Here is a 55,293-nt window from a genome sequence, read left to right on the forward strand (position 1 = left end):
TCAGCAACCTTGCTGCGCCGATGGCTGTGAACCAATACCCTTCTCAAACGCCCTCTTAGACACGAGTTGCTTCGGCCAACAAACTCCGACGACGACTGAAATAGTCGTAGTTTACAAAACCGGCCGAAGATTGGTTATGAGAAGTGCCGTTCCTTGATTCGGGAAGGATTCGGCATGTCACAAAGCCACTTCATTGGGCTGGATGTCTCGGCCCGCACTGTCAATCTCTGTGCCGTTGATCAAGATGGCCTCGTCGCTCACGAGCGGAAGCTCTCCTCCGACCCGGATGAGATCGCGCAGCACATACTGTCACTACCTTTTGCGATCGCGCGCGTCGGCCTGGAGGCCGGAATGCTTTCCCAGCATATCTATGGTCGGCTGGCCGAGAGCAACCTGCCAGTCGTCTGCGTCGAGACTCGTCATATGAAGGCGGCGCTTTCGGCGCAGCTCAACAAGACCGACCGTCATGATGCGCGTGGAATCGCCCAGATGATGCGTGTCGGCCTGTTCAAGCCGGTTCACGTCAAAACGCCGACAAGCCAGCGCCTTCGAACCATACTCACGGCACGTCAGCTCCTGCGGAGCAAGCTCCAGGATGTCGAGAACGAAATCCGCGGCCTCATCCGGAACTTCGGCTACCACCTCGGTAAGGTGACCGCTCGCGACTTTGAGCCGCGTGTCCGCGAACTGATCGCAGATACCGACCTTCATATCGTCGCCGATGCCCTGTTGCTTGCCAGGCGGTCGCTGCGGGAACAGTTTGGCCGACTTGACGACATACTGGTCAAGCTCGCACGGCAAGATGAGGTAACGCGCCGGTTTATGACCGTGCCGGGTGTCGGGCCTCTGATTGCTCTGACGTTTCGGGCGACGGTCGATGTTCCGTCCCGCTTCTCGCGCTCCCGCACGGTTGGCGCACACTTCGGCCTCACGCCCCGTAAACAGCAGTCCGGCGAAGTGGATCGGAGTGGCCGCATCTCGCGCTGGGGAGACGAGATGATGCGCAGCCTGCTCTATGAAGCGGCGCAGGTGCTGTTGACGCGGGTCAAGCGATGGTCATCGCTGAAAGCCTGGGCCGTACGCGTCTCCCGGCGCAGGGGTCACAAGAAGGCTATCATCGCATTGGCGCGCAGGATCGCGGTGATCCTGCATCGCATGTGGATCGACGGCACGGAATTCGATTGGGGTGTGAGGCCGGAAGCGGCCGCCCCATCCTCTTGAGATGCGGCGAGGAAGACCCTGCCGATGCACCTCCCCGCGAGGGGACGGGGACTGACGAGTTCGCAAATACGACTTGACCGCCGAGGCCCCGCCAACGCGATGTCGCATTATAGATTGTTCCGTCGGCTCCTCTGATCCCATCCTGTGGCGGCCCTGTGCCGACCACGAAGAGAAGCATGATCCTTGCGGGTGGCTTGCTCAGTTCTGATCGTCGGGCGCGACCAGCTCGACGTGGCTGACGCCAAGAGCTTGAGCCAATTCGTACAGCGTAATCACGGTCGGATTCCGTCGGCCGCGTTCAAGACTACTGAGGTATTGTTGACTGAATCCGGAACGCGCCTCGACCTCTTCCTGGGTCAGGCCCTTCTCCCGACGCAGGCGGGCGAAGTTCCGGCCGACCAATTTGCGCATATCCATGCGCCGGAAGATCGCGGTTTACATACTTTGAGTTTATCAACTATAATATGTAAACGGGGCTTCTTCGGCAGGAGAAACCCACCTATCCGGTTGACCCGAATAGAGAAGTCGTAGTTTTGGCGTACGCGTAGGTCCGTGTGGGAGGTGATCATGCATGATCACCGCCCGACAGTTTCGGGCCGCACGCGCGTTGCTGGGTTGGACACAGGAGACGCTCGCTGACAAGGCCCGGGTCTCATTGACCGCGCTCAAACGCCTCGAATCCACCAGTGGCCTCGAGGTTTTTGAGAGCACGCGCGATGAGGTGAGACGGGCTTTCGAACGCGCCGGCATTGTCTTCCTGAACTCAGATCAGGGCAAGGGAGTGCTGCTCGTTGATGCGAAGAAGGAAACCTGACGTTCCACAAGTCGCGGCGTTGCAAATTCGTCTCGCGTCAAGGTCATGCGTTATCATTCCGATCAAATCACGGTTAACAATATCCTCCAGTTTGGATACATCTCGCGATCGGGGGATGTTGTGACCAAAGACGATTTTCTCGACCAGCCGCCGGCTGGGGCGGCATTGACCGCCTATGACGAGGCGCATCTGAAGCTGTACGTCCGGCTGCTGGATGCCGACGCTGAAAAAGCCGACTGGCGCGAAGTCGTCGAAGTCCTCTTCGGCCTTGATGCCAAGGCCGAACCGGAACGCGCTCAGCGCATCTACACCAGTCATCTCGACCGCGCGAAATGGATGACGAAGAGCGGTTTTTGCGAGTTGCTCCAGGGCCGCCTGCACTGAAGTGATGCGTAAACCGCATCACGTTGCGGCCACTTCGTTCTTCCCGCGCTCCGTTCAACCCGGAATCGTATCCTCTGCATAACTCGCGTTGTAGACCTTGCGCGGAGACGGTGGAGATGTCCGAAGATGAAAGTTGGCGGTCTGAAGCCGCCTATGACTATATCGACAAGTTGACCCCCGGCGATCTTGCCTGGGAGTTCCTGCGTCGCAATCCCGATTACAGACGATCATATCGAGAGTTGGTTGCCGTCGGGCGACTGACCGAAGACGTCGCCCGACAGTTTGCCGAGCAATGGGGGTTGCGATTTCGTCGCCGACCCTCGCAACTCGGCACTCATCCAGCCGATCTTCTGGACCCCGCAAACCGATCCGGCGACACTCCCTTTCGCCAGCGGACCGAGCCCGGCGGGAGAAATCCGCCTCCGCGCTGAGAATCTGCGCACCCACGCCATCCTTGAGCATGATCCTCGTTTGATCCGGCTCGCACTGCGTGGCGAGCCCCACGATGTTGCCCTGGTCGACGTCGATGATGCCCGCCCCCTCGGCGCATTCGTCATGTTCGACGAATTGACGCCTGACCGGCTGACTGCGGTTGAACGCCTGTGGCATGCAATGTTCGGCAAGCGCGTGCCGCCGGATCCACGCATGACGCTACAGAGACGTCAGCGCGCCCGCCAGATGCTGCGCGCTGTCGACGCGCGCGAGAGCGGCGCCATCTACCGCACCGTCGCCGAGCATCTCTTCCCCCAGCACAAGATTGACGCAGCATCCTGGGTCGGCGACCCGATCCGGGAGATCACCATCCGTCTCGCCCGCGACGGCATGAAGCTGGTTCGCGGCGGCTATCGGACATTGCTGCGCCGCCCACGCCGGGATCGCTGATACCCGCTCGCGTGTCGATTTTAGCATCTTACTTCGACATCGTCCGGGGCACCGTCTTCGCGCCACCGTGCTCGCAACCCGCCGCTTATTCGAAGCGGCCGCCCGCGAGACCACGGAGGTGCGATCATGGCCGAAAGAGCCGCCAATTTACCGCCACGCTACCTGAGAACGCAGGAGGCGGCGCGCTTCCTCGGCCTTTCCGAACGCACTCTTGAAAAACACCGGACCTACGGGACCGGTCCGATCTACCGCAAGCTCGGCGGCCGCGTCGTCTATTCCGTCGACGACCTTCAGGCCTGGGCGGATCGCGGTCTCGTCACCTCCACCTCCGATCCGCGCGGCGGCACCGTGCTGCCGGCCAAACGCCAGATCGCTTCGCCCGCCACCGCCGGCGGCCGCTTCCCACGCTGAGGCGGCCGGCCATGCTGTCCCGCCACATCCATCACGATGACCGCGCGCAACTCGATCTGTTCCGGGCGCTGCCCGGCGATCTCGCGCCCCGCGACGCGCAGGACCTCATGGCCTATCCGTTCTTCTCGCTCGCCAAGTCGAAGCGCCTGGCGCCGATCGACTTTAAAGCGGGCTCGGTGAAGATCCGCGTGGAAGCCGTGCCCGAGCACGGCATGGCGACGATCTGGGACGCGGACGTCCTGATCTGGGCGGCCTCGCAGATCGTCGAAGCGCGCGATGTGGGCTTGCGTCCCTCTCGCCTGATGGCGACCACACCATACGAAATCCTGAACTTCATCGGCCGCGGCGTCAGCTTACGTGACTACGACCGCCTGAAGGCGGCACTCGATCGATTGCAATCGACCACGGTGGCGACCTCAATCCGCCAGCCGACCGAGCGGCGAATGCACCGCTTCTCCTGGATCAACGAATGGAAGGAGCGCGCCGATCACCGCGGCCGCCCGCTTGGCCTCGAGCTGATCCTCCCTGACTGGTTCTACGGCGCCGTGCTCGACGACGCGCTCGTGCTGACGATCGACCGCAAATACTTCGACCTCACTGGTGGCCTGGAGCGCTGGCTCTACCGGCTGGTGCGCAAGCACGGCGGTAAACAGGAGTTCGGCTGGAGCTTCGACTTCCCCCACCTCCATGCCAAGTCCGGCAGCCTCTCGCCGCTCAAGCACTTCGCCTACGACCTGCGCGACATCGTCCGCCGCCAGCCGCTGCCCGGCTACCGGCTCACCATCGAGCAATGCGTCGGCGGTCCAGAAATCCTGTCCTTCGCACCCACCGATCTCGACGCGCTCGGCATTCCGCGCCGCCGTCGCCGCTCGACAACTCGCCCTGGGGATAAGCTGTGAATAGTCTCGTGCTATCAGGGACCGGCCCTATCGTGCCATTGGGGACCGGACTCTCGTGCTATCGGGGACCGGAATCGCCGATTCATCGCGCTGAATCAGCAGCTTGCGAGCCTCGTAACTTATCTAACCTAGATTCCTTCGGAATTTTTCTAACGGAAGCGGCTTTTTCGCGCCGTGTGGACGAGTCCCCGTTTCCCGGGAGACCGTCATGATCGTCGCGCTCCTCAACCAGAAGGGCGGCGTCGGAAAGACGACGCTGGCGCTGCATCTCGCTGGCGAATGGGCTCGCAACGGCAAGCGCGTCACGCTGATCGACGCCGATCCGCAAGGCTCGGCTCTGGACTGGTCGCAGCAGCGTAGCCGGGAGGGGTTGGAGCGGTTATTCGGTGTCGTCGGCCTGGCGCGCGACACCCTGCATCGCGAGGCGCCGGAGCTGGCGCGTGACGCCGACCATGTCGTCATCGACGGTCCGCCACGCGTCGCCAGTCTGATGCGCTCGGCGCTGCTCGCCGCGGATCTCGTGCTGATCCCGGTGCAGCCGTCGCCCCTCGACGGCTGGGCGTCGGCCGAGATGCTGACGTTGCTCAGCGAAGCGCGCATCTACCGCCCGCAGCTTGCCGCCCGCTTCGTACTGAACCGCTGCGCGGCCCGCACGGTGCTCGCCCGCGAAACCGCCGAGACGCTCGCCGATCACGACCCGCCATTGCTGGCGACGACCATCGGTCAGCGCATCGTCTTCGCCGATGTCGTGCAGACCGGCCGGCTCGCCGCCGAGCAGAATGAGGATTGTCCGGGTGCGCGCGAGATCACCGCGCTCGCGGCCGAGGTGACGAGGATCGGCGCATGAGCGAACGATCCCCCAAGCGCGGCTTCGCATCCCGGCCAGGCGATCCGGAGAGCTGGATCAAGGCGCCTGATCGCCAGACGCAGCGCTCTCTACCCGCCGATGACTTCTCAGCCCGACTGACCATCGACGTCACCGCCGACATGCGTGGCCGCATCAAGATCGCGGCCTTCCAGCGCGGCCAGACGGTCGCCGACATGCTCCGCGCGCTGTTCGAGCGCGAATTCCCATCAGCCCAAGGAGACGCTCAATGACCGGCCTTGCCGCCGCATCCGCGCGCCCCGGCCGCGCCCTTCATGCGCCGCAGGAAGATCTCACCCAGGTCGAGCTGGTCTGGATAGAGAAGCAGATCGAACACTGGATCCGCTTCGGCCGCGAGGTCCGCGAACAGGTCCTCGACCGCCGCCGCCGCATCCTCTTCTTCCCTCCCGGTGCGACCTTCGCGCTGGTGCGCTGGGCCGCGAACGAGCACGGCACCGTGCTCTCCCGGCTCGACATTCTGCGCGCGGTCGCTTCCGGCGAACCCTGCCATACGCTCCCGACCGTGACGCCCGGCGGCGACATCCTGCTACGGGTCGATGGCTGGCCGAAAGTGGAGCGCGTGCTCCAACTCATCGACGCGGTCGAGGCCATCGGGATCGATCCAGTTGATGTCTCACCCGATCACTGGCGGCACGTCCATAACCGCCTGACCGCCGGCGAGACGCCGCGCGGCTACACCATGCAGCGCCATCGCGCCTTCCTTTTCCGCCGGAAGATTGGCGCATGAGCCGGCTCGGCTATGCCATCACCACGACGGCCGCCGTGTCGTTGCTCGGCATTCTGTCGCTCGTTTCCTTCGCGCCGAAGCTGATCTGGAACGCCTCAGCCAGCACGCCCATTGGCCTCTACTCCATCGAGCCGGACCGGTCACCGGACGTCACCGATCTGGTCGCCGTGAATGCGCCCGAGCCGCTCGCGAGCTTCCTCGCTGAGGGCGGTTATCTGCCGCGCGGCGTGCTGCTGGTGAAGCGCGTCGTGGCACTTCCTGGCCAGCGGGTTTGCAGGACGGGCGTCGCGATCACCGTCGACGCCGTGCCCATGGGCGAGGCGCTGGATCGCGACCGCCACGGCAATCCGCTGCCCGTCTGGCAGGGCTGCCGCGTCGTCGCCGAGGGCGAGCTGTTCCTGATGAACTGGGAAGTCCGCGACAGCCTCGACGGCCGCTACTTCGGACCGCTGCCTGCCTCCGCCGTGATCGGTCGGGCCATCCCTCTCTACACCGACGAGGACGGCGATGGCCGCTTCGTCTGGCGCGCGCCAACGCGGTGACGGCGAGCCCATGCCCAACCTCACCGCAATCTGAAGGAGGAAATCATGTCTCTGATCGGTCAATTCACCCGCGACGATGGTGGCTTCATCGGCCACTTGGAAACACTCCTGCTGCACCAGGACATCATCATCATTCCGGCCGAGCCGTCCGATGCCGAGAATGCGCCGGATTTCCGCGTGTACGTCTTCGACAGTATGAACAACGAACCCCGAGCCGAACTCGGCGCGGGTTGGAAGCGCACCGGCGAGAAGGCGGGAGATTACGTCGCGCTGCAGCTTGATGATCCATGCTTTCCGCAGCCGATCCGCGCCAACCTGTTCCAGTCGGCCGACGACAAGTCCGCCTGGGGCCTGCACTGGAACCGCCCGCCCAAGCGCGGCGAGCGGGACTGAGCGATGCCGGCCCGCCGCCATCGCGCTGTTGTCGGACAGTTTCCCACCGTCCGGCACACAGTCTTCATTCTCCTTTCCGGCCTTTTCACCGGCCTGTCGTCGACCGTCCCGGCCGCCGCACAAGACGCGTCGGTGGAGCGCGCATCACTTAGCGATCCCTATGCCGATCATATCGCCGACGCAGCGCGCCGGTTCGGCATTCCGGAAGCGTGGATTCGGGCCGTCATGCGCGTCGAAAGCCGCGGTGATGTGCGCGCGATCTCACCCAAGGGCGCGATGGGGCTGATGCAGATCATGCCAGCGACGTGGGGAGATTTGCGCACCCGCCATGGTCTCGGCGGCGATCCATTCGACCCACGCGACAACATCATGGCGGGCGCCGCGTATCTGCACGAGATGCACGATCGCTACGGTTCGCCCGGCTTTCTGGCGGCCTATAATGCCGGTCCCGGGCGCTACGAGGAATATCGCGCCACCGGTCGCCCATTGCCGACCGAAACCCGCGCCTATGTCGCCGCTCTCGCACCGATCATCGGTGGCGGCGGTCTTGCTGCCCCCGTCACGGTAGCGACCGCCGATCCGCTCGCCTGGACCCGTGCGCCGCTCTTCATCGTGCAGGTCGATAGCAGGACGGGTGCAGATCGGCCGCAGCCCGACGGGGATACCGCTGCACCATCTGCGCCAGATTCCGCAGCCGATCCGGCACGGTCTGGACCGCGATCGGACGGGCTGTTCGTGGCGCGAACCGGCAGTGCGGGGCCGCGATGATGGGCTTCGCACTCCCTGCGGCATTGTCGGGCTCTGGCGTAGAATTGGCGTCAGAAGTGGGAAAAGCAGTCATCACAACCGCACGATGGCAGGATAAAGGGCCGCGATGTGCGGCCTTGTGCGGTTGTGGTTTTTCAAGGGGTTATGGCGCGTTTACGCGATGTGCGCCTGATCGGCGCAGCCTGCGCGCGCGGCGCTTTCCCAACGATTTCCTGGGCTTTGCGCGATGTGCGGGGCCATGCCCATGAGCGCCGACGACGATTTCCGCATTCGGCCGGGCCGTATCCGTTCAACGCGCGCCCAGCAGGCCAGGCCGTTCATCGCGCAGGCACTTGCCGCCGCGCAGAAGGCCGGAGGCGCAGTCTCCAGGCGTGGTCAGATCGGCCCCGGCAACCGCTCACGCTTCGGCCGCGGCCAGCGCGCGGCGGTGCAGGCCAACCGGCTGCTCACCGCCCGCTCTCGCGGGGCCGTCGTCAAGGCGCGCGTCGTGCGCCAGGGCGGACGCAATGCGCCGCTCGGCACCCACCTCAATTATCTGCGCCGCGAGGGCGTCACCCGGGATGGAGAGAAAGCGCGGCTGTTCGGCCCCGGCCGGGATGACGTCGATCCCAAGGCCTTCGCCGAGCGGTGCGAGGACGACCGGCATCACTTCCGCTTCATCGTGTCGCCCGACGACGCGGTGGAGATGGCGGACCTCAAGGGCTTCACCCGCGAGCTGGTCGGGCAGTTGGAGAAGGACCTCGGCACGAGGCTCGATTGGGTCGCGGTCGATCACTGGAACACCGAGCATCCTCATGTCCACCTGATCGTGCGCGGCGTCCGCGACGATGGCGAGAACCTCGTGATCTCGCGCGATTACATCAAGGAGGGCATGCGCGACCGGGCCCGCGACCTCATCACCCAAGAACTGGGACCGCGCACCGATCTGGACATCCGTCGCACCATCGAGCGCCAGGTCGAGTCCGAGCGCTGGACCAATCTCGATCGTCAGCTCGCGCGCGACGCCTACAGGACCGGCGTCATCGATCTCGCTCCGCATCCCGACCGGCAGCCGGACGGATTCCACGCCCTGAAGGTCGGGCGGCTCCGCAAGCTCGAGGGGCTCGGCCTCGCCGACGAGATCGGTCCCGGCCAATGGACGATCTCGGAGAAGGCCGAGGCGACGCTACGCGACCTCGGCGAGCGCGGCGACATCATCAAGCGCATGCACCGCGCGCTGACCGACCGCGGCATCGAACGTGGCGCGGCCAACTATGTGCTCGCAGGCGAAAGCCTGAACGATCCCGTCGTCGGCCGGTTGGTGACGCGAGGTCTCGACGACGAGCTCAAGGGCACGGCCTATGCCGTGGTCGACGGCGTCGATGGCCGAACCCACCACATCAAGCTGCCCGATCTCGAGGCCGCCGGTGACAGCGCGCCAGGTTCGATCGTCGAACTGCGCAAGTTCGACGATGCGCGGGGCCAGCGGCGCGTCGCGCTTGCTGTTCGCTCGGATCTCGACATCTCCGCCCAGGTTACCGCGACCGGCGCGACCTGGCTCGATCGGCAGGCGATCGCCCGCGAGCCGGTGGCGCTTGGCGGTGGCGGGTTCGGCGCCGAGGTGCGGGACGCAATGGACCGCCGCGCCGAACATCTGATCGAGCAGCGCCTGGCTGAGCGCCACGGCCGCAGCGTCATCTTCTCCCGCAACCTCATTGACACGCTGCGTCAGCGCGACGTCGAAGCGCTCGGGGCAAAGCTCGCTGCCGAGACCAGACGCCCGTTCGTCAAGGCGGGGACCGGGGAATATGTCGCCGGCGCCTATCGGCAGCGCATCGCTCTCGCCTCGGGCCGCTTCGCCATGATCGACGACGGCCTCGGCTTCCAGCTCGTGCCCTGGTCGCCGTCTCTTGAAAAGCATCTTGGCCAGCATGTCTCCGGCGTCGCCCGCGGCGATGGCGGGGTCGACTGGAGTTTCGGCCGCAAGCGCGGCCTCGGCCTGTAGCCCGTAATAAAAGAAAGGACCCCCGCCATGTCGGCGACCAAAATCCTCTGGGGCCAGATCCTCACCGTCTTCCTGATCGTGCTGTTCACGACGTGGGCAGCGACAGAGTGGACAGCCTATCGGCTCGGTTTTCAGCCCCAGCTCGGCCCACCCTGGTTCGAGCTTGCCGGTTGGCCGGTCTATTACCCGCCCGCCTTCTTTTGGTGGTGGTATTTCTACGATGCCTATGCGCCGCCGATCTTCGTCGAGGGCGCCTATATCGCGGCGTCGGGCGGGTTCATCTCGATCGCCGTCGCCATCGGCATGTCGGTCTGGCGGGCCCGAGAGGCCAAGAACGTCGAAACCTATGGCTCGGCACGTTGGGCGCGGGATGACGAAGTAAAGGCGGCCGGCCTGCTCGGCCCCGACGGCGTGGTGCTCGGCAAACTCGATCGCGACTATCTCCGCCATGACGGTCCAGAGCATGTGCTGTGCTTCGCCCCGACCCGCTCCGGCAAGGGCGTGGGGCTCGTCGTGCCTTCGCTCCTGACCTGGCCAGGCTCGGCGATCGTGCATGACATCAAGGGCGAGAACTGGACGCTGACCGCGGGCTTCCGATCGCGGCATGGCCGCGTCCTGCTGTTCGATCCGACCAATCCGAAGTCGGCCGGTTACAATCCGCTGCTCGAGGTGCGCCGTGGCGAGTGGGAGGTCCGCGACGTCCAGAACATCGCCGACATCCTGGTCGATCCGGAAGGATCGCTCGAGAAGCGCAATCACTGGGAAAAGACCAGTCACGCGCTACTGGTCGGCGCGATCCTCCATGTCCTCTATGCGGAAGCCGACAAGACGCTCGCCGGCGTTGCCGCCTTCCTCTCTGATCCGAAGCGGCCGATCGAATCGACGCTGGCCGCCATGATGAAGACCGCGCACCTTGGCGAAACCGGTCCCCACCCCGTCATCGCCAGCGCAGCGCGCGAGCTGCTGAACAAATCGGACAATGAGCGGTCCGGCGTGCTCTCGACCGCCATGTCGTTCCTCGGCCTTTATCGCGATCCCGTCGTCGCCGAAGTGACAAGGCGCTGCGACTGGCGGATCGCCGATATCGTCGGCGGCAAGCGGCCGTCAACGCTTTACCTCGTGGTGCCGCCCTCGGACATCAACCGGACCAAGCCGCTGATCCGCCTGATCCTCAATCAGGTCGGCCGGCGTCTTACCGAGGATCTGCAGGCCAAGGGCGGTCGCCACCGGCTGCTCCTCATGCTGGACGAGTTCCCGGCGCTGGGACGGCTCGATTTCTTCGAGTCCGCGCTCGCGTTCATGGCGGGCTACGGCCTGAAGAGTTTCCTGATCGCCCAGTCGCTCAACCAGATTGAAAAGGCCTACGGGCCCAACAATTCGATCCTCGATAACTGCCATGTCCGCGTCAGCTTCGCGACCAATGACGAGCGAACCGCCAAGCGCGTGTCGGACGCGCTCGGCACCGCAACCGAGATGCGGGCGATGAAGAACTATGCCGGCCATCGGCTTTCGCCCTGGCTCGGCCACCTGATGGTGTCGCGGTCGGAAACCGCCAGGCAGCTGCTCACGCCTGGTGAGATCATGCAGCTTCCGCCCTCCGATGAAATCGTCATGGTCGCCAGCACGCCGCCGATCCGCGCGAAGAAGGCGCGCTATTATGAAGATCGCCGGTTTCAGGAACGGGTGCTGCCACCGCCTAGGATCATCAAGCCCGATGGGGTCTCGTCCGATGACTGGAGCAAGCTGGCGTTACCGCCATCACCGGAGGTCCTGACGGCGGCGACGGGAGCCAATCCGGATGAGGAGGATACGACTGAGTCCGAGCGGCGGCGCCAGCCGGAGCTGAGCCGCGTGCAGCCGATCGCCAAGGTGGCGCCGATCGAGAACGAGTTCGAGATCGACCCGGCGGACGATGCGGATGACGACGCCGCGCGCCTCAGTCGCATGAACCAGAACATGCGCCAGGCTTCGCTTGACCCCGGCGACGGCATCGAATTTTAGGAACGCCGCGATGACGAAATCACCGAAGAAGCAGCGGCTCTCCGTCTATCTCGAGCCCGACGTCATGAGGGCTCTCTCGGCGCATGCGGCCCGGCGTGGCCACTCAATGTCGCTAGTGGCCGAGGCCGGCATCGCATCCTTCCTCTCGCCGGATGCGGCTGAGCGCCAGGAGGCGGCGATCACTAAGCGGCTCGACCAAATTGACCGGCGCATGACCCGCGTGGAGCGCGACGTCGATATCTCTGTCGAGACGCTGGCGATCTTCGTCCGCTTCTGGCTGACCACGACGCCGGCATTGCCCGAGCCTGCCGCTCAGGCCGCTCGTGCCAAGGCCAGCGAGCGATACGAGGCGTTCATCGCGGCTCTGGGTCGTCGACTTGCGAGCGGGCCGAAGCTGCGGCAGGAGATTTCGGAGGATATCAATCAAGCGCATCGGGCAGAATAGTTTCCGCCAACACGGCTATAATAGCGAGCGCATCCATCGAAGATATCAAACATTATTGCCGGACGATCGAAAAGAGATCACGGATTTCCGAGCATAGATCGTTTCCACGGGCATAACTATCGTATCGCCTGACTAAGGAGGCGATGCAATGATTTGCACCATGACCCATTCCATAACCGCGCCTGCAGCAGGTCGCATCAAAGGACCGGCGGGCGCTCTGCTTGCAATCATTTTGCCTATCGGACTGTTCTTCGGGTCTTCAGCCGCCGCTCAGGAGGTAGATGGAGAGCGCTTGTTCCGGCAGCGTTGCGCCGCCTGCCACAACATCGAGCCGGGACAAACCAAAATGGGCCCCTCACTCCTTGGCATTATCGGCCGGACTGCCGGCAGCGTCGAAGGCGCGAACTATTCCCAAGCGATGCAATCTTCCGGCATCACCTGGGATCGCCAGTCACTCGAGACCTTTCTCACCGCGCCGCGCCAAATGATCCGCGGGACACGGATGACCGTCAGCATCCCCGATGGCGCACAGCGGACTGCAATCATCAACTACCTCGAGAGCCAATCACCAGATTGAGGAGAAGCCTTCATGACAGCCTTCACGATCAACGGACAAGCGGTCAATGTCGCCACTGAACCGGATACACCGCTTCTTTGGGTGATCCGGGAACATCTGAAGCTCACCGGCACCAAATTCGGCTGTGGAATTGCTCAATGCGGAGCCTGCACCGTCCACGTCGACGGCGAGCCGATGCGCTCCTGTCAGACTTTCCTGGAGGATGTCGCCGGCCGCAAGGTCACAACGATCGAAGGTCTGTCGCCGGATTCCAGCCATCCGCTGCAGAGGGCTTGGATCGCCGAGCAGGTGCCGCAATGCGGCTACTGCCAATCCGGCCAGATCATGCAGGCGGCCGCCCTTCTTGCTGCCACGCCCAACCCCACCCGCGAACAGATCGTCGACCACATGGACGGGAATATCTGCCGTTGCGGGACCTATGTCCGCATCATCAGCGCGATCCAGCGCGCAGCAAGGGAGGGCTGAGCCATGACCCCGATTCTCCAGCCTCAAAGCCGCGTGCTGTCGCGACGTAGTTTTCTCGTCACGACCGGCGGCCTCGGCATCGCTGTCGCGTTCGGGAGCGTGCCCGACCTTGCCAGCGGCGCAGCCATGGCACCCGCCGCCGAGGGCGACTTCCGTCCCAACGCCTGGATCACGATTGGCGCGGATGGCACGGTCAGCATCATTTCGCCGGCCGTCGAAATGGGCCAGGGCATCACGACAACGCTGCCTCTGCTCGTCGCGGAGGAACTGGATGCCGATTGGAGCCGTGTGCGGGTGGTCCAGGCGCCGTCCGACGCGGAAACCTACGGCAATCCTGGTTTCTACGGGATTCAGCTTACCGGCGGCAGCGAGTCGACGCGCGGTTACAATGCGCTGCTTCGCATGACTGGTGCCCAGACACGATTAATCCTGCTGGCGGGCGCAGCTGGGATGCTAAACGTGCCAGTGAGTGAGCTTGAGACCGAGCCCCACAGGGTTCTGCATCCATCCTCGGGGCGCTCGTTGGACTACGGTGAGATCGCTGCCAGGGCGCTACTTCCGGATCCGTTGCCGCAGGCCACAGAGGCCGACCTGAAGCAAAGCCACAGGTGGCGCTATATCGGAAGCAGGACGATCCAGCGCATCGACGTACCCTCGAAGGTCAATGGAACCGCGGTCTTCGGTATCGACGTTCAGCTTCCGGACATGCTCCACGGCGCGGTCCTGCGGGCGCCGGTTCAGGACGAACGGCCTGAGACCATCGACGATGCCGAAGCGCGCGATGTGCCCGGCATCACCCATATCGTCCCACTGTCCTATGGCGTCGGCATTGTCGGCGAAACCGTTGAAGCCACGCGGCGCGCGAAAGATCTGCTCAATGTGACCTGGAGCACAACGTCAAGGGTTCGCAACTATAGCAGCCAGCGGCTGCTCGACGAGTATCGCGCCGTCGGCCGCGACTTTGGCCAGCAAGGCGTTCCCGCGCATACCAATGGTGACGCCGAGGCCGCGATCGCTGCCGCCACGACGGTCATAGAAGCCGATTATATGAGTGACCATGTCGCCCACGCGACCATGGAGCCGATGAACGCCACGGCGCTCGTGACCGGCGACAGGGTGGAGATCTGGGCGCCGACGCAAGGTCCGACGGGCACACAGGGCTTCGCAGCAGAGGTGGTGGGCACCACGCCTGACAAGGTCAAGGTGAACACAACCCTGCTCGGCGGCGGCTTCGGACGCAAGGCGGAGGCGGACTTCATCATCGATGCAGTGTCGCTGGCCAAAGCCGTGGAGGGCCGACCGGTTAAGGTCATCTGGAGCCGCGAGGACGACGTCCGGCACGACAAGTTCCGGCCGCTCGAGGCGCAGCACGTCAAGGTCGGCCTCGATGCCGAGGGGAACATCGTCGGTTGGCGTCACCGCATTGTGGCGGATTCGATCTTTGCACGAACCTTGCCACCGGTGTTCGAAGAAGCAGGCGGCCACGACGACGTCGTGACCGAGGGTGCGAAATTCAATTATACTGTTCCCGCCCATCAGATAGAATATCTACGCCAGGACAACGGTCTGGCCATCGGTTTCTGGTTCGCCGTGGGGGTCGGCTATACGAGGTTCGCAATAGAATGCGTTGTCGACGAGATCGCCGCCGCCAGAGGCATCGATCCCGTCGCGTTGCGGCTGGAGCTTCTCAAGGACCAGCCGCGCGCGCGCAAGGTGATCGAGACCGTGGCCCGGATGGCTGAGTGGGACCGGGCGCGAGACGGCCGGGGGCTCGGCGTCGCTTACTCCGATGCGTTCGGCTCGCATTGTGCCCAGGTCGCCGAGGTCTCGCTGAACCGGGACACCGGCGCCATCCGGGTGCACAAGGTCTGGTGCGCGATCGATCCCGGTGTGGCGATCCAGCCTCTCCATATCGAGGCCATGATGATGACCGGCATCACCAACGGTACCGGCCATGCGCTGTTCGAGCAAATCAACGTCATAGACGGCGAGGTGCAGGAGTCGAATTTCGATACGTACCGGTTGATCCGAATGTCCGAGGCGCCTGAGATAGAAGTAGCCGTGGTGCCGACGCCGGGGAGTCCTTTTGGCGGCATTGGTCAGGCAGGTCTTCCACCCACCGGCCCGGCAATCGCAAACGCTGTCGCGCGGCTCACCGGAGGTGTGCGGCTTCGCCACTACCCGTTCACGCCAGAACGCGTGAAGGCAGCTCTGGATACCTAAACCTTCTTTGGGCAACGCAGCCCTCCACAACTGGCTCGGCGAACGACTTCCCATAGCCGCGCGGCATCGCGGCTATGGGCTCTCCTGTTCAATCACTGCCGGCGGGCGGCCATTCAAGAATTTGTAGGAATGGGCAATTTTTCTGAAGGATCGCGCGTGTCCGTCTGAGCGAGAAAAGAATAGCCTTTCAGGCGACATAGCTGAAATCCTGAGAGTTGTTCATGTCCTATGCGATCTCCGTCAATGGCCAGATTCACCACGTCGAAGATGACGGGCAGACTCCTCTTCTCTGGGTGCTTCGCGACACGCTGAAGCTCACCGGCACCAAATATGGCTGCGGCGTCGCGCAATGTGGTGCGTGCACCGTGCATGTTGACGGCACGCCGACGCGCTCCTGTACGCTCCCCCTGGAGGTGGCTGCCTCGGCTCGAATCACCACAATCGAATCCATCGAAGGAGTCGAGGCGCAGGCGATCCGGGACGCATGGGTCGCGCGCGATGTCCCGCAATGCGGATTCTGCCAGTCCGGGCAGATCATGAGTGCCGTTGCGTTGCTCCGCACCCTCAAGACCCCGACCGACCGCGACATCGATGTTGCCATGAGCGGCAACATCTGTCGCTGCGCCACGTACAACCGGATTCGTGCCGCGATCCATGACGCTGCGGCCCAGCTCGGCACGGCCCGATGAGGTGGCGGCGATCCCCTTCCGAGCCACGGCGCGGGCGTCTTCGCATTGGCCGGTGGCTGTTCGCCACATTCGCAGCGATGATCGCGGCAACGCTCGTCTATGCGCTCTATCCTCGGCCAATGCCGCAGACGCAGGCTATTCAGATCCGTCAGCCGCTTCCGGATATCGCGCGTCTGCGAACAGTGGCGGAGTTCGCTGCAATCGCCGACCTGGACCAGCGTTCGATCGCGCTATTCGAGGAAGCGGGTCGCGTGATCCAGCACCCACGCTGCATGAATTGTCATCCGCGAACGGATCGCCCCACCCAGACAGACGCGATGCGTCCGCACAGGCCATGGGTATCACGCGGTCCGGATGGCGCCGGAGAGTCGGCGCTCCGCTGCTCGACATGCCATGGAGCCACGAATTTCGAGTCATCCGGCGTGCCCGGAAACCCAATGTGGATGCTCGCACCGATCGAAATGGCCTGGCAAGGCAAGACGCTTGGCGAGATCTGTCGGCAGCTTCTGGACCCGGCACGCTCTCATATGAGTCGCAAGGAGCTGCTTCAGCACATGAGCGAGGATGCGCTTGTTGGTTGGGCCTGGCACCCTGGCGGAGGTCGCAAACCCGCGCCGGGCACGCAGGCGGAGTTCGGGGCAATCATCAAGGCTTGGCTCGATACCGGCGGAAAATGCCCTGCATGAACCAGCCCATTTTTCGGAAGAGGAAACGCCCGTGAACAAGCCACAGGCCCCCAATCGAGGGTTCCGTATGACGCGTCGGCGGATGATCCTGGGCGGATCGCTGATCGGCGGTGCCCTGATCGTCGGTTATACCGCCACACACCCCATGCAAGTCGCTGGCGCGATCCTTCAGGGCGGCGGTAGCGATCCGGGACCGAGCGCCTTTGGGCCCTTCGTTCGCATCGGCTCCGATGGATGGGTGATAGTGGTCAACAAGCAGCAGGAGATGGGCCAGGGCATCCATTCCGGCATAGCCGCGATGGTCGCTGAGGAACTCGACGCGGATTGGGATCGTGTGCGCGTGATTGAGGCGCGCAACAACTTCCGCGCTTACGGCTTGCAAATGACGGCGGGGTCGAACGCTATCGCCAGCAATTGGGACGCAATGCGCAATGCAGGCGCTGCGGCGCGCGCGATGTTTGTCGCGGCCGCCGCGCACCGCTGGAATGTTTCGAGCCAGTCCATCGAGGTGCGGGACGGCGTTGTGTCGCATCCGGGCTCGAACCGGTCTGCGACGTTCGCCGACCTTCTTGAAGACGCGTCTCGCCAGACGCCTCCGCAGTCGCCCACGCTCAAACAGCCTGAGGATTATCGTCTGATCGGCACCGATAGGGTGCATCGCAAGGACAGCCTGGCAAAAAGCACCGGCGCCGTGATCTACACTCAGGATATTCAACGTCCCGATATGCTGGTTGCGATGGTGGCGCACAGCCCCCGTTTTGGCGGAACGCTGGCGCGGTTCGATGCGTCTGACGCGCTGAAGGTGAAGGACGTCGTCGACGTTTTCGCAATTGAGACCGGTGTCGCGGTAGTGGCGAAGACGACATTTGCCGCAAGGCGCGGACGCGACGCACTGCGTATCGAGTGGAACGACGGCGAAGCCGAGATGCGGTCAACCCCGGAGCTCATCGAATATTATCATCAAATTGCGGCCGGGCGGGGCGACCTGGAGCCGAGCGACTTCGGGACCAAGGGCGAAAATCCTGGGGCCCCCTTCGACGGCGACGTCGTCGAGTTCGCGTTCGATTTCCCCTATCTGGCCCATGCTCCGATGGAAACGCTCGATTGCGTCGCTCAAGTGGACGGCTGGAACGTGTCGATCAGCTCAGGCGCCCATCTGGCGACACTCGACCAGGTCATGGCGGCGATCGCCGCCCGCACGATCCCCGGCAAGGTCGACCTCGAAGTCGTGCCGGCCGGCGGCTCGTTCGGCCGCCGCGGCATCATGTCTTCCGATTATCTTGTCGAATGTGTACGGATTGCAAAGCGGATCCAGGGGCGTCCCATCAAGCTGATCTGGAGCCGGGAGGACGAGATGATGTCTGGCTACTACCGGCCGATGTCGCATCACCGCGTTTGGGTCCAGATGGGAGCCGATGCCTTCCCGGCGCGTTGGCGCGTCCACAGCGTTTGCCAAGCTTTGACGCCGATCGGGCCGAATTTTCAAGCGACTGAGGGGATCACCAACTCACCCTATTTTTCGACCGCCTCGACCGTCGACGGCAAGATCTTCAGTCCGAGCTTTCCGGTCGTGGTCGGCTTCTGGCGCTCTGTCGGCGCTTCGCACACCGCCTTCGTGATGGAGCATATCATCGATCAGCTCGCGCGGCGGGCCGATCGCGATCCGGCGGCATATCGGCGTACCCTCTATGAGAGGGCCGGCGATACGAGACGGATCGGGGTGCTCGATGAGCTTTGTCACAAGGTGGACTGGGGCAGCCCGCTCCAACCGGGCTGGGCCCGCGGCCTCGCAATTGCCGAGGCGTTCGGTACGGTCGTCGGTCAGGTCGCCGAGGTGCGGCTGGTCGACGGACGTCCGATCGTGCGCCGCGTTGTCGCTGTCGTCGACTGCGGAATTGCAGTCGCGCCAGACCAGATCGCAGCGCAAATGGAGGGCGGCATCGGCTTCGGCCTGTCGGCCGCGCTGTACGGGGCGATGACCTTGAAGGACGGGATCGTCCAGGAGACCAATTTTGACAGCCATCCGGTCCTGCGCATGAATGAGATGCCGGCGGTCGAAACACATATAATCAAGTCCACCAGCCGGCCGACCGGCATGGGCGAGCCCGGCGTACCGCCGATCGCGCCCGCAGTGGCGAATGCCATGCTGGCATTGACCGGGTCTCCAACAAAAAGTCTGCCCTTCCTTAGCGGTAACGCACTCAGCAATAGCGACGTGTCCTCGCAGTCCTAGTCGTTGGCGGCGGATGTAAGCCTTTGGCCTCAACCAGGTCGGCCTCCGCTGCCGCCACAGCGACCGCGCGCTCTATGCATCGACTCCCATTGTCGGCATTGGGACGCAGCCGATCGGGCGGCACGCCTGCAGCAACGGAACTGGTTTCCGATCTGACCTTCCGCCAACGTCCATACTGTCGAGGCGAGCAGTCCATGACTCGTTTAAAGGCCGTGCTGAACGAGCTTTCCGATTCATAGCCGAGCGAGATGGCAACCGCGAAAACGGAATCGCTCGAATTCTCCCGCCTGTCGCAGGCAAGCAGCATCCACTACCGCGCCACATACCGCATCGGCGGCGGCTTTCCGACGCGCTCCTTGAACCTGAGCGCGAATGTTGAGCGCGACATTCCGTCGATCCCGCCAAGTTCTTGCAGAGTCCATTGATGAGCGGGGGCGGAGCGAATTGACTTGATCGCAGCGCAAGCTGCTTGTCCGCGAAAGTGAAAAACCAGCCGACGCGATCACCGCCGCTCGCGTTCAGAGACCACTTCGTCCACTTTCCGGATAGCCGTTGCCACCCGTCAGGAGAACCCAGCGGCCCTGTTGGGGCGGAATGTCGGCGGTGCTCCAGTCGCGCACATCCGCACCGGCCCGGCTTGACAAGCCTGCGATATAGCCATCCGAACCGCGGAGCAGACCGGCAGAGACGCCGACTGCGGACACCTAGTCTCTGCCGAATGCTATGAATTTTTCGCGCGACGCAGCGGCCCCGATGCTGGAGAAGCCATGCCGCAGCCGTGTGCGCTTCCGCGCCCCTAGTCTAGACCGACGTTTTCAAAGCGACCGTGTCCGAGCCCTACCCGCCCGACCAACGGTCGGACGGACATTGCCCGTGCGCTTCAATGTGTGCGACCTGCTGGCGACAGGATGTAGCGAATATCTGAGGGGCCGGTCCACGCGTCAGCGACTGCCATGAGTGGGAGCGTCGTGACGGAGGCATTGAATCCGGCGCTGTTCGTCTCCGACAGAAGCTCGCGAGCGCCAGCCAACAATTCCCGGATGGCGACGCTGCCGATGCCGCTGCCTATCAATTCGAGCCCAGAACTGCGAAAAGCATCGCCACGGATCGAAATCTCGTCGCCCGCCGCCGTGCCGAGTTGCACGTAGCGCACACGCGGTTCGCCGTTCCGTGCCCCCCGGTTTATGGTTGCGGCGGCAATGACTCTTGCGGCAGGCTCGCCCCACAGGAAATCAAGCACGACATCGACGCCTCGATCGAATTCCGCGCGCAGGGCTTCATCTGCACGGTCGTCGAGAGCGATGCGCGACTCGACATCGAGCCGGTCCAGTGTCGTCTTGTTGCGACCAACTGCAATGACCCTGTGTGCGCCGAAGTGCCGCGCGATCTGCACGGCCATGCCCCCGGCAGCACCCGTCGCGCCGTTGACGAGAACGGTAGCGCCCGGCTGAAGCGGTGCCCTCCGCGTGAGGGCGACCCAGGACGCCAGGCCACCGGTTGCGACCGCGGCGGCGCGCACGTTCGATATTTCATCGGGGATGGCAACGATCATCTCGTCCGAGACCAGCGCCAGCTCTCCCATCGAGCCGAAAGGGGCCTTGGGGAAAAGAAAATAGACCCGCCGGCCCTCCGGATCGGTGCCAACACCGTCCACGCCCGGTACGAAGCCGGCCTGGGCGCCGCTTGTGTAATGCTTGCCTGACGCCAGGGCCTTGACGATCGGGCTCAAGGGCGCCGCGTGAACCCGCACGATCGTTTCTCCTTCACCCGCGACGGGGTCGCGGAAATCGCCGTAGGCGGGCGCCTTTCCGAAATCTGTAACGACTGCTGCTTTCATCTTTTTTCTCCTTATTGCCCGATGAACTGTCGGTTAGGAGACGCAAATAGCTTGGATCTTCGGTACGTTCTCTAGCTAGAGATACCAACTTTCTTCGTGATCGTACTCCGCCCATGGATCCACTGTCTGAAATCCTCTCGCTCCTCAAGCCGCGCAGCTACATCACCGCCGGGTTCGACGCCGGCGGCGACTGGTCGCTGAGGCTGGACGATCTTGCCGGCCGCATCAAATGCTACGCGGTAATGCACGGCAGTTGCTGGCTGTCTCTGGAAGACGCCGGAGAACCGGTCCAGATCGTAGCCGGCGAATGTTTCGTGCTTCCGAGCGGACGCCCGGTTCGGATCTCAAGCGACCCGGCGCTGACGCCGACGCTCGCAAGCAAAGCCCTTGCACCGGACCGGGATGGAGAAACTGTGACCTACAATGGCGGCGGAGACGTGCATCTGACTGGAAGCCGGTTCGAAGTCAGCGGTCGGCATGCGGATGTGCTGCTCCGCACGCTGCCGCCCGTCATGCACCTCAAGTCTACCGGGGATCAGGTGGCCCTCCGTTGGTCGATCGAGTTGATGATGCAGGAACTGCGGGAGGCTCGGCCGGGCGCGTCTCTCGTAGCCCAGCACCTAGCGCATATAATGCTGACGCAGACGCTCCGCTTATATCTGACTCAACAGTCCGGCACGGAGATCGGATTGTTCGCCGGCCTCGCCGACCCACAGGTCGGCTCCGCCATCGGAGCCATTCACGCCGATCCGGGACACGGTTGGACGCTCGAAGAGCTTGCCGTGAATGTCGGCATGTCACGAACTGCATTCGCACGACGTTTCCGCGAAAAAACCGGAGAGACGCCGGTCGCTTACCTCACGCGCTGGCGGATGATGCTGGCCGCTGAGAAGCTTGTTGGCGGAAATGAGACGCTGGCGCATATCGCGCGCGCTGTCGGCTACGAATCCGAGAACGCATTCAACACCGCCTTCACTCGCGTCATGGGGTTGTCACCGCGGCGCTATTCTAAAACTGTGGATGCTCGCTCGCTTGTCGAGCAGCTACCGGGTGTGGACCTTTGAGCTCCTGCGCGACGGATAACGTTCGCGGATATCGCATTGTAAGGAAAGTTCGCGAAAGCAACTGCTTTGCGAATTCCAAAGTCATTGGATCAAACGAGCACGAGCCGAAGCCTGTGCCGCTCGGATCAATCCCTGATACTGGGCGTCCTTCCCGGGATACCAGGGCATCCGCCCGATATCGGCGAAACCCGAGATCGTTTCCATATGCTGGACCATGCGCCGGCGCATCGCCTCGTCTGGCAAGGGTCCGTACATGGCTTGGACATTGTCCTCGGCATGCTCCGGATTCGCGGTACCGCACAGCACCGTCGTAACCGCCGGATGCGCCATGACCCATTTGAGGAGGAACTGCGCCCAGGTGGCCGCTTCGAATTCCCCAGCGAAGTCCGGTAATGAGCGACCTTCCACCACCTTCATCAGGCGAGCCTTTTCGAGCGGAAGGTTGATGAGGACGCCGACCCCGCGGGCGGCCGCCGCCGGCAGCAGGCGGCGCTCGGCGCTGCGATCGAAGATCGAGTAGTTCGTCTGAATGAAATCGACGCCGCCACGCTCGACCAGTTCGGCGACTTGATCCTGGGCGCCTGCTTCATGGTGGGTCACGCCGACATAGCGAATGCGACCTTCCTTCTTCCAGGCCTGCATCAGCGGGATGATGACCGGCGCGTTGACGATGCTGTGGCACTGCATGAGGTCGATCGTATCGCGCCAGATGCGCAGCCTCGACTGCTCGAAGCTTGCCAATGCATGGCTTTCGTCGCCGAGATATTCGCCGGTCGACCAGATTTTGCTGGCGACGAACATCTCGGATGCCTCCGGCGTGCCCGCCAGAAACGCGCCAACAGAGACTTCCGCCGATCCGTAGAGGGGCGACGTATCGACGACCCGGCCACCGCCCGCGACGTAGCGCCGAAAGACCTCGCCGAGATTGCTGCGGTCGTCGCCGGGGCGGGCGTCAAAGGTGAGAAATGTGCCGAGGCCGAGTGTGGTGAGCGTCTGCTCCGTTCTCGGAATTGTCCGCATTCGTGCAGGCGTCGTGGAGGCCGTCGCCGGCCCGCTTGGCTGGGCTTGCGCGTGGGCTTCACCAGAAAAAACGGTGTGGTAGCCAGTATGGTGACTCCCGTGCCCAGAGCACCAATGAAACCGCGCCGGTTAAGGCCTGAATCCTGCTGTTCGCTCATGCGATAGTCTCCTTCAAAAGATGCTCGATATGGATCGCAATTCCCGAAGTCGCCGCGGGCAGGGGCCAGTGACGAGCGCGATCTGGTTGGCAGAAAAGCCGGCGGCTCAGACCACGAAGTCGAAACGCGCGAACTGACCGTCATCCGCAGGGCCGACCGCCATGAGCAGCGTTTCATCGAAAATCCGGTCACGCGCATTGCCTGGCTCGCCCGGAAAGAAGAGCTGCGTTGTCAGGACATCCCCGCCCGGACGTTGAACCCTGAAATGGAAGTGTCGCGTGCGTCCCGGATACAGTGCCGGCACGACGGTGTTGAACCACCAGCGTCCCTGCTCGTCGGCGAATTGATGTCCCCGCAAGCGGAAGCCTTGACGATCGTACTCGCCGTTTTCGTCGGCTTGCCAGATCTCGACGAGGCTACGCGGCACAGGGCGGCAGCGAGTGTCGAGGACGTAGCCCGCGACGGTGATGCGCTCGCCGCGCGGCGCCTCCAGAAAGAGGTGCTGCTTCAACGGGGAGTTCGGCTTGAAGAACGGGCCGGCTTCACGGGCGGGCGTCGGTTCATCTCCGTCGGTGCAGGCACGCGTCAGCGGCAGCGGCGGCGCCTCCTACCCGAAAGCGATCACGCCAGTCAGCGGCACGAGCGGCATGGCGAGAAAGCCCGAAAGAAGCGTGCGCCTCGATGTCGTCATTGCGGGGCCTCCGTCGCTTGCCGGATCAGAACTGCCAGTTGACCGGAACCCAGGCATAGCCCGCGTCCGTCTTGAGCATTCGGCCAAGACCCGGGAACGGATAGTGGAAGCCGAGGACGAGAAGCCGGTCTGCCGCCGCCATGTCGAAGATGCGGCGACGGGAGGCGAGTGCGGTGTCCTTGTCGCGATCTGGCCCGGGCAGCCATGGCCGATCGACATTGACGATCGGGTGGTAGGCGAGATCGGCCGTCAGCAGCAGCTGATTGTTGCCGGAGTGAACAAGGAAGTTCGCCATACCGGGGGTATGGCCGAATGCGGGAAGCGTCGTCAGCCCAGGAACGATCTCCGCGCCGGCTTCATACAACTCGATCCCGCTGGTGACCGGTTCGACGCTCCGCTTGATGGCGGCTGCGAAATTACGGCGGAATTCCTCGGGCACCGGCATATAGGAAAGGTCCGGATCGTTGCGGACGAAGAAGTCCCAATCGGCACGAGGCGCAAAGATCGTCGCCCGTGGAAATGCCTTGCCGCCGTCGGCCGTTCGAAGGTTGCCGACATGGTCCGGGTGCGTGTGCGAGACGACGACAACGTCGATATCCTCGGGGCGCAGACCGATGGCGGCTATATTTTCGAAGATGCGACCGCCTTGCGGACCCATGGTCTCGCCGGCTCCGGCTTCAAGTAGGATTCGCCTGCCATTCGTCTCGATCAACAGGGTGTTGAGATTGAGCGTAAGGCGGTCGGCCGGGAGGAAGGCGAGCCTCAGAACCTCCTGCAGTTCCGCTTCCGGCGCATCGCTGGCGTAAACCCGCGGAGGGCCGCCGATCAGCCCGTCACTCAATACGGTCACTGATATACCGCCGACGCGAAAGCGGTAATGGCCGGCATTTCCAGCCTGGGCCGGGAGCGACGTGGTGGAAGCGGTCTGCGCAAAGGTCAGGCCGGTCGGCAAGATCAGGCCCGTCACAGCCGATGCGGCTGTCAGCACGATCTTCCTGCGGTTCAGTGTGATTTCACCCATAGTTTTGGTCCCATCCAAATACCTGATCGCAGGTTCCGTTTGGTTTCAGGATCGGCGGTAAGGGCCGCGGTTATCCGTGGCGCCGCCTCGCGAATGTTTTTAAGGATGACACGGAACCGGCGCGCGGATAAGCTAATCAAAATTGATCAGATTATTAAGTAGAGCTTTGCAATGCGACCACTTCGCCTCCACAGCCTGGAGATTTTTGAGGACGTCGTCCGCTGCGGTGGTTTTAGAGCTGCCGCGCTTGGCAGGGGCGTCTCATCGTCGGCCATCAGTCAATCGATCGGCCTGCTTGAAGAAGCGCTAGGCATCCGGCTGCTGAACCGAACGACACGTAGCGTAGCGCCGACAGAAGCAGGCGAGCAGCTTCTCGAGCGACTCAGGCCCGCTCTTCACGACATCAGAACAGCGGTCGACGATCTCAATCAGCTTCGCGAACACCCGTCCGGCACCGTCCGGATCAATGCACCGGGTCCGGCCGCCGACCACATTCTGTGCCCTCTGGCCTTCGAGTTCATGAAAATTTATCCCGACGTCAACGTCGAGATCGTCAGTGATGCCGCGATCATCGATATTGTGGAGCAGGGTTTTGACGCGGGCGTGCGCTTCGGGAACCAACTCGCCCAAGACATGATCGCCATGCCGCTGGGGCCTGCCTTGCGATATGCCATCGTGGCCTCGCCTGATTATCTTCGCAAGCGCGGTCGACCCGAATCACCGCGCGATCTCTTACAGCACGATTGTATTCGTCGCCGTTTCCCCGGCGGAACCATGGTGACGTGGAAATTTGAGAGGGACGATGATGAAGTGGAAATCACCCCGAAAGGTCGATTGACGCTGAGCTCAGCGCATCAAGAACTCCAAGCCGCGCTTGCGGGATCGGGAGTCGCTCACCTGTTCGAGGACTATGTCCGTGATGATGTCGAACAAGGCAGGCTCATCGAAGTGCTCTACGACTGGAAGCAGAAGCTGCCGAGCTGGTATCTGTATTATCCGAGCCGGCGGCACACCAGTGCGGCCGTGCGGGCTTTTCTCGACTACGTCCGCGATCAGAGATGGGTTCCAATCGTCAAGTAATGCTCAGCGCCGCATGCGCTCAGGATTACTGCGCCACTAAAGACATTTTCATGTCCCTGCGGGAACGCCACGACCACAGTATCCGGAAGCGCAACAATGTGGGCAGTAGAATTCGAACAATGCATCCTTAGACGTTGCGCTTCCTCGGTCATCCCGCCGTTTGCCTGTCTTTGTACGCCACAATACGACGACCACATAATGGTTGTTGTCAGACCATAATTTCTGCCTCTTCTACTCATCCCCGATCCAGGGCCGCATGTCGCGGACCCGCAAGAGAACGGGGACGACGTGGCGGCCACTCACCAGAAATCGGAGGCGATCCTTCGCAGCGCGCGCATGCTGCGCACCGCGCTCGGCCCCGCCATCGCCCGGTTTCTGGAAGATCCCGCGATCGTCGAGGTGATGCTCAACCCCGATGGGCGGCTCTGGATCGACCGCCTCTCCGAGGGACTCTCCGACACGGGTGAACGGGTGTCGCCGGCCGATGGCGAGCGCATCGTTCGCCTCGTCGCGCACCATGTCGGCGCCGAGGTTCATCCAGGCAGCCCGCGCGTCTCTGCCGAGTTGCCGGAAACAGGAGAGCGGTTCGAGGGCCTTCTGCCCCCCGTGGTCGCCGCACCGGCCTTCACGATCCGCAAGCCTGCCGTTGCCGTCTTCACCCTCAACGACTATGTCGCCGCCGGCATCATGGCGGCCGACCAGGCCGAGGCTCTACGGATCGCCGTCGCCGAGCGCCGCAATATCCTGGTCGCCGGCGGCACCTCGACCGGCAAGACCACGCTCACCAATGCGCTGCTCGCCGAGGTGTCAAAGACGTCCGACCGCGTGGTGCTTATCGAGGACACGCGCGAGCTCCAATGCGCCGCGCCGAACCTCGTCGCCATGCGGACGAAGGATGGCGTCGTGTCGCTCTCCGATCTCGTCCGATCCTCGCTGCGCCTGCGCCCCGATCGCATCCCGATCGGCGAGGTGCGCGGCGCTGAAGCGCTCGATCTGCTCAAGGCCTGGGGCACCGGCCACCCCGGCGGCGTCGGCACCATTCATGCGGGCACCGCAATTGGCGCGCTGCGCCGCCTCGAGCAGCTCATCCAGGAAGCTGTCGTCACCGTTCCGCGCGCCCTGATCGCAGAGACGATCGATCTGGTCGCAGTGCTCTCCGGCCGCGGCGCCTCGCGGCGCCTCGCCGAACTCGCTCGCGTCGAAGGGCTCGGCGCCGACGGCGATTATCGCGTTGTCCCCGCCAGCCTGCACCTCACAGGAGATCCGTCATGATCCAGCATGCCATGCGTATCCGCCGTCACGTCGCGACGGCAGCCTCCGTCACCTTCCTCACCTTGGCGCTCGCGCCCGCCGCCCACGCGTCCGGTTCGTCCATGCCGTGGGAAGCGCCGCTGCAGTCCATCCTCGAATCCATCGAGGGACCTGTCGCCAAGATCGTCGCGGTGATCATCATCATCGTCACCGGCCTCACGCTCGCCTTCGGCGACACCTCGGGCGGCTTCCGGCGCCTGATCCAGATCGTCTTCGGCCTGTCGATCGCCTTCGCGGCGTCCAGCTTCTTTCTGTCGTTCTTCTCGTTCGGCGGCGGAGCGCTGGTCTGATGGCGACGTCGGCGGAGACGGCGAGCGAAGTGCCGGGCTTTTCGGTCCCGGTCCATCGCGCGCTGACCGAACACATTCTGCTCGGCGGCGCACCGCGCTCGATCGCCATTCTGAACGGGACGCTGGCGGCAGCGCTTGGCCTTGGCCTGCGCCTCTGGCTGGTCGGCCTCGGTCTCTGGGCTATCGGCCACTTCGCCGCCGTCTGGGCCGCCAAACGCGATCCGCAGTTCGTGGACGTCGTGCGCAGGCATCTGCGCATCCCCGCTCATCTGTCGGTCTGAGGGGCGCGGCCATGATGAATCTTGCCGAATATCGCAACCGCAACACCCGGTTTGCCGACTTCCTGCCCTGGGTCGCGCTTGTCGGTGATGGCGTCGTCCTCAACAAAGACGGCAGCCTGCAGCGCACCGCGCGATTTCGTGGTCCCGATCTCGACAGCGCCGTGCCGGCCGAACTGATCGCGGTCGCCGGGCGACTCAACAACGCCTTCCGCCGCCTCGGCTCCGGTTGGGCGATCTTCGTCGAAGCCCAGCGGCATGGCGCCGCCACCTATCCCGCCAGCATGTTCGCTGACAGCGCGTCCGCGCTGGTCGACGCCGAACGCAAAGCGGACTTCGAGGAAGCAGGTAGCCACTTCGAGTCGAGCTACTTCCTGTCCTTTCTTTATCTGCCGCCGGCCGAAGACGCCGCGCGCGCAGAAACCTGGCTCTACGAGGGCCGCGATCACGCCGGCGTCGACGCCCACGAAGTCCTCCGCGGCTTCGTGGATCGCACCGATCGCATCCTCCAACTTATCGACGCCTTCATGCCGGAATGCGCCTGGCTCGACGACGCCGAGACGCTCACCTTCCTGCACTCGACGGTTTCGACGAAACGCCACCGCGTCCGTGTGCCCGAGACCCCGATCTATCTAGATGCGCTGCTTGCCGATCAGCCGCTCACCGGCGGGCTCGAGCCACGTCTTGGCGACACGCATCTGCGCATCCTCACCATCGTCGGCTTCCCGACAGCGACCACGCCCGGCATCCTCGACGAGCTGAACCGACTGGCCTTTCCCTATCGCTGGTCGACCAGGGCCGTCCTGCTGGACAAGACGGACGCCACCAAGCTGCTGACCAAGATTCGGCGGCAATGGTTCGCCAAGCGCAAGTCGATTGCCGCCATCCTCAAGGAGGTGATGACCAACGAGGCTTCGACGCTGGTCGATACTGATGCCGCGAACAAGGCGGCCGATGCCGACATGGCGCTGCAGGAGCTTGGCGCGGACTATGCCGGCCAAGCCTATGTCACCGCGACGATCACTGTCTGGGACGAAGATCCGCGCATCGCCGCCGAGAAGCTGCGCTTGGTCGAGAAAGTCATCCAAGGACGCGATTTCACGGCCATGCCGGAGACGATCAACGCGGTGGACGCTTGGCTCGGCAGCCTGCCCGGGCATGCCTATGCCAATGTCCGGCAGCCGCCCATCAACACGCTCAATCTCGCCCACATGATCCCGCTGTCAGCGGTATGGGCGGGACCGGAACGGGACGAGCACTTCGCAGCACCCCCACTGCTGTTTGGCAAGACCGAAGGCTCGACCCCGTTCCGGCTTTCCATCCATGTCGGCGACGTCGGTCACACGCTGATCGTCGGACCGACGGGCGCCGGCAAGTCCGTACTGCTGGCGCTGATGGCGCTGCAGTTCCGTCGTTATGCACGATCTCAGGTCTTCGCTTTCGACTTCGGCGGCTCCATCCGGGCCGCGGCGCTCGCCATGCGCGGCGACTGGCACGATCTCGGCGGCGGACTCACCGAGGGCGCAGACGACAGTGTGTCGCTGCAGCCGCTTGCCCGGATCGACGATGTCGCGGAACGAGCCTGGGCGGCTGACTGGCTCACCGCAATGCTCGGGCGCGAGAGCGTGGCGATCACGCCCGAGGTGAAAGAGCATCTCTGGTCAGCGCTTTCTTCGCTCGCCTCCGCGCCGATCAACGAGCGTACGCTCACGGGCCTGTCGGTCCTGCTGCAATCCAACGATCTCAAGCAGGCGCTTCGGCCCTACTGCGTCGGCGGTCCTTACGGACGCCTGCTCGACGCCGAAGCCGAACATCTTGGGCAGGCGTCGGTCCAGGCGTTCGAGACCGAGGGCCTGATTGGAACAGGCGCCGCCGCAGCCGTGCTCGCCTATCTGTTTCATCGCATTGAGGACCGTCTCGACGGTCGGCCCACGCTGCTGATCGTCGACGAAGGCTGGCTCGCGCTCGATGACGAAGGGTTCGCGGGCCAGCTCCGCGAATGGCTGAAAACACTGCGCAAGAAGAACGCCAGCGTGATCTTCGCCACCCAGTCGCTGTCGGACATCGACGGCTCGGCAATCGCGCCGGCCATCATCGAGAGCTGCCAGACCCGCATCCTGCTGCCGAACGAACGCGCGATCGAGCCGCAGATCACCGCGATCTATCGCCGCTTCGGGTTGAACGACCGGCAGATCGAGATCCTCGCCCGGGCCACGCCCAAGCGCGACTATTACTGCCAGTCGCGGCGCGGCAATCGCCTGTTCGAGCTGGGCCTTTCGGATGTCGCCCTGGCGCTCTGCGCCGCCTCATCGAAACAGCACCAGGCGCTGATCGCGGAGGTGCATGCCCGTAGCGGCACCGACGGCTTTCTCGCCGAATGGCTCACTGAAAACCGCCTAGGCTGGGCGGCCGATCTCATCGCCGATCTCACCAACGTCACCCCCCAAACCGATCCGGAGGCACGCCGATGACCCGTTCCGTTCATTCCCGCTCGCGCGCCATGCGCGTCGCCGCAATTGTCCTCGCCGCTCCGATGGCGCTCTCGCCGATCCTCAGCAGCCCGGCCGCCGCACAATGGATCGTCTACGATCCGACCAATTATGCGCAGAATGTCCTGACAGCCGCCCGGACGCTTCAGCAGGTCAATCAACAGATCACCCAGCTTCAGAACGAAGCGACGATGCTGATCAACCAGGCCCGCAATCTGGCGAGCCTGCCGTACTCCTCGATCCAACAACTGCAGCAGTCGGTGCAACGCACCCAACAGCTCCTCACCCAGGCGCAGCGCATCGCCTATGATGTCCAGAACATCGATCAGGCGTTCCAGACCACCTATGGCAACGCCTCGATGTCGGCTTCGGACCAGCAGCTCGTCGCGGGCGCCCGCGAGCGCTGGCAGAACACGGTCGGCGGGCTGCAGGACGCCATGCGCGTGCAGGCCGGTGTCGTCAGCAACATCGACACCAACCGGTCCGAGATGTCCTCGCTGATCGGCCGCAGCCAGGGAGCGACAGGCGCATTGCAGGCGACGCAGGCCGGCAATCAGCTTCTCGCGCTTCAGGCGCAGCAGCTTGCCGACCTCACGGCCGTCGTAGCGGCTAACGGCAGGTCGCAGGCGCTCTCCGAAGCCGAGCGCGCGGCGGCGGCCGAACAGGGGCGCGAGCAACGCCGCCGGTTCCTGACGCCGGGCTCCGGCTACCAGGCCGGGAACGCCCGCATGTTCCCGAACAGCGGTAACTGAGGGCGCGGCCATGGACGGCAAGATGCTCGCCCGACTTGGCGCGGTGGTGTTCGTCGCGGTGGCCGTCACCGCGACGGCGATCGAGATGAGCCGGGATGAGGTGCCGACGGAGAGCTGGGCTTCGTCCAGGCCAAGCACCGCCCCGTCCGACCCGCTGCGCGAGGAGCTGTTCCGTTGCCAGGCACTCGGCGAAGCCGGGCCGCGTGATCCTGCCTGCCTGCGGGCCTGGGCGGAGAACCGCAGCCGCTTTCTCGCGCCGGGTGCTCGACCGGCCGAGCGGCTGCCTGAAGCGGCGCCCGCTCCACACCCGCCAGCGGACGCGGATGTCCCGGCCCAGCCGGCACCGGTGTCGCCGCCGGCCGAGACGCGGTAGCGTCATGGGCAACACCGGCGTCATCGACCACTTCCTCGAAGTTTTCACCCGCTACATCGATTCCGGCTTCGGGCTGCTCAGCGGTGAGGTCGCCTTCATCGCCACGACGCTCATCGTCATCGATGTGACGCTGGCCGCGCTGTTCTGGTCCTGGGGCGGCGACGACGACATCTTCGCCCGCCTGGTGAGGAAGACGCTGTTCATCGGGGTGTTCGCCTACATCATCGGCAACTGGAACAATCTCGCCCGCATCGTCTTCGAGAGCTTCGCGGGCTTGGGCCTCAAAGCCAGTGGCACGGGCTTCACAACGGCAGATCTGCTGCGGCCGGGCAAGGTGGCGCAAACCGGTCTCGATGCCGGGCGGCCGCTCCTGGAATCCATCTCGGGCCTGATGGGATACTGGTCGTTCTTCGAGAACTTCATCCAGATCGCCTGCATGTTCCTCGCCTGGGCGCTGGTGTTGCTCGCCTTCTTCATCCTCGCCATCCAGCTCTTCGTCACGCTGATCGAATTCAAGCTAACGACGCTCGCCGGCTTCGTCCTCATTCCATTCGGCTTGTTCGGCAAGTCCGCCTTCATGGCCGAACGCGTGCTCGGCAACGTCATCTCGTCCGGCATCAAGGTGTTGGTGCTCGCCGTCATCATCGGCATCGGCTCGACGCTGTTCTCCGAATTCACCGCCGGCTTCGGCGGCGCAACACCATCCATCGACGAAGCCATGGCCATCGTGCTCGCCGCGCTGTCGCTCCTCGGTCTCGGCATCTTCGGCCCCGGCATCGCCAGCGGCATCGTCTCCGGCGGCCCACAGCTCAGCGCCGGCGCCGCGGTGGGTACAGGTCTCGCGGCTGGCGGCATGATCGTCGCCGGAGCCGGCGCGGTCGGCGCCGTCGCATCCGGCGGTGCGGCACTTGCCGGAGGCGCGGCAGCCGCGGCCCGGGGCGGCGCGGCGATGGCGGGTGGCGCATCCACGGCCTACAGCCTCGGCGCAGCCGGCCAGTCAGGCGCCAGTAGCGTCGCGTCAGGTCTCGGCGGTGTCGCCCGGGCAGGTGGCAACGCGGCTATCTCACCGCTGCGCCGCGCCGCCTCACGCGCCGCCGAAAGCATGCGCTCCAGCTTCAACTTCGGCGGCAAGGCGGCGTTCGAAACGACTGGCGGATCCTCGACGATGGGATCGGTCGGTGGCGACGCAGTCGGCGACGGCGGCGGCTCGGCCGCACCGGCACCCGCGGGCGGACCGCCCGCATGGGCACAGCGCATGCGCCATTCCCAACGCATGACCCCCGCCGTCCAGGCAACCGCCCACGCTGTGCGCTCCGGAGACGCCCATGGCGGCGGCTCTTCCGTCAATCTCTCCGAAGGCGACCGCTGATGTTCAAACGACCCTCCACCCACTATGGTAAAGCCCCCGAACCCGAGACGCCGTATCAGCGCGCCGCACAGGTCTGGGACGAGCGGATCGGCGCCTCGCGCGTACAGGCCAAGAACTGGCGGCTGATGGCCTTCGGCTCGCTGATCCTCTCCGCCGGCTTCGCCGCCGCGTTGGTCTGGCAATCGGCACGCGGCACGATCGTCCCCTGGGTGGTGCAGGTCGACCGGCTTGGCCAGGCCCAGGCCGTCGCGCCGGCTGTCGCCGACTATCGTCCGACCGATCCCCAGATTGCCTTCCACCTCGCCCGCTTCATCGAGCAGGTCCGCTCGATCCCGGCCGACGCCATCATCGTGCGGCAGAACTGGCTGCGCGCCTACGACTTCACCACCGACCGCGGCGCGGTAGCGCTGAACGACTACGCGCGGGCCAACGACCCGTTCACCAAGGTCGGCCGACAGCAGGTCGCGGTGGAAGTCTCGAGCGTCATCCGCGCGTCTCCAGATAGCTTCCGTGTCGCGTGGGTCGAGCGCCGTTACGAGAACGGCCAACTCGCCACGACTGAGCGCTGGACCGCGATCTTGACGATCGTCGAGCAGGTCCCGCGCAACGCCGATCGGCTCAGGGCGAACCCGCTCGGCATCTATGTCAACGCCATCAACTGGTCACGGGAGCTTGGTCAATGAAGCCGTCTTTCCGTAAAGCCGGAAGCCCGGCTTCACACATTTCCGCAATCCCGGCTTTGCGCCGAGGCACATTGCCGATCCTGCTGGTGGCGACGTCCGCGCTCGCCGGCTGCGCCACCACCAATCCACCGCCGGAAATCTCCTACGACAACGCCGCTCCTGCGGTGCAGACGGTGGATCCCCCTGCGCCGGTAACAGTCGTGGAACTGCCCCGGCCCCTACCGCTGCCCGGGCAGATGAAACCGGTGGAGCGCTCCCGTCAGGCACCCGAACCGACCGATCCGACAGCGCGGGTCAACCAGGCCAATGCTGCAGCCCGCATTCAGCCGGTGCGCGATGGCTTCATCAATTCGATGCAGGTCTATCCCTTCACCCAAGGCGCGCTCTATCAGGTCTATACCGCCGTCGGGCAGATCACCGACATTGCGTTGCAGCCCGGAGAGCAGCTCGTGGGCTCCGGCCCGGTCGCCGCCGGCGACACAGTGCGCTGGATCATCGGTGATACGCAGAGCGGTTCCGGGCCAACGCTTCAGGTCCATATCCTGGTGAAGCCGACCCGGCCGGACCTGATGACGAACCTCGTCATCAACACCAACCTGCGCACCTATCACATGGAGCTGCGCTCGACCGAGCGGACCTACATGGCCTCGGTCTCCTGGCAGTATCCGCAGGACCAGCTCATCGCGCTGCGCCGCCAGAACAGCCAAGCCGAGGCCGCGCAGCCGGTCGCATCCGGAGTCGACCTCGCCAACGTCAACTTCCGCTACGCAATCGACGGCGACCGGGCGCCGTGGCGGCCGCTGCGCGCCTTCGACGACGGCCGCCAGGTCTTCATCGAATTCCCGCGCGGGATCGGTCAGGGCGAGATGCCGCCGCTCTTCGTCGTCGGCCCCGAGGGCAACACCTCCGAACTGGTGAACTACCGGGTGCGCGGCCACCACATGATCGTCGATCGGCTCTTCGCCGCCGCCGAGCTGCGGTTCGGCTCCGGCGACCGCCAGAAGCGCGTGCGCATCGTGCGCACCGATGGGAGGCCGGCGTCGTGAGCGAGACGGAGCCCCGGAAAGAAGAAGAGCCGATCGACGATGCCCGGCCGCTGACCGGAGAGCCGGTCAGCCCTGCGGCCATGCGGCTGCGCGCGGAACCGCCGCGCGTCACCCGCCTGTCGCGAAAGGTGTTGACGGGCCTCGGCCTGGTCGCCAGCGTCGGAATCGGCGGCGCGCTCATCTATGCGCTTCAGACCCGCGATGACGGTCGGCCGAACGAGGAACTCTACTCCACGGAGAACCGCTCGACAGCCGATGGCATCGCCGGCTTGCCACGCGACTATAGCGGCGTGCCTCAGCTTGGCCCGCCGCTTCCCGGCGACCTCGGCCGCCCCATCCTTGGTGCACAGAACCGCGGCCAGCCCGTACCGACAGCCGGCGTCAGCACGCCCAACCCTGGTCTCAGTCCAGAAGAGCAGCGGCGCATTGAGGAGCTTGAATCGGCACGCACGGCGCGGCTGTTCGCCGCCACCGAAACCCGGACGGCGGCAGCAACCCCATCCCAGACAACGCCCGGCGTGCAACCAACGCCCGATCTCACAAGCCTGGGGCTGGCCCCTCCGCCGTCAACACCCACGGCGCAGGATCGGCAGAACGCCTTCCTCAACGCCGCGGCCGATCGGCGTACCGTCGCGCCCGATCGCGTCGCCGCGCCGGCGTCGCCCAACGTACTGCAAGCGGGCGCCGTGATTTCCGCCGCACTGATCACCGGCATCCGTTCAGATCTCCCCGGCCAGATCACCGCCCAGGTGACGGAAAATATCTACGATAGCCCGACGGGTCGCATCCTCCTCGTGCCCCAAGGCACACGCGTCATTGGCCAGTACGACAATAACGTCCAGTTCGGGCAGAGCCGCGTCCTCCTGGTCTGGAATCGACTGATCTTCCCGAACGGCCGCAGCATTGTGCTGGAGCGCCAGCCGGGCGCCGATGCCGAGGGATATGCCGGCTTGCAGGACGGCGTCGATTATCACTGGTGGGATCTCGCCAAGGCGGCAGGGCTCTCGACGCTGCTCAGCGTCGGAGCCGAACTCGCGGCCGACGACGATGACCGTCTGATTCAGGCGATCCGTAACGGGGGCCAGGACACCATCGATGACGCCGGCCAGCAGATCGTCCGACGCCAACTCAACGTTGCGCCAACGCTGACAATCCGGCCGGGTTTCCCTGTCAGGGTCATCGTCACGCGGGATTTGGTGCTCGAACCCTATGGAGGATCGCGATGGTGAAGCTGAAACTCGGACCAATCGTCGATGAGAGGCCGGTGAAAGTCACACTGGAACTGCCTGCGGCGCTGCATCGCGATCTTGTCGCTTACGCCGAAATTCTGGCCAGCGAAACGGGCCAGCCCGTCACCGATCCAATTCGTCTGGTTGTCCCGATGTTAGAGCGGTTTATTGCAACCGACCGTGGATTCTCCAGCATTCGACGGCGGTCAACTTGAGAGCCAGACTGTGCATTGAGACGCACAGCCTAGGGCTATTCACAGGGGCACAAGATCAACGCGCACAGTGGATTGCGCATCGAGCGAGAACTTTGTGCATCAGCCCATTCGCCCGAATGTCACGTCGCCAAGTTGCTCAAGTGTGGTCCACAGCCTCGCCGCAACTTGCTGGTCGTCGGCTTTTTCAGGAATCCCGGCCCAGCCGGGTAAGCCGCCCAGCCCCATCACCCCGTTAGGGCCGTAATATCCGCCAGCCGCCGCTTGCGGCGACGTTGCCGCATACAGGGTCGGCAAGGCGCCCTGGGCTGCCGTCTGGAACATGAACGGCATGTATCTGTGATTGCGCCCTTCGAGGCTGTCCGGGCCAGGACCGTCCGGGACAAGGTTCGTGCGGGCGATACCGGGATGGGCAGCTATCGACGAGATACCCCAGCCTTCCGCCACGCTGCGCCGCTGCATCTCGAAGCCAACCAAGAGGTTGGCGAGCTTGGAGTTGTCGTAAGCCGCCCCATAGTCGTAGTCCTGAACCAGTTGCAGGTCGGCAAAGTTGATAGCACCCATGAACGAGCGGCTGCTGGAAACCCAGACGACGCGTGGGGACTGGCCTTCGCGCAGCAGCGGCAGCAGCCGGGCAGTCAACGCAAAATGACCGAGCGTGTTCGTGGCAAAAACCCGCTCAAATCCGTTTGCGCTCACTTCGCGACTTTTCCGCCCCATGACGCCGGCATTGTTGACGAGAATATCCAGACTTCCCCGGGACGCGCGCATCCGCTCCGCAAAGCCGGCGACCGAAGCGAGGTCTGAAAGATCGAGCGTCTCGAAGCGGATCGCAGCCCCGGTAACGATGCTCCTGATGTGTCTGACCGCTTCCTCGCCCCGTTCCTGCTTCCGGGATGCGATGGTTACGTCCGCCCCGGCGCGAGCGAGTTCAAGGGCGTCATAAAAGCCCAGTCCGCTGCGGTCGCCCACGGGATAACCATTGCCGCCGGTGACCAGCGCCGAGCGCCCTCGCAGCGAGGGGATGTCGGCCGCCGTCCAATCGGGGATCCTCGGCAGTCCCTGCTGACGCGGGGAAACGGGTGGCCTGTTCGCCCAGACGGCGACGCCGCCGCCCACGGCCGCAACAGCAAGGCCTGCCGCGCCGTATCGAACAAATGAACGACGCGACAACCCCGATGCTTTGGCTTTGCCAGGCCCATTCCCTCCGCGCGTGTATGTCATTTAAGGAATCCTTTTGAATAATGGAATTTTGGATGGTTAGGCGATGTCAGTGTTTGCAAAGGGTCAGCGACGATGCACTCGTTTGCGATCGGCATGAACGGGAGTATCCGGTCGATCGTCACCAGCTTTAGCTCAACCGTGTCACTTGCCTTCCCGATGTAAAACAGTACCCAACACCTGGACGGTTCACGCGAACGTCACGTTCGTCAGTTCCTGAGACGCATCCCAGAGGCGCGCCGCCACTGAGGCATCGAGCGCTTGCATGGGAGGCTTCTCTTCGGTCGGATAGCCACGCGTCCCGCCCAACCTGTCAGGTCCGTAGTAGGCGCCGTCGCGCGCTGCAGGCGCGGTCGCCGCATACAGCGTGGGTAATGCGCCCTGCCACGCAGGCTGGAACAGGAACGGCAGGAAGCGGCGCGCCATCCCGGGCGCGCTCGTCTGTCCGGCTCCGTTCGGGAGCAGATCGGTGCGCGAGATACCGGGGTGGGCCGCCAGGCTCTCGACGCCCCATCCGGCCTCCTTGCTGCGCCGGCTCAATTCGAATGCGAACATGATGCAGGCGAGCTTCGATTGGCTGTAAACCGGCATCGGCTTGTAGTCGCGCTCAGCTTGCAAGTCGTCGAAGTTGATCGCTCCTTGGCGTGCCGCGACGCTGCCGAGGGTCACGACGCGTGGGTTCTGCCCTTTCTTCAGGAGCGGCATCAGATGCGCCGTGAGCGCAAAATGACCGAGATAGTTGGTTCCGAACTGCAACTCGAAGCCGTCTTTAGTCTCGCGACGCGCCGGCGGCGTCATGACACCGGCATTGTTGATCAGAAGATCGAGGCTGGCTTGTTCCCGCGCGAGTTGCGCGGCGAATTCGGCGATCGAGGCGAGGTTGGCAAGATCCACCTCCCCAAACCGCACTTGTCCGCCAGGGATAGCTTGCTTGATCGCGGCCACGGCCTCAGCGCCCTTTCGCGCGTTGCGCCCGGCGATCACGACACTTGAACCGGCTCGCACCAAGGCCAACGCGTCCTCGTAGCCCAATCCTCCAGTGCCGGTGACAACCGCCGTGCGGCCGTGTTGCGGTGGAATGTTGCTTGTCGTCCATTTGGTCATTATGAAGTCTACGCCTTCTCAAAAGTTCAGCGAGACTTCGGGTGAGGATTGTCTCAACGCGCCCGCTTTTTTACCTCCCTCAATAGAACGGCTGCGGCACCAAACCTCCATGCCTGAATTGGCAAAAAATATGCCTATTCCTACATCCATTTGGCTGTCGAGGAATATCCAAAGAAAGTAGATGCCGACTTGCCGAGGCCATTAGGTTGGCGCGGTCAAGGCCTGCGGGCGTCCTACACGTATGTCCACGTTGGTCAGTTCCAGCGAAGTCTCCCAGAGGCGAGCCGCGACGGCTGTGTCCAGCGCTTGGCGAGGAGGTTTCTCCTGGATCGGATGGCCTCGCGTTCCGCCAAGCCGGTCAGGCCCGTAGTAAGCGCCGCTCCGCGCCGCCGGTTCTGTCGCCGCAAAGAGCGTGGGCAATGCGCCCTGCCATGCGGGCTGATAGAGAAACCATAGATAGCGTCGCGCGAACCCCGGTAGGCTCGACCGGCCCGGCCCGTTCGGTATCAGGTCGGTGCGTGAGATGCCGGGATGCGCCGCCACGCTCTGCACGCCCCATCCGGTCGCCTCGCTGCGTCGGTTCAGTTCAAAGGCGAACATGATGCAGGCCAGCTTCGACTGGCTGTAAACCTGCATCGGCTTGTAACCGCCCTCGGCCTGAAGGTCGTCGAAGTTAATCGCTCCCCACCGCGCCGCCACGCTGCCCACAGTCACGACGCGTGGCTTTTGCCCCCTCTTCAGGAGCGGCAGCAGATGCGCGGTGAGAGCGAAATGGCCGAGATAGTTCGTGCCCAGTTGTAGCTCGAAGCCATCGCTGGTCTCGCGACGCTCCGGCGTTCTCATAACACCCGCGTTGTTGATCAAGAGTTCGAGGCCATCTTGCTCCTGTGCGAGCTGCGCGGCGAATTCAGCGATCGAAGCAAGGTTCGCAAGGTCCAGCTTGCCGAACCGGACCTGCGCGCCAGAGACGGCATTTCTGATCGCTGCGACGGCATCAGCGCCCTTCTGGGGATTGCGTCCGGCGATCACAACGTTAGCGCCGGCGCGCGCCAAGGCCAGCGCCGTCTCGAAACCCAGCCCTCCGGTGCCGGTGACGACTGCCGAACGGCCGTGTTGTGGTGGAATGTTATTCGTCGTCCATTTGGTCATCAATCATCCTTGCCTTTTCGACCGCTCGGCGGAGATCTTGAGCGTTGATGGTCTCTACGCACCCGCTTTTTTGTCCTCTTCGGCAGGATGCCCGAGGCGCGGCAACCCTCCATGCCAGAACCAGTAAAAAGCGTGCCTGATCCTACATTTGTGCGGCTTGCACCGGCCCCGGGAGGGCAAACAACGGCAGATGTTCTGATGGTGCTCAGGTTCGCACGGTAACAGGATCATCTGGCATGGCAGTACCGCTTGGCGGATGGCCTACAGTGCCGCTTCCGTGATGCCGCTGATCATTCTTGGGCCCCAACTGCGCGCGGTGAAGCTCCAGGTCGCGAAGATTATGAAGGCGGTTGCTGCCAGGAGCACCGTTGCTGCCGCAAAGCCGGCAACCGCTCCGCGATCCCGCCGGCGCGCCCGAATGAAGAGTTCAGCAACGATGAGATTGGGGACGTAGAAGAAGAACATCATGATCGCGTCAAACCAGCCGGTAAAGCCGCTCGCCGTTCCAATGCCACCGGAGGCCAAGAACCAGGCGCCATATTCCATCCGGTACAGCCAGGAGCCGACCGTCAGCGCAAACAGCCTGATCGCCCAGGCACGATGCTCGTCGTAATTGCCAGCCCGGGCGCGGGCGTAGGCCATGGCGGCGCAGAGCACCATCAACGCGCCGTAGATGCCGAAGCCCACATCCATCAGCGGGCCACCGATCGTGCCTTTTCCCAATATGAAGCCAAGCCCACCCAGACCAGCTAACCCGGCCGAAATAACGTAGATTCGGCCCAGCCAGCGATGGAGGCCCGGCACATTGCGGCGCACGCTCCCGATCAACTGAACAGGTCCGAGCAACAGGAGCACGCCCCCGGCCATGAAGTGTGCGCCGATGGCTGCCGTAGAAAGCAATGCACTCCCTTCGTATAAATCGGGAAGAGACTCGTTCCATCGCTCGGCGGCTCCGCCTAACGCGACGCCGCCGAAGAATGCGAGGATGTAGGTGGCGAAGATGGCACCGCTGATCCAGCTCGCGGCCACGAGCAGCCGAGCGCTCCAGCGCAAGGCTGCAGCATGAGTGCTGCCAGTTGGCCCGGTCGGTTCACGATCAACGATCGATGAACTGTCCGCTATAGGGATTGTCTTAAATCCTGCACTCATTGTGCGCGGCGAAGCACCATGGTCCGACCGAGTATGGCGGTGCCCATATATGCGCGAAGTTCCAGTTTTCCGCTCACCAGCGTTGCTCGAGCGGAGTGGGTCTGACCAGTTGCACCGCTGTAGAAATTACCGCCTTCCCACCGACCGTCAGCGGCATCCCATTTGAGGTTGGTCACGAGAACGGCTCGCTCCAGGGAGCGGCTTCTAAGGTTCGGGTCCGGATTGAGTGTATCCTTCTTGAAGGTCTTGCCGTCGGCCTCCATCAGAAGCTTTCCGTAGAGGACCCGGGCGGCATAGGTTTCGCCGGCGTCGAACATCTCAAGCTTAAGATTGCCGTCCTCGGATTCCCAGACGCCGACAATCTGATCCGGCGAAGATGCCTGTGCGAAAGCCTCTCCAACCGGGAGACCTGTCATTCCCGCCGTGAGCGCTGCGGCCAGCAAAGGCCCTGTTAGCGATTTGAGCATCATGTGTTTCCTTATCGATGAGTTGGCGCGTGTGTGGGAGCGGCGCGGAAGATTTCGCGCGCCGGCCGAAACTTCATGCCTGCGGAGCGATCCGCCGTTCACCTCGGAAAGCGCGATGTGGAACCGAGCCCAACCGCTCCCCGAGGCAATGCGCCGTGAAGCTACCCGCCGGCTTCACGACGGCGAATACCGATTACCGCGAATTTCCTGCCTGATCCTCCAGCTGAATTGAGGTAAGTTCCTGGCCAGTGAATTCTTACCCAAATCTTGACGGGACAGGATTCGAGGACCGGCACCCAAGCCATCTGAAAACGCGCTCGAGCTAAGCGGACCCCTTGACACTCGCTAGGTACCTTACATATTTGCTAGGTAGCTAGCGAGATTGGAGACGCAGCGATGGTTGAGAGGCGGAAAAGCGAGGATCGCGACCTCATCGGAGCCTGGGCAAAGCGGTGCTATTTCGCTGGCCGGGCAGTCATGGATTCCGTCCTGCGTCCTTATGATCTCGGCTCCGTGCAGTGGTACGTGCTCTACCAGCTCGCGACTGTCGGGCCGACCATGCAGCGTGATCTCGTGCGGTTGCTCGCGATCGAACGGGCGACAATGACCGGCATCGTCGCAACGCTCGTGCGCAAGGGTCTCGTCGAGCAAGAGGCCGACCGTGTCGATCAGCGCCAGAAGCTCCTGCGCATTACCGCCGCCGGCGCGACGCTTTGGGGCGAGTTGCCCGATCTCTCTTTCATCCGCTCGGTCGCCTTCGACGGCATCGACGATGCCGAAATCGCGGTCGCAGTCCGGGTTCTACAAACCGCGACGGAGCGCCTCGAGAACCTTCTTCAGAAAGGAACAACCGCATGACAATCCTGGTGACCGGTGCAACGGGGCTCGTCGGAGTCCGACTTCTTCCACGCCTTGTCGAGGCAGGGACGAATTGCCGCGCGCTTATGCGCGGCGGCAAGGCGGCGCCTGACGGCGTGAGCGCGGTGGAAGCGGACATTCTCGATCCGGATTCGCTGATAAGGGTGGTGGACGGCGTGTCTACGATCATCCATCTCGCCGCGGTTTTTCGAACGCCCGACACCGATCTGATTTGGAGGAGCAACCTCGAGGGCGCGCGCAACCTCATAGCTGCGGCGAAGGCAAATGCGCCCGAGGCGCGCTTCATCCTGGCAAGTACGTCCAATGTCTATAACGCGGACAGCCCGCGGCCTGGCCGCGAGGACGATGCAGCTGACCCGCAACAGGCCTATCCGGCCAGCAAGCTCGCTGCCGAGAACGCGTTGCGCGAAAGCGGGCTGAACTGGTCGATCCAAAGGTTCGGCTTCGTTTATGGCGACAAGGACGGACATCTAGAAGAGTTGCCCCGACTGGTCGCCAATTTCAAAATGCATCCCGCCCAAAGAATGAGCATGGTGCATCATCGCGACATCGCAACCGCCATGAGCCTGGCCCTGACCGGCGCGATGGATGGACGCATCGTCAACATCGCCGATGAGGCACCGACCTCGATCTACGAGCTTGTCACGCTGGCCGGCGGAGCAATGGAACCGTCTTCAGTGCCGCTCGACAATCCCTGGCACCTTCACATGGATGTCTCGCTTGCGCGCAGTCTTGGATTTCAGCCGGTCGTGAAAACCGTCTACCAGGCCGCGCAGGAAAACCTGATGTAATGGACGCTGGCCGGCGACTGAGAGCCTGGGGGATACTTCCCCGTCTGCGCCAGTCATGGCAATTCTGTTCGCAGATCAGGAAAGCGGCTCCGGGCGTGCCGGCGCGGAGCCGCCTCCCGCAACACGCGCTTAGGCAGTTCGCGCCTTGCGGCTGGCGTACTGGCTGTACATGCGCTGATGGTTCAGCGCGTCCTGCTTTGGCGCGACGCCGAACATCCGGGAATATTCGCGGCTGAACTGCGAAGGACTTTCGTAGCCGACCTTGTAGGCGGCCTCCTCGACGCTTGCAGCGTCCGCCACCATCAGCCGCCGCGACTCGAGCAGGCGCAACTGCTTCTGGAACTGGAGCGGCGTCACCGAGGTGAGCTGCTTGAAGTGCTGATGGAACGATGACGGGCTCATGCGCGCCACCTCGGCCATTTGCTCCACACGCAGCGTCTGGGCGAAATTGGCGCGCAGAAAATAGATCGCTTTCGCGACCCGCATGAAATTCGATTCCGGCACGGCCAGACTGCAGAGTTCGGCCCCGTGCGGGCCGCTCAGAAGCCAGTAGCAGATCTCGCGCATGATCGACGGATAGAGGATCGGGATCGCCTTCGGCGTCTGCGACATCCGGATCAGCCGCAGCACGCATTCCGCCAGCGGTTCGTCGACCTTGCCGACGAACACGCATGGACCCGGCGCAGCAGGTGGGAGGGGCGGCGTCTCCAACTGTTCCAGCACCTCGCGTAGCATCGTCACGTCGAGATCGATGGTGACGCCGATATAGGGCGACTGCTCGGTCGCCTCGACGACCCGCCCGCTGGCCGGCATTTCCATGCTGACGACCAGACACTCCATGTCGCCGTAGCGGAGCGTCTCGTCGCCGAAGAGGATTTCCTTTGCTCCTTGGGCCACGACGCAGAGCGACGGTCGGTATATCTGCCGCATCGGCATCCGCTGCTGGTAGGAACGGATGATATTGACGCTCTCGATCTGCGTCGGAAACAGCCCTTCACCGCCGCCCTGACTTTCGATGTAAGCGGTGATCCCGCCCAGAAGCGATGACGACACGCGAGCCTCCACTGGGTATCGAGGCCAGCGCAGCACTCGCCCTTCAGCCGGCAGTCTATCGCGGCTTGTAGGAATAGGCAAGTTTCTTGAGATATCCGGCATTCTGGTCATTGGTGACTTCCTCTAGCTTGGTGATGCCAGTCACAGCCAGGGACGCTCCAAACATGACAGAAACCGCCGCGTCGTCAATAGATCAGCAGAATAGACTGCCCATTGTATCGAAGGCGAGCGGCGATGAACACGTTCATGGATGGCGCGTCCCGGTGCTGTTCATTTCACTTTTTCTAGTAAGCGCCACTTCCCAGATCGACCGGATGCTTCCGTTTGTCCTGGCAGAGTCGATCAAGGAAGACCTCGATCTGAGTGATACCGAGGTGGGTCTGCTTACCGGCATCGCCTTTGCGGTCTGCTACACGCTGCTGTCGATGCCACTCGCCCGCATCGCCGATCGCGGATCGCCCCGCTTCGTCCTCGTTTTGTGCATCCTGCTGTGGAGCGCGATGACATTGCTCGGCGGCATGGCGATGAGTTTCCTGTTTCTCGCCTTCACCCGCTTCGGCGTCGCCTTTGGCGAGGCCGGGGGCACGCCCTCCAGCCATGCGATCATCGCCCGCAAGATCCCGCCCGAACGCCGCGGTCTGGCGATCGGCATCTTCTCAATGGGCATTCCGCTCGGCACCATGGTGGGCTTCGCCGTCGGCGGCGCGATCGGCGACACGCTGGGCTGGCGGACAGCACTGGTCGGTGCCGGCACTATGAGCGCGCTGATCGGTCTGCTGGCCCTCGTCGTCATCGGCCCGACCCCGCCGCTCAAACGTTCGATCGCCAATAGCGAGCCCTTCCTGAAGGCGAGCCTGCGATTGCTTTCGTCCCCGCCATTCCGCTGGCTGTTCATCGGCTCGGTCACACTCGGCTTCGCCGCAGCACCTTTCTACGCCTTCGCGGTTCCCTTCCTGATCCGCACCCATGGTTATAGCGCCAGCGAGGCCGGACTGGCGTTCGGACTGCTGCAGGGCGCAATGGGAATTTGCGGAACCCTGATCGGCGGGCGACTGTTCGACCGCGCCGTGCGCTCCGGTACCGGCCGCGTTCTCGGTCCGCCCGCCATCCTCTTCATGGTCGCGAGCATGACGACCGCTGCGGCGCTGTTCGCACCGGTCGGGTGGCTCTCCATCCTGCTCTTCGTGCCCGGCATGCTGTCCTTCGCCTTTCTGCTGCCTTGGTGCTTCGGCGCTGCACACCTGGTGGCCGGCAAGGGCAGGGAAGCGATGGCGACGAGCCTCGCGATGATCGGCTCCGGGCTTCTGGGGCCAGCGCTTGGTCCTCTCATCGTCGGCATGATCAGCGATGGAGCGACAGCCGCCGAGATTTCGAATGGCTTGGGGCTCGGTCTGCTCATCGTGCCCATCGCAAGCGTCCTGACCAGCGTCGCCATGATGATCGCAAACCAGCGCATCGCCGCCTGGCTCGGGCGGCAGTAACGGCCGAACGCGAACCTATGGCCGCACCAACAGGCTTTCGCGAAATTTTGAGAAAGAGAGACTTTCCAATGTCCGATACCGATAACGCCCGCCGCACCTTCCTGGCGCTCACCGCCGCCGCGCCCGCAGCCCTCGCCCTCGGGGGTGTGGCCTCGGCACAGACCTCCGAGATTGGTACCGGCGCATTGCCTGGCACTGGGCGGGCCGCCATCGTCACAGGCTCGTCGCGCGGCATCGGCGCCGCGACCGCCAAGCGCCTGGCGCGCGACGGTTATGCGGTGACGGTGAACTATTTCACCAACCGCGATCTGGCCGCTCAGGTCGTGCGCGATATCGAGGTGGCCGGCGGCCGCGCCATCTTCCGCCAGGCAGATGTCGCCGATCCGGCGGCGGTCAAGGCCCTGTTCGACGCCAATGACGAGGCCTTCGGCGGCGTCGATGTGGTGATCAGCAACGCCGGGATCATGAACGTCGCACCCTTCGCCCAGTTCACAGACGAAGCCTTCGACCGGATGATCGCCACCAATGTGAAGGGCAGCTTCAACGTGCTGCGGGAGGCGGCGCGGCGCACCCGCGACGGCGGTCGCATCATCACGCTCTCTTCGACCTCGATCCGCGCGCGTCGGCCGACCCATGGCGGCTACGCCGCGACCAAGGCCGCCCAGGAGATCTATGCCGGCTGCCTCGCCAAGGAACTCGCCGGCCGCCGCATCTCCGTCAACGCGCTCGCGCCCGGGCCGACCAACACGTCGCTGCTCGACGTGCCGCCCCCGCAGCGTGCCCAGGCCGCGCAGATGACGCCCTATGGCCGCATCGGTGAGCCGGAGGATATCGCCAACGCCATTGCCGGGCTGTGCTCTGGCGACAGCGAATGGATCAACGGGCAGCTCGTGTTCGCCAATGGCGGCTTCTTCTGAGGCGATCGCGATCCGCAAGACATCACACCCGTGGGGCGGACGAAGCCAGCCATCGCTGCTTCGATCGCCTCGAACTGAACCCGGATCGCGGATAGCCGCCCCACTCCCGCCGATCCGATCGGAGGTCGCCGCGCCCCCATTTCACCGGCGGCCTCCCCCCGAAGGCGCACCGCGAACAAGGCGGGCGCCTTCGGGGACCCCACCTCCCTGCAGAAGGAGTTTCGATAATGCGTGTAGTCCTTCCCATCCTGCTCGCCGGTGGCGCAGCCTTGTCATCCACCAGCGCCAACGCCCAGGCAGCGCCGCCCGACAACGGCCCCCACGGCGTCGTCGCGATCGGCGCGGGCGTGGTTCCCGAATATGACGGGGCCGAGGATCTCCGCGCGATCCCCTTCGTGCAGGCGGACGTCCACTGGGGCGACATCAATCTGGAAATCCGCGGGCTTCGGGCGCGGGCCGACCTCGCGTCCGATCCGCGCCTTTCAATCGGACCCGTCATCGGCGCGCGCCTGCCAAGAAGCGACGTGGACGGCGCGGTTGGATTGTTGCCGGACATCGACACGGCGATCGAGGCGGGCGGATTCATCGGCTATCGTTTCGGCGGCGACGAGAGCGGCCAGGGCGCACTGGCGATGGAGCTTTCCATCGTCCACGATGTCTCGGGCGTCCATGACGGGCTCCTCGCGACGGCGAGCGCCAGCTACGCTGCGGTTCGTCGCGACGATTTCTTCCTGTCGCTCGACGCGCAAACGACCTGGGTGAACCAGGACTATGCGCGCACCTATTTCGGCGTCACCCCGGCTGACTCCGCTGCCAGCGGTCTGGCCGCCTACAGCCCGGGGTCCGGCATCAAGGATGTCGGTGTCGGCGTTACGGCCGGATACTGGTTCAGCGAGCGCTTCGGCGTCACGGGAAGGATCGGAGCAAACTACCTCGTCGGCGATATCGCCGACAGCCCCGTCACCGAAGATGGACGCCGCTGGCAACCGAGCGGCGGCCTCTCGATCGCCTACCGGTTCTAAGGCGTCGCATGTCCGGTGCACCACGCCCTGCGCTCCAGGCAACCGTGGCCGTCAGTCCGATAGCGGGCGTCTTCATCGTGTCGCTCCTCCGTTGCTCCGCGCGACGGAGGCGGTAGCGCCATCCATGCCCGGCGAACGCAACCGCTCGCCTCAACTAAAGGAGGATATGCCTATGGATTTTGACCCAGTAGGAGCAGTCATGGCGTGGATTGGCGCCTATGGGCTCGTTGGTCTGTTCGCCGTTGCCCTGGCCGAGCGCTTCGTGCCGGTGATCCCATCCTACGGGCTGCTACTCGCGGTCGGGATCGGCGCGGCAGACGGGGACTGGCCGCTGCCGGCTGCCTTTCTTTCGACGGCTGCTGGCAGCATGTTCGGCTGCGCCGCCTGCTTCTACGCTGTCCGGAGGCTGGGCGACGCGCGATCGACGCGCCTCCTTAACAGAGCTGGCCGACTTTTCGGGATGTCCGTCGATCGCGTTGAGCGCGGAATCGCTTCCGTTCACCGGAGCCAGATCGCACTGGCCTTTGCACTCCAGCTCGTGCCGACAGTAAGGCTCGTCGCTCCGGCCTTCGCCGCCCTTTCGCGTGGGAACTCCCGCAGTGTCCTGACGGCTTCGGCGGCCGGCATTGCGGTCTGGAATGGCCTTTTCATCGGCATTGGATTTTACGCTTCGCACTCGATCGAGTCGGCGAACTCGACGGTCCTCGCCCTGACTGCTCTCGGCTGCTTGCTCATTGCGGAGGTATTCGTGTTCTGGATCGTGCGACGGGTTGGCGCCCACCGCAAAGCGGGGACCGTGCCATGCAAGATCTGACACCTCGCAGATGCGCGCGATCAGCCGCGTCGTCGCCCCAACGCCAGCGTATGGCGGAAGCGTTCGGCTTCTTCCAGGCGTGGCTCAAGAACCCCCTGCGCGTCGCCGCAATCGCGCCATCGTCGAGATCGCTTGCCAACCTTATCACCTCCAAAATCTCCCACAACACCGGGCCGGTGATCGAGCTGGGCCCGGGAACCGGAGCGTTCACGCGCGCCCTGATCGCCCGGGGTGTCACACAGGAAGATCTCGCGCTGATTGAATTCGGATCCGAGTTCGCCGCCGCGCTTCATTTCCATTATCCGCGTGCGCGCACGCTCTGGATGGACGCCGCCCGCCTGCGGACGGTCGACCTCTTCGACGGGAGATCGGCCGGCGCCGTCGTCAGCGGGCTGCCGCTGCTATCGATGCCGCCACGCAAGGTAATCGCCATCCTGACCGGCGCGTTCCGCAAGATGGAGCCGGACGGCGCATTCTATCAGTTTACCTATGGCCCGCGTTGCCCCGTGCCGCAGCGGCTGCTGGATCATCTTGGGCTCGAGGCGGAACGGATCGGCGGCACGCTCGCCAACCTGCCTCCTGCCGCGGTGTACCGGATCAGGCGCAGGCATCCTGTCCCTTCCCACATCGTCCGCTTTTCGTCGCGGCAGCATGTGCCCGTCGAGTAAGATGACGGAGGCGCGATACACCCAATATCAATACGGCAGCGCCGCAAGGCAGGGCAGAAGGAGTTCTGCTGGATGGGCAACGCATGCCTGACCTCACCCTCGACCTACGCTTCCTACGCTATGCGATCGTTACCGCGGAATACGGCAGTTTTCGACGCGCCGCTCTGGTGTTGGGCGTGCCGCAATCCACGGTCAGCCGTCGGGTGCAACTACTTGAGCACCGCCTTGGAGCGCGCATTTTCGAACGGCACCACGGTGGAGTACGTCTCACCGCCGGGGGCGAGCACTTCCTCAAGGAAGCCGCAGCGATGGCCCGTGGCGTTCAGCGAGCAGCGGATGAAATGGCAGCCGCCCGCAAAGGAGAGGCGGGAAGCCTGAAGATAGGATTATTTACGTCGATATCCAGCGGGTTCCTCAGCGAGTTACTTGCCGAGTTCCGGGTCAAATATCCCGCGATCAAACTTATCTTGGACGAAGACACTGCCGAGGCCAATATTGCTGGCGCCATTTCCGGTCGGCTTGATCTGGCTTTCGTCTCAGGAGATCCCCGGGCGCCCAACTGCATTTCCAAAACGTTCTGGCAGGAGAGGATTTACGTCGTGATGTCTTCCGATCATCCTTTGGTCGATCAGCTAACAGTTTGCTGGGATGACATCCGCCACGAGGATTTCATTGTCAGCGCCGGCGGCCCCGGCCCTGAAATCCAGGACTTTCTCATCAAGCAGCTTTGGGCGATCGGTTTCCGGCCGAGCATCGTCGTGCATGGAGTGGGGCGAGAAAACCTGATGGGCTTGGTTGCCAAGCGATCTGGGCTTTCATTGACAACCGAATCCAGCCTTGGAGCGATCTACACCGGTGTGACCTTCCGGCCACTCGCTGAGGTATCGGACACCGTTATAATGTCCGGCATCTGGAGTTCGAGCAATGAGAACCCGGCACTTAAGCGCGCTATCGAGCTTTGCGTCCGGATTGCCGATGATCGGCGTCGAACGGCGCGCTCCAGGCCAAATGTAGGGTCCGGAATCATAAACAATGGCTGACGGTCGCCGCGATGCAGCCGACCGCGCGGAAATAGATGTCGAGGCGGTTGTGGCGTGGCGACGCGTCGGACATGCGCTCGATCGCATATGGTCGCGGTAGAGGACCTGTGAGAAGCATCTGTTAAGTGCCGGTTGGCCTTAGGCGGGATGCCGGGCATCGTGCCACTCTCGTCGTGCGCTCGCATCGACAACGGACCCATAGGTTGACAACCCCAACCTCGATTAGCACTAGGTTGACGTTGTCAGCGACCGGTACCAGCATTCTCATTACTGGCGGCCATGGCGGCATCGGTTTCGAATGCGTCAAGGAGCTTACGGCAAAAGGTTTCGATATCGTCCTCGCTGGCCGCGACCCTTCACGCCTCGAAGAGGCGGCGTCTGCCTTGCGCTCGAGATCCAGCATGCAAGCGACGGTGCTCACCATGGATGTGTCGTCGCTGAGATCGGTGCGCGAGGCCGCCGCACAGTGCCGTCAGATGATCGATAGCCGGCCGATCAGTCGGCTGCAGGCGATCCTGTGCAACGCAGGCGCGACGCTCCGCGGCGCGCCAACCTATACCGACGACGGCTACGAGCGGACCTTCGCTGCCAACTACTTTGGCCACTTCTTACTGGTGCAGCTTCTGCTCGACGGCCTCGAAGACGATGGCCGAGTCGTGTTCACCGCAAGCGGCACTCACGATCCCGGTACCACGGACGGCAGGTTTATCGGCAGCGCGGTGAAGCCGGATGCGATCGCCCTTGCGAAAGACGGATTGGAAGGGAACGAGCCGCTGCCCGGCGGCAAGCGCTACACCACTTCGAAACTCCGCGTGGTGCTGCACGCTTACGAGCTCGGCCGGCGGCTCAGCGCAGCCGGCATCGGCATTTCCTCTATCGCATATGATCCGGGGGCGATCGGCAGCAACCGGTTTGCTCAGGGATGTGCCAAGGCCTGCGCGGGCGCTGATCAGCTCCCGGCCGGTCCGCTGGCTGATGAAACGAGTGGGCCTGACCCTGGGCGATCTGGTTCAGTCCGGCAGGGCGCTCGCGCACCTCGCAACCTCGGGCGATGTCCTTTCTGGACGCTATTTCCAATGGAAGGATGGTGCCGGCCGTGAAAGGCGGTCGGCCGAGATGAGCTATGACCGTGCCTTGGCCGATGCGTTGTGGTGAGACTTCAAAGCGCTCGTGCGGCTGACCCCCGAGGACGAGCCCGAAAGACTTAGATGACCACCCGGGACAAGCTGGTTGAGGCCGCAGCGAAATTGCTCGACGCAGGGGGCGAGCAGGCCGTCACTCTACTGGGCGTCGGCCATACGGCCGGCGTCTCGCACAATGCCCCGTACAAACACTTCAAGAACCGTGACGCCCTGCTCGCGGCTGTCGCCACCTCGGACCTCGATATCCTGACGACGAAATTTGTCGAGATACGCGTCTCGGCATCATCGCCCGGCGACAAGCTGTTGGCCGCCATCGGCGCTCTTATCGCGTTTTGCCTCGAGCGGCCCTCGCGATACCGGCTCGTCTTCGGCGCGCCGACGCTCGTACGGGAACATCCCGAGCTGCAGGTGCAGAGCACAGCCTGCCTGCCTGAGATCGTGCTCATGGTAGATGAATGCAAAAGCGCAAACGCGCTTCCCGACACACCGACCAGGAGCCTTGCTAGCCTGCTGCTGGCCGCGATGCATGGCCGGGTGCTGCTGGAAGCCCAAGGCCAACTGCGGCCGGAAAAGGGGTTGCTAAGCATCGAGGAAAATATGGCTTTGATGGTCAGCCTGCTAGCGCCCTGAACACCGTGGTGCGCAAGGATGAACGCCCCTACCTCAGTCAATCCATTCCGATTTTACCTGACGCCCAGTATGCCTTTGTCACAATGCGGTCGGAGGGGAATCGGTGGCGCTTTAGCGCTACGAGAAGGCGCTGAACGGTTGCGGCCTTGCCGGTGAGCACGAACGACATATCGCAGGCCACCAGCTCCGCCACCGCGGCTTCCATCGCGGCGAGATGCGTATCGCCCGTCATTCTTGCGAACAGTCTGGCGTCGTGAAGTCTCAGTTCTGCAATGGGTGACCTGGCTGCCTCGACGTCTGCCACTTCGAAGAAGCACCGTAGGTCGCGAGCGTCACGGGACAATGCCACCGCGAGCGCGATCGATGTCTCGTCGCCGAAAAGAGCGATCGGCCCCGCCTTGATCTTCTTGCTGATCGAGGTCCGCGGACCGAGGAAATCACATGTGGCCCCTGCCTTCGCGCTACGTAGCCAATCACTGCCTGGTCCTGCACCATGCGCATAGCCAATGATGGCGGTGCGGCCGTTGAGCGTATCCCAATTGATCGGGGTGTAGGTTCGCGTATCAAATATCGAACCCATCGCGATCTGTATCTTCTGGCCCGGCGCCCAGGGCGCGCCCCGAAGCGCTACGCCTTCAAGCGTCATCCGCACGAGATCGCGTGTCATCCAATCGACCGCGACGATGGTAGCCCGCTTGGCGAGCGTGCGCGTAAGCGCGTCGTTGAAGATGCCTGTCGAACCGGTCATCGGCCAATGCCGCCGCGCTGGGTCGCACCGCTGCCGCCAGTCAGCCGAAGCCAGTTGCCATGGGCGAATGCGGCCTTGTCGGGTTCGCCCAAGCCGCAGCCCGCCAGAAATCGCCGAGCATCACCGCCCGGGCGATATTGATAGGGAAAGTCTGTCGAAAACAGCAACCGGTCTGTTCCGACGACCGCCGCTGCTCTCGCAAGATAGTCGGGCGAAAACATGCCGCTGGCGGTGACATAGAAGTTGCAGCGCAAGTATGTCGCGATCGTGCGATCAAGCCCCGAGAAGCGGTCCAATGTCACCAGACGCTCGGCATAGAACAGCACGACCTCGCCCCAATGGCCGAGGATCACTTGCAAGCCGGGCAGGCGATCGAACATGCCGCTCAGCACCAGGCGCAGGAACTGGATGCCCGCATCGAAATGCCAGCCGAGGCCGAACATTGCGAATACGGCGTCGACCTCGGCCGAGAAGCCGGAATAATAAGCGGATCGCACCTCCGCGGCGGGTGTGCGGGGGTGAAGCAGGACGGGGACGCCCAGTGCCGCCGCGCTTTCGAATATGGGGCGAAGATCTGGGTGGTCGAGATTGCGACTTCCGACCCGGCCACACAGGATGGTCCCCTTGAATCCAAGAATTTGAACGCAGCGCTCCAGTTCCAGCGCGGCCACCTCCGGCGTCGCTACCGGAAGCGTCGCCAATGCCTGCAAGCGATCAGGCCACCGCGCAATCGTCTCCGCCACGGCGTCGTTGGCGCGTCCGGCAAGGTCGATGCCTACCGGCCCCAGCTCGTGCAGCGCCGGCGTCGTCAGCGAGAGAACCTGAACGTCGAGCCCGGTCTCATCCATCTGGCCGATGCGCGCATCGGCAAGATGGATGAAAACGCACGGGTCTCTCGAGCCCAGACCAATCGCATCCCAGGCATCGCGCACCTCTGCCGCCAGATAATGTTCCTCTACGCCGACCAGCTTCATACCTCTCTTCCTGTCTCTCGCCCGATCACCACGGCACGGTCTCGCCGAACCGGTCGATGAAGCGCAGCCCCGGCGTGCCTTGTTGCGCGAGAAGCGCTTCGACCAGCGTGGGGATTGTCTCCTCGATGCTGAACGGCGCGTTCGGCCCGCCCAGCGCGGTACGGATCCAGCCCGGCGCCATCAGCACCATCGCACGCGTATCGTTGGCCTGGCGGGCTGCATAGCTTCGCATGGACTGATTGAGTGCGGCTTTGCTGCCGCGATAGACCTCGAAGCCGCCATTGGTGTTATTGGCGATGCTGCCCTGACCAGACGACATAACCCCGATCAGGCCATCAGCGGCAACCAAATCCTGAAACCCCTCGACGGCGCGCATCACGCCGAGCGTGTTGGTCAGCATCACGCGCACGAACTCGCCGGTGGAAACCTCGGCGATCGGAGCGGTTGCGTCGCGATTGGCCGTGCCGGCGTTGACGAACAGGATATCGAACGTACGGGCTGAAAGTCGCCCGTGCAGCGCGTGGATTTGCTCGGGCTCGGTGATGTCGAGCGGCTCGATCGTGACCTGATCGGGATGGGCATCGGCGAGCGCGTGCAGATCGGTCCGGCCACTTTCGCGGACTGTGCCGACGACGTGCCAGCCCTTCTTGACGAACTCGATCGCCATCGCCTGTCCGAGACCGCGCGAGGCGCCGATGAGCAGGATCGTCTTCGGCTGCTCACTCAAAATACCGTTCATAAGACTGCCCTTTCGTCGTTGCCGCCCGATTATGCGAACCGGCTCAGAATGCACCAGACGCATCGAATGCAAACTATCATTGCACCAGACGCTATACATAACGCGAAGGTGCGGTATGTTCCTGCTATGACCGCTATCGACCTAAATCTGCTTACGGCGCTGGATGTGTTGCTGACGGAGCGCAGCGTCACATCCGCCGCCAGGCATCTCGGCCTCAGCCCTTCTGCCACGAGCCGGACATTGGCCCGGCTGCGATCCGCGACGGGGGACCCATTGTTGGTGCAGGCTGGGCGCTCTCTCGTGCCCACTCCTTATGCCGAGCAGCTCGCCGCCCGCGTTCATGTCCTCGCCCGCGAGGCGCGGGCGGTGCTGACGCCGGCCATTGAGACTCTGGACCTGGCTACACTGGACCGGACCTTCACGATCCGCGCCAACGAAGGCTTCATAGCGCTGTTCGCCGCAGCGCTGGTCGCAGCTGTCGCGCGCGAGGCGCCCGGTGTGCGCCTTCGCTTTGCGCCTAAGCCCGACAAGGATGCGACCCCTTTGCGGGAGGGAGTGATCGACGTCGAAGTCGGCACGACGGGCGTCTCCGCGCCCGAAGTCCGCAGCCTGCTGATCTTTCGCGACCGCTTCATCGGCGTGGCCCGCCTTGGACACCCCTTGCTCAACGGGGCGATGACCCCGCAGCGCTACGCCGCTTGTGGGCACGTCGTCGCATCGCGTCGGGGCGCATTAGCCGGACCGGTGGATGACGCGCTTCAGGAAGTGGGCTTGAGCCGCAGGATCGTCGCGGTTGTGCCAGGCTTCGTCGATGCGCTGACGATCGCGCGCCAGTCGGACCTGATCGCGCTCGTGCCGCGCTCCTGCCTTCGCAACGGGGAAGTAGCGGCGCAAGGCCTGGAAGGGTTCGACCTTCCTGTGCCTACGCCGGAACTGGCGATCAGCGTGATGTGGCACCCCCGCCTAGATGCAGACCCGGCCCATCGATGGTTCCGTCAGAAGCTCGCCGCGATCTGTCACGCAACATCTTGAAACAGGTAAGATGCAAGCGGCGATACCAAGAGCGCGAACAGAGGCACGCTCTCGTGCAGCCGCGCGAAGCGTCGCGGCACGGCGCCTGATTGGCCCGCAGGCAGTCAGTCACGGAGCTGCTATTGAGCCATTTGGATAAC

60 protein-coding genes and 1 pseudogene are annotated in these 55,293 nt (G+C 63.8%); 46 read left to right on the top strand and 15 right to left on the bottom strand.

Going from position 1 to position 55,293, the window contains the following annotated elements; genetic code table 11:
• The first annotated feature begins 174 nt into the window (after positions 1-174).
• Positions 175-1,221 (top strand): IS110 family RNA-guided transposase, encoded by a 1,047-nt coding sequence (locus tag IEW24_RS24870; RefSeq protein ID WP_188583631.1) that lies wholly within the window; start codon positions 175-177, stop codon positions 1,219-1,221.
• 198 nt (positions 1,222-1,419) lie between these two features.
• On the opposite strand, the gene IEW24_RS24875 is transcribed toward IEW24_RS24870, so the two are convergent.
• Positions 1,420-1,638 carry a helix-turn-helix domain-containing protein gene (locus IEW24_RS24875; protein ID WP_035022487.1) on the bottom strand — a complete coding sequence of 73 codons (219 nt, stop codon included), beginning with the start codon at positions 1,636-1,638 and terminating at the stop codon, positions 1,420-1,422.
• Between the two features lie 154 nt (positions 1,639-1,792).
• On the opposite strand from IEW24_RS24875, the gene IEW24_RS24880 reads away from it, so the two are divergent.
• The 21 genes from IEW24_RS24880 to IEW24_RS24980 all read left to right on the top strand — a co-directional run bounded on the left by IEW24_RS24880 (position 1,793) and on the right by IEW24_RS24980 (position 19,230).
• Positions 1,793-2,035, top strand: a complete 243-nt coding sequence (locus tag IEW24_RS24880; RefSeq protein WP_024021493.1) for a helix-turn-helix domain-containing protein — start codon at positions 1,793-1,795, stop codon at positions 2,033-2,035.
• Between the two features lie 120 nt (positions 2,036-2,155).
• Positions 2,156-2,419, top strand: a complete 264-nt coding sequence (locus IEW24_RS24885) for a DNA -binding domain-containing protein (protein WP_188583632.1) — start codon at positions 2,156-2,158, stop codon at positions 2,417-2,419.
• A 116-nt stretch (positions 2,420-2,535) separates the two neighbouring features.
• Positions 2,536-2,850 carry a transcriptional regulator domain-containing protein gene (locus IEW24_RS28880; protein WP_188583788.1) on the top strand — a complete coding sequence of 105 codons (315 nt, stop codon included), beginning with the start codon at positions 2,536-2,538 and terminating at the stop codon, positions 2,848-2,850.
• A gap of 40 nt (positions 2,851-2,890) precedes the next feature.
• A complete protein-coding gene (locus IEW24_RS24895; protein WP_235219134.1) occupies positions 2,891-3,301 on the top strand; it encodes a DUF2285 domain-containing protein in 411 nt (136 codons plus the stop codon).
• Between the two features lie 126 nt (positions 3,302-3,427).
• Positions 3,428-3,712: a helix-turn-helix transcriptional regulator gene (locus IEW24_RS24900; RefSeq protein WP_024021496.1), complete on the top strand. Its 285-nt coding sequence runs from the start codon at positions 3,428-3,430 to the stop codon at positions 3,710-3,712.
• A gap of 11 nt (positions 3,713-3,723) precedes the next feature.
• On the top strand, positions 3,724-4,611 hold the full coding sequence (locus IEW24_RS24905) for a replication initiator protein A (RefSeq protein WP_188583633.1): 888 nt from the start codon (positions 3,724-3,726) through the stop codon (positions 4,609-4,611).
• Positions 4,612-4,819: 208 nt separating this feature from the next.
• On the top strand, positions 4,820-5,458 hold the full coding sequence (gene parA / locus IEW24_RS24910; protein ID WP_188583634.1) for a ParA family partition ATPase: 639 nt from the start codon (positions 4,820-4,822) through the stop codon (positions 5,456-5,458).
• Entirely contained in the window at positions 5,455-5,709 is a 255-nt protein-coding gene (locus IEW24_RS24915; RefSeq protein WP_024021499.1) for a hypothetical protein, read from the top strand. The genes parA and IEW24_RS24915 overlap by 4 nt, the downstream gene beginning before the upstream one ends.
• On the top strand, positions 5,706-6,224 hold the full coding sequence (locus IEW24_RS24920) for a DUF2840 domain-containing protein (RefSeq protein ID WP_188583635.1): 519 nt from the start codon (positions 5,706-5,708) through the stop codon (positions 6,222-6,224). The genes IEW24_RS24915 and IEW24_RS24920 overlap by 4 nt, the downstream gene beginning before the upstream one ends.
• Positions 6,221-6,766, top strand: coding sequence for a S26 family signal peptidase (locus IEW24_RS24925; RefSeq protein ID WP_024021501.1), 546 nt, complete (start codon positions 6,221-6,223; stop codon positions 6,764-6,766). The genes IEW24_RS24920 and IEW24_RS24925 overlap by 4 nt, the downstream gene beginning before the upstream one ends.
• Positions 6,767-6,811: 45 nt before the next feature.
• Positions 6,812-7,159, top strand: coding sequence for a DUF736 domain-containing protein (locus tag IEW24_RS24930; RefSeq protein WP_024021502.1), 348 nt, complete (start codon positions 6,812-6,814; stop codon positions 7,157-7,159).
• A 3-nt stretch (positions 7,160-7,162) separates the two neighbouring features.
• Positions 7,163-7,927 carry a lytic transglycosylase domain-containing protein gene (locus IEW24_RS24935; RefSeq protein ID WP_188583636.1) on the top strand — a complete coding sequence of 255 codons (765 nt, stop codon included), beginning with the start codon at positions 7,163-7,165 and terminating at the stop codon, positions 7,925-7,927.
• Between the two features lie 244 nt (positions 7,928-8,171).
• Positions 8,172-9,911, top strand: a complete 1,740-nt coding sequence (locus IEW24_RS24940; RefSeq protein WP_188583637.1) for a relaxase/mobilization nuclease domain-containing protein — start codon at positions 8,172-8,174, stop codon at positions 9,909-9,911.
• Between the two features lie 27 nt (positions 9,912-9,938).
• Positions 9,939-11,912, top strand: coding sequence for a conjugal transfer protein TraG (locus IEW24_RS24945; protein WP_188583638.1), 1,974 nt, complete (start codon positions 9,939-9,941; stop codon positions 11,910-11,912).
• 10 nt (positions 11,913-11,922) lie between these two features.
• The gene (locus tag IEW24_RS24950; protein WP_188583639.1) at positions 11,923-12,357 is read left to right on the top strand and encodes a CopG family transcriptional regulator; all 435 of its coding nucleotides are present in this window, start codon (positions 11,923-11,925) and stop codon (positions 12,355-12,357) included.
• Between the two features lie 148 nt (positions 12,358-12,505).
• Positions 12,506-12,934, top strand: coding sequence for a c-type cytochrome (locus IEW24_RS24955; RefSeq protein ID WP_188583640.1), 429 nt, complete (start codon positions 12,506-12,508; stop codon positions 12,932-12,934).
• A 12-nt stretch (positions 12,935-12,946) separates the two neighbouring features.
• On the top strand, positions 12,947-13,399 hold the full coding sequence (locus IEW24_RS24960; RefSeq protein ID WP_024021656.1) for a (2Fe-2S)-binding protein: 453 nt from the start codon (positions 12,947-12,949) through the stop codon (positions 13,397-13,399).
• A 3-nt stretch (positions 13,400-13,402) separates the two neighbouring features.
• Positions 13,403-15,622 carry a xanthine dehydrogenase family protein molybdopterin-binding subunit gene (locus tag IEW24_RS24965; protein ID WP_188583641.1) on the top strand — a complete coding sequence of 740 codons (2,220 nt, stop codon included), beginning with the start codon at positions 13,403-13,405 and terminating at the stop codon, positions 15,620-15,622.
• A 221-nt stretch (positions 15,623-15,843) separates the two neighbouring features.
• Positions 15,844-16,311 (top strand): (2Fe-2S)-binding protein, encoded by a 468-nt coding sequence (locus tag IEW24_RS24970; RefSeq protein ID WP_188583642.1) that lies wholly within the window; start codon positions 15,844-15,846, stop codon positions 16,309-16,311.
• A 77-nt stretch (positions 16,312-16,388) separates the two neighbouring features.
• Positions 16,389-16,997: an Isoquinoline 1-oxidoreductase subunit gene (locus IEW24_RS24975; RefSeq protein ID WP_244644654.1), complete on the top strand. Its 609-nt coding sequence runs from the start codon at positions 16,389-16,391 to the stop codon at positions 16,995-16,997.
• Between the two features lie 31 nt (positions 16,998-17,028).
• On the top strand, positions 17,029-19,230 hold the full coding sequence (locus tag IEW24_RS24980) for a xanthine dehydrogenase family protein molybdopterin-binding subunit (RefSeq protein ID WP_244644655.1): 2,202 nt from the start codon (positions 17,029-17,031) through the stop codon (positions 19,228-19,230).
• Here the strand turns inward: IEW24_RS24980 and IEW24_RS29140 are convergent.
• Together IEW24_RS29140 and IEW24_RS24990 are read right to left on the bottom strand one after the other, a co-directional pair.
• A pseudogene (locus IEW24_RS29140) lies at positions 19,199-19,755 on the bottom strand (helix-turn-helix domain-containing protein); the annotation flags it as partial. The gene IEW24_RS24980 and the pseudogene IEW24_RS29140 sit on opposite strands and share 32 nt — an antisense overlap.
• Positions 19,756-20,110: 355 nt before the next feature.
• On the bottom strand, positions 20,111-21,067 hold the full coding sequence (locus IEW24_RS24990; RefSeq protein WP_188583643.1) for a quinone oxidoreductase family protein: 957 nt from the start codon (positions 21,065-21,067) through the stop codon (positions 20,111-20,113).
• A 113-nt stretch (positions 21,068-21,180) separates the two neighbouring features.
• On the opposite strand from IEW24_RS24990, the gene IEW24_RS24995 reads away from it, so the two are divergent.
• Positions 21,181-22,131 (top strand): AraC family transcriptional regulator, encoded by a 951-nt coding sequence (locus IEW24_RS24995; protein ID WP_188583644.1) that lies wholly within the window; start codon positions 21,181-21,183, stop codon positions 22,129-22,131.
• 81 nt (positions 22,132-22,212) lie between these two features.
• On the opposite strand, the gene IEW24_RS25000 is transcribed toward IEW24_RS24995, so the two are convergent.
• The 3 genes from IEW24_RS25000 to IEW24_RS25010 form a co-directional block, all read right to left on the bottom strand.
• Complete coding sequence (locus tag IEW24_RS25000; protein ID WP_188583645.1) at positions 22,213-23,151, bottom strand: aldo/keto reductase; 939 nt, start codon at positions 23,149-23,151, stop codon at positions 22,213-22,215.
• A gap of 264 nt (positions 23,152-23,415) precedes the next feature.
• A complete protein-coding gene (locus tag IEW24_RS25005; RefSeq protein WP_308469041.1) occupies positions 23,416-23,904 on the bottom strand; it encodes a dioxygenase family protein in 489 nt (162 codons plus the stop codon).
• 121 nt (positions 23,905-24,025) lie between these two features.
• The gene (locus tag IEW24_RS25010; protein WP_188583775.1) at positions 24,026-24,988 is read right to left on the bottom strand and encodes an MBL fold metallo-hydrolase; all 963 of its coding nucleotides are present in this window, start codon (positions 24,986-24,988) and stop codon (positions 24,026-24,028) included.
• 204 nt (positions 24,989-25,192) lie between these two features.
• Here IEW24_RS25010 and IEW24_RS25015 point away from each other — a divergent pair, with 204 nt between their 5' ends.
• The 12 genes from IEW24_RS25015 to IEW24_RS25070 all read left to right on the top strand — a co-directional run bounded on the left by IEW24_RS25015 (position 25,193) and on the right by IEW24_RS25070 (position 36,136).
• Complete coding sequence (locus IEW24_RS25015) at positions 25,193-26,101, top strand: LysR family transcriptional regulator (protein ID WP_188583646.1); 909 nt, start codon at positions 25,193-25,195, stop codon at positions 26,099-26,101.
• A gap of 336 nt (positions 26,102-26,437) precedes the next feature.
• Positions 26,438-27,373 carry a P-type conjugative transfer ATPase TrbB gene (gene trbB / locus IEW24_RS25020; protein ID WP_444979136.1) on the top strand — a complete coding sequence of 312 codons (936 nt, stop codon included), beginning with the start codon at positions 26,438-26,440 and terminating at the stop codon, positions 27,371-27,373.
• A complete protein-coding gene (locus IEW24_RS25025) occupies positions 27,370-27,702 on the top strand; it encodes a TrbC/VirB2 family type IV secretion system protein (protein ID WP_111352494.1) in 333 nt (110 codons plus the stop codon). The genes trbB and IEW24_RS25025 overlap by 4 nt, the downstream gene beginning before the upstream one ends.
• Positions 27,702-27,983, top strand: a complete 282-nt coding sequence (locus IEW24_RS25030; RefSeq protein WP_188583648.1) for a VirB3 family type IV secretion system protein — start codon at positions 27,702-27,704, stop codon at positions 27,981-27,983. Before IEW24_RS25025 ends, IEW24_RS25030 begins: the two co-directional genes overlap by 1 nt.
• A gap of 11 nt (positions 27,984-27,994) precedes the next feature.
• Entirely contained in the window at positions 27,995-30,451 is a 2,457-nt protein-coding gene (trbE, locus tag IEW24_RS25035) for a conjugal transfer protein TrbE (protein WP_188583649.1), read from the top strand.
• The gene (gene trbJ / locus IEW24_RS25040) at positions 30,448-31,221 is read left to right on the top strand and encodes a P-type conjugative transfer protein TrbJ (protein ID WP_188583650.1); all 774 of its coding nucleotides are present in this window, start codon (positions 30,448-30,450) and stop codon (positions 31,219-31,221) included. The genes trbE and trbJ overlap by 4 nt, the downstream gene beginning before the upstream one ends.
• Positions 31,222-31,231: 10 nt before the next feature.
• Entirely contained in the window at positions 31,232-31,594 is a 363-nt protein-coding gene (gene trbK-alt / locus IEW24_RS25045) for a putative entry exclusion protein TrbK-alt (RefSeq protein WP_188583651.1), read from the top strand.
• A gap of 4 nt (positions 31,595-31,598) precedes the next feature.
• The gene (gene trbL, locus IEW24_RS25050; protein WP_188583652.1) at positions 31,599-32,963 is read left to right on the top strand and encodes a P-type conjugative transfer protein TrbL; all 1,365 of its coding nucleotides are present in this window, start codon (positions 31,599-31,601) and stop codon (positions 32,961-32,963) included.
• Positions 32,963-33,646 carry a conjugal transfer protein TrbF gene (trbF, locus tag IEW24_RS25055; RefSeq protein WP_024020722.1) on the top strand — a complete coding sequence of 228 codons (684 nt, stop codon included), beginning with the start codon at positions 32,963-32,965 and terminating at the stop codon, positions 33,644-33,646. Before trbL ends, trbF begins: the two co-directional genes overlap by 1 nt.
• Entirely contained in the window at positions 33,643-34,692 is a 1,050-nt protein-coding gene (trbG, locus tag IEW24_RS25060; protein ID WP_188583653.1) for a P-type conjugative transfer protein TrbG, read from the top strand. The genes trbF and trbG overlap by 4 nt, the downstream gene beginning before the upstream one ends.
• The gene (locus tag IEW24_RS25065) at positions 34,689-35,921 is read left to right on the top strand and encodes a TraB/TrbI/VirB10 family type IV secretion system protein (RefSeq protein WP_188583654.1); all 1,233 of its coding nucleotides are present in this window, start codon (positions 34,689-34,691) and stop codon (positions 35,919-35,921) included. Before trbG ends, IEW24_RS25065 begins: the two co-directional genes overlap by 4 nt.
• A complete protein-coding gene (locus IEW24_RS25070; protein ID WP_188583655.1) occupies positions 35,915-36,136 on the top strand; it encodes a DUF2274 domain-containing protein in 222 nt (73 codons plus the stop codon). Before IEW24_RS25065 ends, IEW24_RS25070 begins: the two co-directional genes overlap by 7 nt.
• Before the next feature lie 99 nt (positions 36,137-36,235).
• Here IEW24_RS25070 and IEW24_RS25075 read toward each other — a convergent pair whose 3' ends face one another.
• The 5 genes from IEW24_RS25075 to IEW24_RS25095 form a co-directional block, all read right to left on the bottom strand.
• Positions 36,236-37,357 carry an SDR family oxidoreductase gene (locus tag IEW24_RS25075; RefSeq protein WP_188583656.1) on the bottom strand — a complete coding sequence of 374 codons (1,122 nt, stop codon included), beginning with the start codon at positions 37,355-37,357 and terminating at the stop codon, positions 36,236-36,238.
• 186 nt (positions 37,358-37,543) lie between these two features.
• On the bottom strand, positions 37,544-38,458 hold the full coding sequence (locus IEW24_RS25080) for an SDR family oxidoreductase (RefSeq protein WP_024020726.1): 915 nt from the start codon (positions 38,456-38,458) through the stop codon (positions 37,544-37,546).
• Positions 38,459-38,659: 201 nt separating this feature from the next.
• Positions 38,660-39,607 carry an SDR family oxidoreductase gene (locus tag IEW24_RS25085; RefSeq protein WP_188583657.1) on the bottom strand — a complete coding sequence of 316 codons (948 nt, stop codon included), beginning with the start codon at positions 39,605-39,607 and terminating at the stop codon, positions 38,660-38,662.
• A gap of 261 nt (positions 39,608-39,868) precedes the next feature.
• Positions 39,869-40,636, bottom strand: a complete 768-nt coding sequence (locus IEW24_RS25090; RefSeq protein WP_244644657.1) for a DUF2306 domain-containing protein — start codon at positions 40,634-40,636, stop codon at positions 39,869-39,871.
• 116 nt (positions 40,637-40,752) lie between these two features.
• Complete coding sequence (locus IEW24_RS25095) at positions 40,753-41,223, bottom strand: DUF2147 domain-containing protein (protein WP_188583776.1); 471 nt, start codon at positions 41,221-41,223, stop codon at positions 40,753-40,755.
• A 396-nt stretch (positions 41,224-41,619) separates the two neighbouring features.
• On the opposite strand from IEW24_RS25095, the gene IEW24_RS25100 reads away from it, so the two are divergent.
• Positions 41,620-42,081, top strand: a complete 462-nt coding sequence (locus tag IEW24_RS25100; RefSeq protein ID WP_024020730.1) for a MarR family winged helix-turn-helix transcriptional regulator — start codon at positions 41,620-41,622, stop codon at positions 42,079-42,081.
• Positions 42,078-42,893 (top strand): NAD-dependent epimerase/dehydratase family protein, encoded by an 816-nt coding sequence (locus IEW24_RS25105; protein WP_188583659.1) that lies wholly within the window; start codon positions 42,078-42,080, stop codon positions 42,891-42,893. The genes IEW24_RS25100 and IEW24_RS25105 overlap by 4 nt, the downstream gene beginning before the upstream one ends.
• A gap of 129 nt (positions 42,894-43,022) precedes the next feature.
• Here IEW24_RS25105 and IEW24_RS25110 read toward each other — a convergent pair whose 3' ends face one another.
• Positions 43,023-43,946, bottom strand: a complete 924-nt coding sequence (locus IEW24_RS25110) for an AraC family transcriptional regulator (RefSeq protein ID WP_024020732.1) — start codon at positions 43,944-43,946, stop codon at positions 43,023-43,025.
• A gap of 164 nt (positions 43,947-44,110) precedes the next feature.
• Between IEW24_RS25110 and IEW24_RS25115 the strand changes: the two genes are divergently transcribed.
• The 8 genes from IEW24_RS25115 (at position 44,111) to IEW24_RS25150 (ending at position 51,660) form a co-directional block, all read left to right on the top strand.
• Positions 44,111-45,427 (top strand): MFS transporter, encoded by a 1,317-nt coding sequence (locus IEW24_RS25115; protein ID WP_188583660.1) that lies wholly within the window; start codon positions 44,111-44,113, stop codon positions 45,425-45,427.
• A gap of 68 nt (positions 45,428-45,495) precedes the next feature.
• Positions 45,496-46,344 (top strand): SDR family oxidoreductase, encoded by an 849-nt coding sequence (locus tag IEW24_RS25120; protein ID WP_024020735.1) that lies wholly within the window; start codon positions 45,496-45,498, stop codon positions 46,342-46,344.
• Positions 46,345-46,571: 227 nt separating this feature from the next.
• A complete protein-coding gene (locus IEW24_RS25125; RefSeq protein ID WP_188583661.1) occupies positions 46,572-47,366 on the top strand; it encodes a MipA/OmpV family protein in 795 nt (264 codons plus the stop codon).
• A gap of 199 nt (positions 47,367-47,565) precedes the next feature.
• Entirely contained in the window at positions 47,566-48,180 is a 615-nt protein-coding gene (locus tag IEW24_RS25130) for a DedA family protein (protein ID WP_024020737.1), read from the top strand.
• A 50-nt stretch (positions 48,181-48,230) separates the two neighbouring features.
• Positions 48,231-48,848 carry a class I SAM-dependent methyltransferase gene (locus IEW24_RS25135; RefSeq protein ID WP_024020738.1) on the top strand — a complete coding sequence of 206 codons (618 nt, stop codon included), beginning with the start codon at positions 48,231-48,233 and terminating at the stop codon, positions 48,846-48,848.
• A gap of 83 nt (positions 48,849-48,931) precedes the next feature.
• Positions 48,932-49,888 carry a LysR family transcriptional regulator gene (locus IEW24_RS25140; protein ID WP_188583662.1) on the top strand — a complete coding sequence of 319 codons (957 nt, stop codon included), beginning with the start codon at positions 48,932-48,934 and terminating at the stop codon, positions 49,886-49,888.
• Positions 49,889-50,091: 203 nt separating this feature from the next.
• Positions 50,092-50,988, top strand: coding sequence for an SDR family NAD(P)-dependent oxidoreductase (locus IEW24_RS25145; protein ID WP_188583663.1), 897 nt, complete (start codon positions 50,092-50,094; stop codon positions 50,986-50,988).
• A gap of 108 nt (positions 50,989-51,096) precedes the next feature.
• Positions 51,097-51,660, top strand: coding sequence for a TetR/AcrR family transcriptional regulator (locus IEW24_RS25150; protein WP_188583664.1), 564 nt, complete (start codon positions 51,097-51,099; stop codon positions 51,658-51,660).
• Between the two features lie 37 nt (positions 51,661-51,697).
• Here IEW24_RS25150 and IEW24_RS25155 read toward each other — a convergent pair whose 3' ends face one another.
• The 3 genes from IEW24_RS25155 to IEW24_RS25165 are packed head-to-tail and all read right to left on the bottom strand — an operon-like array spanning position 51,698 to position 54,121.
• Complete coding sequence (locus IEW24_RS25155) at positions 51,698-52,408, bottom strand: siderophore-interacting protein (RefSeq protein WP_188583665.1); 711 nt, start codon at positions 52,406-52,408, stop codon at positions 51,698-51,700.
• Positions 52,405-53,382: an amidohydrolase family protein gene (locus IEW24_RS25160; RefSeq protein ID WP_188583666.1), complete on the bottom strand. Its 978-nt coding sequence runs from the start codon at positions 53,380-53,382 to the stop codon at positions 52,405-52,407. Before IEW24_RS25160 ends, IEW24_RS25155 begins: the two co-directional genes overlap by 4 nt.
• Positions 53,383-53,407: 25 nt before the next feature.
• The gene (locus IEW24_RS25165) at positions 53,408-54,121 is read right to left on the bottom strand and encodes an SDR family oxidoreductase (protein ID WP_188583667.1); all 714 of its coding nucleotides are present in this window, start codon (positions 54,119-54,121) and stop codon (positions 53,408-53,410) included.
• Positions 54,122-54,247: 126 nt separating this feature from the next.
• Between IEW24_RS25165 and IEW24_RS25170 the strand changes: the two genes are divergently transcribed.
• Positions 54,248-55,153 (top strand): LysR family transcriptional regulator, encoded by a 906-nt coding sequence (locus IEW24_RS25170; RefSeq protein WP_188583668.1) that lies wholly within the window; start codon positions 54,248-54,250, stop codon positions 55,151-55,153.
• Positions 55,154-55,293 lie beyond the last annotated feature (140 nt).

This window comes from Azorhizobium oxalatiphilum (genome assembly GCF_014635325.1).
GTDB classification, from domain to species: Bacteria; Pseudomonadota; Alphaproteobacteria; order Rhizobiales; family Xanthobacteraceae; genus Azorhizobium; species Azorhizobium oxalatiphilum.

Bases quoted from the DNA above. Each gene is read 5' to 3' on its own strand.
- IEW24_RS24870 (WP_188583631.1), top strand. From the start codon at position 175: ATGTCACAAAGCCACTTCATTGGGCTGGATGTCTCGGCCCGCACTGTC.
- IEW24_RS24875 (WP_035022487.1), bottom strand. From the start codon at position 1,638: ATGGATATGCGCAAATTGGTCGGCCGGAACTTCGCCCGCCTGCGTCGG.
- IEW24_RS24880 (WP_024021493.1), top strand. From the start codon at position 1,793: ATGATCACCGCCCGACAGTTTCGGGCCGCACGCGCGTTGCTGGGTTGG.
- IEW24_RS28880 (WP_188583788.1), top strand. From the start codon at position 2,536: ATGTCCGAAGATGAAAGTTGGCGGTCTGAAGCCGCCTATGACTATATC.
- IEW24_RS24900 (WP_024021496.1), top strand. From the start codon at position 3,428: ATGGCCGAAAGAGCCGCCAATTTACCGCCACGCTACCTGAGAACGCAG.
- IEW24_RS24905 (WP_188583633.1), top strand. From the start codon at position 3,724: ATGCTGTCCCGCCACATCCATCACGATGACCGCGCGCAACTCGATCTG.
- parA (WP_188583634.1), top strand. From the start codon at position 4,820: ATGATCGTCGCGCTCCTCAACCAGAAGGGCGGCGTCGGAAAGACGACG.
- IEW24_RS24915 (WP_024021499.1), top strand. From the start codon at position 5,455: ATGAGCGAACGATCCCCCAAGCGCGGCTTCGCATCCCGGCCAGGCGAT.
- IEW24_RS24920 (WP_188583635.1), top strand. From the start codon at position 5,706: ATGACCGGCCTTGCCGCCGCATCCGCGCGCCCCGGCCGCGCCCTTCAT.
- IEW24_RS24925 (WP_024021501.1), top strand. From the start codon at position 6,221: ATGAGCCGGCTCGGCTATGCCATCACCACGACGGCCGCCGTGTCGTTG.
- IEW24_RS24930 (WP_024021502.1), top strand. From the start codon at position 6,812: ATGTCTCTGATCGGTCAATTCACCCGCGACGATGGTGGCTTCATCGGC.
- IEW24_RS24935 (WP_188583636.1), top strand. From the start codon at position 7,163: ATGCCGGCCCGCCGCCATCGCGCTGTTGTCGGACAGTTTCCCACCGTC.
- IEW24_RS24940 (WP_188583637.1), top strand. From the start codon at position 8,172: ATGAGCGCCGACGACGATTTCCGCATTCGGCCGGGCCGTATCCGTTCA.
- IEW24_RS24945 (WP_188583638.1), top strand. From the start codon at position 9,939: ATGTCGGCGACCAAAATCCTCTGGGGCCAGATCCTCACCGTCTTCCTG.
- IEW24_RS24950 (WP_188583639.1), top strand. From the start codon at position 11,923: ATGACGAAATCACCGAAGAAGCAGCGGCTCTCCGTCTATCTCGAGCCC.
- IEW24_RS24955 (WP_188583640.1), top strand. From the start codon at position 12,506: ATGATTTGCACCATGACCCATTCCATAACCGCGCCTGCAGCAGGTCGC.
- IEW24_RS24960 (WP_024021656.1), top strand. From the start codon at position 12,947: ATGACAGCCTTCACGATCAACGGACAAGCGGTCAATGTCGCCACTGAA.
- IEW24_RS24965 (WP_188583641.1), top strand. From the start codon at position 13,403: ATGACCCCGATTCTCCAGCCTCAAAGCCGCGTGCTGTCGCGACGTAGT.
- IEW24_RS24970 (WP_188583642.1), top strand. From the start codon at position 15,844: ATGTCCTATGCGATCTCCGTCAATGGCCAGATTCACCACGTCGAAGAT.
- IEW24_RS24975 (WP_244644654.1), top strand. From the start codon at position 16,389: ATGATCGCGGCAACGCTCGTCTATGCGCTCTATCCTCGGCCAATGCCG.
- IEW24_RS24990 (WP_188583643.1), bottom strand. From the start codon at position 21,067: ATGAAAGCAGCAGTCGTTACAGATTTCGGAAAGGCGCCCGCCTACGGC.
- IEW24_RS24995 (WP_188583644.1), top strand. From the start codon at position 21,181: ATGGATCCACTGTCTGAAATCCTCTCGCTCCTCAAGCCGCGCAGCTAC.
- IEW24_RS25000 (WP_188583645.1), bottom strand. From the start codon at position 23,151: ATGCGGACAATTCCGAGAACGGAGCAGACGCTCACCACACTCGGCCTC.
- IEW24_RS25015 (WP_188583646.1), top strand. From the start codon at position 25,193: ATGCGACCACTTCGCCTCCACAGCCTGGAGATTTTTGAGGACGTCGTC.
- trbB (WP_444979136.1), top strand. From the start codon at position 26,438: ATGCTGCGCACCGCGCTCGGCCCCGCCATCGCCCGGTTTCTGGAAGAT.
- IEW24_RS25025 (WP_111352494.1), top strand. From the start codon at position 27,370: ATGATCCAGCATGCCATGCGTATCCGCCGTCACGTCGCGACGGCAGCC.
- IEW24_RS25030 (WP_188583648.1), top strand. From the start codon at position 27,702: ATGGCGACGTCGGCGGAGACGGCGAGCGAAGTGCCGGGCTTTTCGGTC.
- trbE (WP_188583649.1), top strand. From the start codon at position 27,995: ATGATGAATCTTGCCGAATATCGCAACCGCAACACCCGGTTTGCCGAC.
- trbJ (WP_188583650.1), top strand. From the start codon at position 30,448: ATGACCCGTTCCGTTCATTCCCGCTCGCGCGCCATGCGCGTCGCCGCA.
- trbK-alt (WP_188583651.1), top strand. From the start codon at position 31,232: ATGGACGGCAAGATGCTCGCCCGACTTGGCGCGGTGGTGTTCGTCGCG.
- trbL (WP_188583652.1), top strand. From the start codon at position 31,599: ATGGGCAACACCGGCGTCATCGACCACTTCCTCGAAGTTTTCACCCGC.
- trbF (WP_024020722.1), top strand. From the start codon at position 32,963: ATGTTCAAACGACCCTCCACCCACTATGGTAAAGCCCCCGAACCCGAG.
- trbG (WP_188583653.1), top strand. From the start codon at position 33,643: ATGAAGCCGTCTTTCCGTAAAGCCGGAAGCCCGGCTTCACACATTTCC.
- IEW24_RS25070 (WP_188583655.1), top strand. From the start codon at position 35,915: ATGGTGAAGCTGAAACTCGGACCAATCGTCGATGAGAGGCCGGTGAAA.
- IEW24_RS25075 (WP_188583656.1), bottom strand. From the start codon at position 37,357: ATGACATACACGCGCGGAGGGAATGGGCCTGGCAAAGCCAAAGCATCG.
- IEW24_RS25080 (WP_024020726.1), bottom strand. From the start codon at position 38,458: ATGACCAAATGGACGACAAGCAACATTCCACCGCAACACGGCCGCACG.
- IEW24_RS25085 (WP_188583657.1), bottom strand. From the start codon at position 39,607: ATGACCAAATGGACGACGAATAACATTCCACCACAACACGGCCGTTCG.
- IEW24_RS25095 (WP_188583776.1), bottom strand. From the start codon at position 41,223: ATGCTCAAATCGCTAACAGGGCCTTTGCTGGCCGCAGCGCTCACGGCG.
- IEW24_RS25100 (WP_024020730.1), top strand. From the start codon at position 41,620: ATGGTTGAGAGGCGGAAAAGCGAGGATCGCGACCTCATCGGAGCCTGG.
- IEW24_RS25105 (WP_188583659.1), top strand. From the start codon at position 42,078: ATGACAATCCTGGTGACCGGTGCAACGGGGCTCGTCGGAGTCCGACTT.
- IEW24_RS25115 (WP_188583660.1), top strand. From the start codon at position 44,111: ATGACAGAAACCGCCGCGTCGTCAATAGATCAGCAGAATAGACTGCCC.
- IEW24_RS25120 (WP_024020735.1), top strand. From the start codon at position 45,496: ATGTCCGATACCGATAACGCCCGCCGCACCTTCCTGGCGCTCACCGCC.
- IEW24_RS25125 (WP_188583661.1), top strand. From the start codon at position 46,572: ATGCGTGTAGTCCTTCCCATCCTGCTCGCCGGTGGCGCAGCCTTGTCA.
- IEW24_RS25130 (WP_024020737.1), top strand. From the start codon at position 47,566: ATGGCGTGGATTGGCGCCTATGGGCTCGTTGGTCTGTTCGCCGTTGCC.
- IEW24_RS25135 (WP_024020738.1), top strand. From the start codon at position 48,231: ATGGCGGAAGCGTTCGGCTTCTTCCAGGCGTGGCTCAAGAACCCCCTG.
- IEW24_RS25140 (WP_188583662.1), top strand. From the start codon at position 48,932: ATGCCTGACCTCACCCTCGACCTACGCTTCCTACGCTATGCGATCGTT.
- IEW24_RS25150 (WP_188583664.1), top strand. From the start codon at position 51,097: ATGACCACCCGGGACAAGCTGGTTGAGGCCGCAGCGAAATTGCTCGAC.
- IEW24_RS25155 (WP_188583665.1), bottom strand. From the start codon at position 52,408: ATGACCGGTTCGACAGGCATCTTCAACGACGCGCTTACGCGCACGCTC.
- IEW24_RS25160 (WP_188583666.1), bottom strand. From the start codon at position 53,382: ATGAAGCTGGTCGGCGTAGAGGAACATTATCTGGCGGCAGAGGTGCGC.
- IEW24_RS25165 (WP_188583667.1), bottom strand. From the start codon at position 54,121: ATGAACGGTATTTTGAGTGAGCAGCCGAAGACGATCCTGCTCATCGGC.
- IEW24_RS25170 (WP_188583668.1), top strand. From the start codon at position 54,248: ATGACCGCTATCGACCTAAATCTGCTTACGGCGCTGGATGTGTTGCTG.